Source organism: Mesorhizobium tamadayense, assembly GCF_003863365.1.
Classification (GTDB): domain Bacteria; phylum Pseudomonadota; class Alphaproteobacteria; order Rhizobiales; family Rhizobiaceae; genus Mesorhizobium; species Mesorhizobium tamadayense.
On sequence record NZ_RQXT01000021.1, the window covers coordinates 57,672 to 108,972 of the forward strand.

Annotated in this window: 49 protein-coding genes and 13 pseudogenes (1 of these 62 running past the window's edge); 21 read left to right on the forward strand and 41 right to left on the reverse strand. The window is 61.6% G+C overall.

From position 1 onward, the window contains the following. Window positions 1-188 carry the final stretch of a helix-turn-helix domain-containing protein gene (locus tag EH240_RS17960; protein ID WP_125000656.1) on the forward strand. Its footprint begins 370 nt before the window's first position, so the window shows 188 of its 558 coding nt (coding positions 371-558); the start codon falls outside the window, past its left edge; the stop codon is at window positions 186-188. A gap of 59 nt (window positions 189-247) precedes the next feature. Here EH240_RS17960 and EH240_RS17965 read toward each other — a convergent pair whose 3' ends face one another. After that, on the reverse strand, window positions 248-997 hold the full coding sequence (locus EH240_RS17965; protein ID WP_125000658.1) for a hypothetical protein: 750 nt from the start codon (window positions 995-997) through the stop codon (window positions 248-250). Between the two features lie 526 nt (window positions 998-1,523). Between EH240_RS17965 and EH240_RS17970 the strand changes: the two genes are divergently transcribed. Continuing rightward, the gene (locus tag EH240_RS17970; RefSeq protein WP_125000661.1) at window positions 1,524-1,802 is read left to right on the forward strand and encodes a WGR domain-containing protein; all 279 of its coding nucleotides are present in this window, start codon (window positions 1,524-1,526) and stop codon (window positions 1,800-1,802) included. A 22-nt stretch (window positions 1,803-1,824) separates the two neighbouring features. Here the strand turns inward: EH240_RS17970 and EH240_RS17975 are convergent, their stop codons facing one another. The 6 genes and pseudogenes from EH240_RS17975 to EH240_RS39880 all read right to left on the reverse strand — a co-directional run bounded on the left by EH240_RS17975 (window position 1,825) and on the right by EH240_RS39880 (window position 5,280). Continuing rightward, entirely contained in the window at window positions 1,825-2,136 is a 312-nt protein-coding gene (locus tag EH240_RS17975) for a DUF736 domain-containing protein (protein WP_125000664.1), read from the reverse strand. 860 nt (window positions 2,137-2,996) lie between these two features. Then, window positions 2,997-3,129, reverse strand: a pseudogene (locus tag EH240_RS39070) (antirestriction protein ArdC); the annotation flags it as partial. Window positions 3,130-3,295: 166 nt separating this feature from the next. Continuing rightward, window positions 3,296-3,481: a hypothetical protein gene (locus EH240_RS17990; protein ID WP_125000667.1), complete on the reverse strand. Its 186-nt coding sequence runs from the start codon at window positions 3,479-3,481 to the stop codon at window positions 3,296-3,298. Window positions 3,482-3,743: 262 nt separating this feature from the next. Next, window positions 3,744-4,427 (reverse strand): thermonuclease family protein, encoded by a 684-nt coding sequence (locus EH240_RS17995; RefSeq protein WP_245436166.1) that lies wholly within the window; start codon window positions 4,425-4,427, stop codon window positions 3,744-3,746. Between the two features lie 198 nt (window positions 4,428-4,625). Continuing rightward, window positions 4,626-4,907 (reverse strand): hypothetical protein, encoded by a 282-nt coding sequence (locus EH240_RS18000; RefSeq protein WP_125000673.1) that lies wholly within the window; start codon window positions 4,905-4,907, stop codon window positions 4,626-4,628. 256 nt (window positions 4,908-5,163) lie between these two features. Continuing rightward, entirely contained in the window at window positions 5,164-5,280 is a 117-nt protein-coding gene (locus EH240_RS39880) for a hypothetical protein (RefSeq protein ID WP_342634092.1), read from the reverse strand. A 194-nt stretch (window positions 5,281-5,474) separates the two neighbouring features. Here EH240_RS39880 and EH240_RS18015 point away from each other — a divergent pair, with 194 nt between their 5' ends. Then, window positions 5,475-6,353, forward strand: coding sequence for an ATP-dependent DNA ligase (locus EH240_RS18015; RefSeq protein ID WP_125000676.1), 879 nt, complete (start codon window positions 5,475-5,477; stop codon window positions 6,351-6,353). Window positions 6,354-6,390: 37 nt separating this feature from the next. Here EH240_RS18015 and EH240_RS18020 read toward each other — a convergent pair whose 3' ends face one another. From EH240_RS18020 to EH240_RS18050, 6 genes are all read right to left on the reverse strand, one after another. After that, window positions 6,391-6,918 carry a hypothetical protein gene (locus EH240_RS18020; protein WP_125000679.1) on the reverse strand — a complete coding sequence of 176 codons (528 nt, stop codon included), beginning with the start codon at window positions 6,916-6,918 and terminating at the stop codon, window positions 6,391-6,393. 42 nt (window positions 6,919-6,960) lie between these two features. Beyond that, complete coding sequence (locus tag EH240_RS18025; RefSeq protein WP_125000682.1) at window positions 6,961-7,173, reverse strand: hypothetical protein; 213 nt, start codon at window positions 7,171-7,173, stop codon at window positions 6,961-6,963. A 300-nt stretch (window positions 7,174-7,473) separates the two neighbouring features. After that, window positions 7,474-7,713, reverse strand: a complete 240-nt coding sequence (locus EH240_RS18030) for a hypothetical protein (RefSeq protein ID WP_125000685.1) — start codon at window positions 7,711-7,713, stop codon at window positions 7,474-7,476. 172 nt (window positions 7,714-7,885) lie between these two features. Then, complete coding sequence (locus EH240_RS18040; RefSeq protein WP_125000691.1) at window positions 7,886-8,578, reverse strand: SOS response-associated peptidase; 693 nt, start codon at window positions 8,576-8,578, stop codon at window positions 7,886-7,888. A gap of 9 nt (window positions 8,579-8,587) precedes the next feature. After that, the gene (locus tag EH240_RS18045) at window positions 8,588-8,968 is read right to left on the reverse strand and encodes a hypothetical protein (protein WP_125000694.1); all 381 of its coding nucleotides are present in this window, start codon (window positions 8,966-8,968) and stop codon (window positions 8,588-8,590) included. Beyond that, entirely contained in the window at window positions 8,968-9,255 is a 288-nt protein-coding gene (locus EH240_RS18050) for a hypothetical protein (protein WP_125000697.1), read from the reverse strand. Before EH240_RS18050 ends, EH240_RS18045 begins: the two co-directional genes overlap by 1 nt. Window positions 9,256-9,402: 147 nt before the next feature. On the opposite strand from EH240_RS18050, the gene EH240_RS18055 reads away from it, so the two are divergent. After that, window positions 9,403-9,651 carry a hypothetical protein gene (locus EH240_RS18055; protein WP_125000700.1) on the forward strand — a complete coding sequence of 83 codons (249 nt, stop codon included), beginning with the start codon at window positions 9,403-9,405 and terminating at the stop codon, window positions 9,649-9,651. Window positions 9,652-9,927: 276 nt separating this feature from the next. Here the strand turns inward: EH240_RS18055 and EH240_RS18060 are convergent, their stop codons facing one another. From EH240_RS18060 to EH240_RS18075, 4 genes and pseudogenes are all read right to left on the reverse strand, one after another. Beyond that, the gene (locus EH240_RS18060; RefSeq protein ID WP_125000703.1) at window positions 9,928-10,218 is read right to left on the reverse strand and encodes a hypothetical protein; all 291 of its coding nucleotides are present in this window, start codon (window positions 10,216-10,218) and stop codon (window positions 9,928-9,930) included. A gap of 248 nt (window positions 10,219-10,466) precedes the next feature. Further along, the gene (locus EH240_RS18065; RefSeq protein ID WP_125000706.1) at window positions 10,467-10,919 is read right to left on the reverse strand and encodes a Ros/MucR family transcriptional regulator; all 453 of its coding nucleotides are present in this window, start codon (window positions 10,917-10,919) and stop codon (window positions 10,467-10,469) included. Window positions 10,920-11,420: 501 nt separating this feature from the next. After that, a pseudogene (locus EH240_RS18070) lies at window positions 11,421-11,630 on the reverse strand (AAA family ATPase); the annotation flags it as partial. 12 nt (window positions 11,631-11,642) lie between these two features. Beyond that, a pseudogene (locus EH240_RS18075) lies at window positions 11,643-12,795 on the reverse strand (GTP-binding protein); the annotation flags it as partial. An 8-nt stretch (window positions 12,796-12,803) separates the two neighbouring features. Here EH240_RS18075 and EH240_RS18080 point away from each other — a divergent pair. After that, window positions 12,804-12,948, forward strand: a pseudogene (locus EH240_RS18080) (GTP-binding protein); the annotation flags it as partial. A gap of 55 nt (window positions 12,949-13,003) precedes the next feature. Here the strand turns inward: EH240_RS18080 and aztD are convergent. The 3 genes and pseudogenes from aztD to EH240_RS38500 form a co-directional block, all read right to left on the reverse strand. Further along, window positions 13,004-14,854: a zinc metallochaperone AztD gene (gene aztD, locus EH240_RS18085; RefSeq protein ID WP_425374811.1), complete on the reverse strand. Its 1,851-nt coding sequence runs from the start codon at window positions 14,852-14,854 to the stop codon at window positions 13,004-13,006. A gap of 9 nt (window positions 14,855-14,863) precedes the next feature. Continuing rightward, a pseudogene (gene aztC / locus EH240_RS18090) lies at window positions 14,864-15,873 on the reverse strand (zinc ABC transporter substrate-binding protein AztC). Between the two features lie 18 nt (window positions 15,874-15,891). After that, on the reverse strand, window positions 15,892-16,068 hold the full coding sequence (locus EH240_RS38500; RefSeq protein ID WP_206075283.1) for a hypothetical protein: 177 nt from the start codon (window positions 16,066-16,068) through the stop codon (window positions 15,892-15,894). 99 nt (window positions 16,069-16,167) lie between these two features. Between EH240_RS38500 and EH240_RS18100 the strand changes: the two genes are divergently transcribed. The 5 genes from EH240_RS18100 (at window position 16,168) to EH240_RS39080 (ending at window position 19,665) form a co-directional block, all read left to right on the forward strand. Continuing rightward, complete coding sequence (locus EH240_RS18100; protein ID WP_281035135.1) at window positions 16,168-16,593, forward strand: Fur family transcriptional regulator; 426 nt, start codon at window positions 16,168-16,170, stop codon at window positions 16,591-16,593. Beyond that, entirely contained in the window at window positions 16,586-17,752 is a 1,167-nt protein-coding gene (locus tag EH240_RS18105) for a CobW family GTP-binding protein (protein ID WP_125000712.1), read from the forward strand. Before EH240_RS18100 ends, EH240_RS18105 begins: the two co-directional genes overlap by 8 nt. Before the next feature lie 34 nt (window positions 17,753-17,786). Continuing rightward, window positions 17,787-18,791, forward strand: coding sequence for a CobW family GTP-binding protein (locus tag EH240_RS18110; RefSeq protein WP_125000716.1), 1,005 nt, complete (start codon window positions 17,787-17,789; stop codon window positions 18,789-18,791). Between the two features lie 78 nt (window positions 18,792-18,869). After that, the gene (locus EH240_RS18115) at window positions 18,870-19,142 is read left to right on the forward strand and encodes a nitrate reductase (RefSeq protein ID WP_125000719.1); all 273 of its coding nucleotides are present in this window, start codon (window positions 18,870-18,872) and stop codon (window positions 19,140-19,142) included. 190 nt (window positions 19,143-19,332) lie between these two features. Beyond that, the gene (locus EH240_RS39080) at window positions 19,333-19,665 is read left to right on the forward strand and encodes a DUF3299 domain-containing protein (protein ID WP_342634093.1); all 333 of its coding nucleotides are present in this window, start codon (window positions 19,333-19,335) and stop codon (window positions 19,663-19,665) included. 117 nt (window positions 19,666-19,782) lie between these two features. Here EH240_RS39080 and EH240_RS18125 read toward each other — a convergent pair whose 3' ends face one another. Continuing rightward, complete coding sequence (locus tag EH240_RS18125) at window positions 19,783-20,610, reverse strand: alpha/beta fold hydrolase (protein WP_125000725.1); 828 nt, start codon at window positions 20,608-20,610, stop codon at window positions 19,783-19,785. A 116-nt stretch (window positions 20,611-20,726) separates the two neighbouring features. Between EH240_RS18125 and EH240_RS18130 the strand changes: the two genes are divergently transcribed. After that, entirely contained in the window at window positions 20,727-20,999 is a 273-nt protein-coding gene (locus EH240_RS18130) for a metal/formaldehyde-sensitive transcriptional repressor (RefSeq protein WP_125000728.1), read from the forward strand. A 28-nt stretch (window positions 21,000-21,027) separates the two neighbouring features. After that, a pseudogene (gene dmeF, locus EH240_RS18135) lies at window positions 21,028-21,995 on the forward strand (CDF family Co(II)/Ni(II) efflux transporter DmeF). An 836-nt stretch (window positions 21,996-22,831) separates the two neighbouring features. On the opposite strand, the gene EH240_RS18140 reads toward dmeF, so the two are convergent. The 3 genes from EH240_RS18140 to EH240_RS38040 all read right to left on the reverse strand — a co-directional run bounded on the left by EH240_RS18140 (window position 22,832) and on the right by EH240_RS38040 (window position 25,708). Further along, window positions 22,832-23,143 (reverse strand): DUF736 domain-containing protein, encoded by a 312-nt coding sequence (locus EH240_RS18140; protein WP_125000731.1) that lies wholly within the window; start codon window positions 23,141-23,143, stop codon window positions 22,832-22,834. 707 nt (window positions 23,144-23,850) lie between these two features. Next, window positions 23,851-24,777: an ArdC family protein gene (locus EH240_RS18145; RefSeq protein WP_125000734.1), complete on the reverse strand. Its 927-nt coding sequence runs from the start codon at window positions 24,775-24,777 to the stop codon at window positions 23,851-23,853. Between the two features lie 658 nt (window positions 24,778-25,435). Further along, window positions 25,436-25,708, reverse strand: a complete 273-nt coding sequence (locus tag EH240_RS38040) for a hypothetical protein (RefSeq protein WP_167484069.1) — start codon at window positions 25,706-25,708, stop codon at window positions 25,436-25,438. Between the two features lie 351 nt (window positions 25,709-26,059). Between EH240_RS38040 and EH240_RS18155 the strand changes: the two genes are divergently transcribed. Both EH240_RS18155 and EH240_RS38505 read left to right on the forward strand, forming a co-directional pair. Continuing rightward, the gene (locus tag EH240_RS18155; protein WP_125000796.1) at window positions 26,060-27,709 is read left to right on the forward strand and encodes an MFS transporter; all 1,650 of its coding nucleotides are present in this window, start codon (window positions 26,060-26,062) and stop codon (window positions 27,707-27,709) included. Between the two features lie 325 nt (window positions 27,710-28,034). Beyond that, the gene (locus tag EH240_RS38505; RefSeq protein WP_206075284.1) at window positions 28,035-28,460 is read left to right on the forward strand and encodes a hypothetical protein; all 426 of its coding nucleotides are present in this window, start codon (window positions 28,035-28,037) and stop codon (window positions 28,458-28,460) included. Between the two features lie 72 nt (window positions 28,461-28,532). Here the strand turns inward: EH240_RS38505 and EH240_RS18165 are convergent, their stop codons facing one another. The 11 genes from EH240_RS18165 to msuE all read right to left on the reverse strand — a co-directional run bounded on the left by EH240_RS18165 (window position 28,533) and on the right by msuE (window position 39,759). Further along, a complete protein-coding gene (locus EH240_RS18165; RefSeq protein ID WP_125000740.1) occupies window positions 28,533-29,039 on the reverse strand; it encodes a flavin reductase family protein in 507 nt (168 codons plus the stop codon). A 27-nt stretch (window positions 29,040-29,066) separates the two neighbouring features. Continuing rightward, the gene (locus EH240_RS18170) at window positions 29,067-30,491 is read right to left on the reverse strand and encodes an FAD/NAD(P)-binding protein (RefSeq protein WP_125000743.1); all 1,425 of its coding nucleotides are present in this window, start codon (window positions 30,489-30,491) and stop codon (window positions 29,067-29,069) included. Continuing rightward, a complete protein-coding gene (gene ssuD, locus EH240_RS18175; protein ID WP_125000746.1) occupies window positions 30,488-31,663 on the reverse strand; it encodes an FMNH2-dependent alkanesulfonate monooxygenase in 1,176 nt (391 codons plus the stop codon). The genes EH240_RS18170 and ssuD overlap by 4 nt, the downstream gene beginning before the upstream one ends. A 31-nt stretch (window positions 31,664-31,694) precedes the next feature. Further along, complete coding sequence (locus EH240_RS18180) at window positions 31,695-32,942, reverse strand: SfnB family sulfur acquisition oxidoreductase (RefSeq protein ID WP_125000749.1); 1,248 nt, start codon at window positions 32,940-32,942, stop codon at window positions 31,695-31,697. After that, on the reverse strand, window positions 32,939-33,730 hold the full coding sequence (locus EH240_RS18185; protein ID WP_125000752.1) for an ABC transporter ATP-binding protein: 792 nt from the start codon (window positions 33,728-33,730) through the stop codon (window positions 32,939-32,941). Before EH240_RS18185 ends, EH240_RS18180 begins: the two co-directional genes overlap by 4 nt. A 66-nt stretch (window positions 33,731-33,796) precedes the next feature. Next, window positions 33,797-35,128, reverse strand: coding sequence for an ABC transporter substrate-binding protein (locus tag EH240_RS18190; RefSeq protein ID WP_125000755.1), 1,332 nt, complete (start codon window positions 35,126-35,128; stop codon window positions 33,797-33,799). 49 nt (window positions 35,129-35,177) lie between these two features. Then, entirely contained in the window at window positions 35,178-36,215 is a 1,038-nt protein-coding gene (locus EH240_RS18195; protein ID WP_125000757.1) for a branched-chain amino acid ABC transporter permease, read from the reverse strand. A 3-nt stretch (window positions 36,216-36,218) separates the two neighbouring features. Further along, a complete protein-coding gene (locus tag EH240_RS18200) occupies window positions 36,219-37,115 on the reverse strand; it encodes a branched-chain amino acid ABC transporter permease (RefSeq protein WP_125000759.1) in 897 nt (298 codons plus the stop codon). Beyond that, window positions 37,115-38,008 carry an ABC transporter ATP-binding protein gene (locus EH240_RS18205; RefSeq protein WP_125000762.1) on the reverse strand — a complete coding sequence of 298 codons (894 nt, stop codon included), beginning with the start codon at window positions 38,006-38,008 and terminating at the stop codon, window positions 37,115-37,117. The genes EH240_RS18200 and EH240_RS18205 overlap by 1 nt, the downstream gene beginning before the upstream one ends. A gap of 55 nt (window positions 38,009-38,063) precedes the next feature. Next, window positions 38,064-39,164: a dimethylsulfone monooxygenase SfnG gene (sfnG, locus tag EH240_RS18210; protein WP_125000765.1), complete on the reverse strand. Its 1,101-nt coding sequence runs from the start codon at window positions 39,162-39,164 to the stop codon at window positions 38,064-38,066. Window positions 39,165-39,189: 25 nt separating this feature from the next. Beyond that, window positions 39,190-39,759, reverse strand: coding sequence for an FMN reductase (msuE, locus tag EH240_RS18215; protein WP_125000767.1), 570 nt, complete (start codon window positions 39,757-39,759; stop codon window positions 39,190-39,192). A gap of 1,200 nt (window positions 39,760-40,959) precedes the next feature. On the opposite strand from msuE, the pseudogene EH240_RS18220 reads away from it, so the two are divergent. The 5 genes and pseudogenes from EH240_RS18220 (at window position 40,960) to EH240_RS18240 (ending at window position 45,634) form a co-directional block, all read left to right on the forward strand. Further along, window positions 40,960-41,960 (forward strand): annotated as a pseudogene (locus EH240_RS18220) (ABC transporter substrate-binding protein). Between the two features lie 31 nt (window positions 41,961-41,991). After that, window positions 41,992-42,867, forward strand: a complete 876-nt coding sequence (locus tag EH240_RS18225; RefSeq protein WP_125000770.1) for an ABC transporter permease — start codon at window positions 41,992-41,994, stop codon at window positions 42,865-42,867. Continuing rightward, window positions 42,843-43,589 carry an ABC transporter ATP-binding protein gene (locus EH240_RS18230; RefSeq protein ID WP_125000773.1) on the forward strand — a complete coding sequence of 249 codons (747 nt, stop codon included), beginning with the start codon at window positions 42,843-42,845 and terminating at the stop codon, window positions 43,587-43,589. Before EH240_RS18225 ends, EH240_RS18230 begins: the two co-directional genes overlap by 25 nt. 49 nt (window positions 43,590-43,638) lie before the next feature. Further along, window positions 43,639-44,984: pseudogene (locus EH240_RS18235) on the forward strand (LLM class flavin-dependent oxidoreductase). Window positions 44,985-45,421: 437 nt separating this feature from the next. Beyond that, window positions 45,422-45,634 (forward strand): hypothetical protein, encoded by a 213-nt coding sequence (locus EH240_RS18240; RefSeq protein WP_125000776.1) that lies wholly within the window; start codon window positions 45,422-45,424, stop codon window positions 45,632-45,634. Window positions 45,635-45,860: 226 nt separating this feature from the next. Here the strand turns inward: EH240_RS18240 and EH240_RS39085 are convergent. From EH240_RS39085 to EH240_RS18265, 6 genes and pseudogenes are all read right to left on the reverse strand, one after another. Further along, window positions 45,861-46,058: pseudogene (locus EH240_RS39085) on the reverse strand (IS110 family transposase); the annotation flags it as partial. A 12-nt stretch (window positions 46,059-46,070) separates the two neighbouring features. Further along, the gene (locus EH240_RS18250) at window positions 46,071-46,841 is read right to left on the reverse strand and encodes a GntR family transcriptional regulator (protein WP_125000779.1); all 771 of its coding nucleotides are present in this window, start codon (window positions 46,839-46,841) and stop codon (window positions 46,071-46,073) included. A gap of 18 nt (window positions 46,842-46,859) precedes the next feature. Further along, a pseudogene (locus EH240_RS18255) lies at window positions 46,860-47,414 on the reverse strand (TCP-1/cpn60 chaperonin family protein); the annotation flags it as partial. 57 nt (window positions 47,415-47,471) lie between these two features. Further along, window positions 47,472-47,702 (reverse strand): annotated as a pseudogene (locus tag EH240_RS39890) (co-chaperone GroES); the annotation flags it as partial. A 79-nt stretch (window positions 47,703-47,781) separates the two neighbouring features. Further along, a pseudogene (locus EH240_RS18260) lies at window positions 47,782-47,924 on the reverse strand (IS21 family transposase); the annotation flags it as partial. A gap of 194 nt (window positions 47,925-48,118) precedes the next feature. After that, window positions 48,119-48,844 (reverse strand): FkbM family methyltransferase, encoded by a 726-nt coding sequence (locus EH240_RS18265; protein WP_125000782.1) that lies wholly within the window; start codon window positions 48,842-48,844, stop codon window positions 48,119-48,121. Between the two features lie 267 nt (window positions 48,845-49,111). Between EH240_RS18265 and EH240_RS18270 the strand changes: the two are divergent. Beyond that, window positions 49,112-49,279: pseudogene (locus EH240_RS18270) on the forward strand (IS6 family transposase); the annotation flags it as partial. A gap of 534 nt (window positions 49,280-49,813) precedes the next feature. Next, window positions 49,814-50,956, forward strand: coding sequence for a non-hydrolyzing UDP-N-acetylglucosamine 2-epimerase (gene wecB, locus EH240_RS18275; protein WP_125000785.1), 1,143 nt, complete (start codon window positions 49,814-49,816; stop codon window positions 50,954-50,956). The last annotated feature ends 345 nt before the right edge of the window (window positions 50,957-51,301 follow it).

The window sequence follows — 51,301 nt, forward strand, 5'->3', positions numbered from 1 at the left end:
AGCTACTGGGCGTCTCGGAGATCACTTTCACAAAGCTTGAGCGCGCGGCTGGCAATATCAGTGTCGATACGATCGCCGCCGTCGGAGATGCGCTCGGTCGCGATCCGGCAACCTTCCTGTTTCGGAAACGCCGACAGCCAGCGCCAACCGGCTTGAACAGGCGCGGCCGATCGCCAAGGCTGCGTTAAAAACAGCCTCGTGCAGCCTTTTGGGGGTTCCGCGGCAAGCGGTTTTGGCGGCTAACGCGTCAGCCGGTCGGCGATGCGTGGCTGGGGAATGGCTTCAACCCGTCCGGGGGCCAGTCGGATCGGCTGTTAAACGGTCTTTTGCTCTGTTTATTGCGGGAGCTTCCTGTGGACGCCGCTTTTTTGAAGGCAGTCGGATAAAATTTAAGGCCGAGATTGGGCCGAAATTTCGCAATCCAGGCGATCTGACGCCGATGCACGACGACAATGTGATTGGTGAGGTTCCTGGCTCGCCATTGCCTACGCTCGGTGACGCGCAGCAGACCGAGCCTGCTTGCTTTGCGCAGCGCATTGCGAACCGTGGTCGCCCCGACGCCGGCGCGATCACCGATTTCTTTTACGGATCGGTCGCATCTGCCATGCTGCCGGCAGTCAGACATAACAATGTAAAGCGCCGCGCTCTCCCCTTCGGTGAACGCGCCGGCGAACTCGGGCCGGACAGCCTGCATGCGGGCGAGACGCCGCTTGCGCCCCCACCGCAAAGGATCTCGCTGGCCGTGGGCAGCCTCGCGGCGGCTACGCTCGCTGCGCGAGCGTTGCGGATAACAGGAACGAGGCAGCACATAGCTGCCCTTGCGGTCCTTCCTGACGTCGGCGCGCTGTCGGTCAGCCTTCACGCAAAGCCGCTCCGCATCGTCCTCCCCCAGCGATTCCTCGCCGTAGAGCTTCCATATCTGCCGGCAAAAATCGTCCAGCTCGGCCAATGACCGAATGTTCGTGAGCCATAGGCTCAACGTTGAATAGAGATCCATTTCTTTCCTCTCGCCAGGCCGTGCAAAGCCGTGGCGCGGAAGCGCAATTTCTCTTGCAATGCCGGGAAGGACGGGCTACGGTCTCACATAAATCTTCGGGCGAGATCAGGAGCGCCAACTCCTGTAGCCTATTCCCTGGAAAAGCCGGCCTCCGCGCCGGTTTTTTTGTGCTCGATTGTTCCCTCCGTTCAGACTCACCTGGCATGATTGCAAGGCAAGTTATGCAAAGTAAAGTGTCAAATTTGCCCTTAAAGCTTGCTGGCTGACTTGCTCCTCCTGAGACCCGGCGATGGCATTTGCCCTGTTCGTGCAATTGTTCAGGCCTGCGGCCTGAAATCGGAAATGTCTTTGGCTTCCTCGTGGCCGTTTGCCAGGCCTACAGAAGGAGCCGCGTTTAAGCGGTCCCTTCGCAAGAGCACTGCAAACAGATCGGCCACCCGATCCATCACAGGGATGAATCGATCAGCGCCCAGTGATTCAAACCTATCATTGGACGCCGGATTCGGGCTGCGCGATTCTGTCCGTCATGAACGCGCAGCACTATCGGCTCCACATCGAACGGCGTGACCCGGACCTCAACATGGCCCGGTTCTACGCGCTGTCGATCGAGGCGACGCTGTTCGGACAAACCTGCGTTGTCCGCCGATGGGGACGGATCGGAACTCGCGGCCGCACCGTCCAGCATTCCTTCGACAACGAGGGTGAGGCAGTAGGGTTCTTCCTTGCATTGTTGCGCGCCAAGAAGCTGCGGGGTTATCGGCCAAGATCCGCCGCTCGACATGCCGAAGCGACCCCGTCTGCTTGACGGGGCCGCTTGCCAAGGCCGGTCAGTCGCGGTTCGGGCGGGACCAGATGAGCTGGAAGCCTTCCTGCCCGTCCACCTCGATCAGGGTGGCGTAGATCGGGGCCGGGAAGCTCGGATCGTCCAGCTTGACCGAGAGGTAGTCGCGCTCGGTTTCCTTGGCGGTCTTCTGCCAGGCGGCGCCCAGTTCCACAGCTGCAGAGTAGATGCGGAAGTGCGGGCCCTTGTCGGAGGGGGTCTCGACCCGCTCGATGCGCGCCTTGACGTTGAGGTTGAGGGTCTTGATCGTGCCGGTGAAGCCGTTGGCGGTGCTGGTGAAGGTTCCGATGGTGGCCATGATGAAGTTCCTTTCCTTCTGGTTTCGGGCCGCGCCCTTCGCGGCCTCGATGGCAGTCGACAGACCGGAGACGATCGGACCGCACCCCCCGAGTCCCCGTTGCGCTCGCGCAATGGGGTGGTCTTTGGGGCCGGAATGCAATGGAGGGCGGCCTGGAGCAGCTTTCTTGGGTCGCGAGGAATGGCGGCGCCTCGGGCCCCCACTCGGCAGCCGAGTGGGGTGGGGTCCGGCAGGGGAAGAAAGTTGCGGATGGCCGTTGCGGGAGAACGATCGAGGCGCAGCCGGTTTCCGGTCAGACATGCCTCATCGAGCCGCAGAGGGGCTGGCCTGTGCCGGAAGGAACGAGCTGGCCCACGTATCGGTATTCGGCACCGATGGTATCGCTGGTGCAAAAGCCTGACGCAGTTACCGCTGTCAGGATACGCCGTTGCCGGTGAACGCCGCCTCGACGAAGCCCGGCAACTCCATTTTCCGACGACCGTGGAAATGATCGATCAGGTCCGGAAGTATCGTGAGATCCCCTGGCCGAACGTTGTCGTCAACCTAGGGCGCTCCGTTGTTCAGAGGCTCGCATGCCGTTCGTTCGAGATGGCGGCAAGGACCCTTTGCACCTCCTAGTCGCACGCATTTGCAACATCAGACCCAATCACGAACCCAGACAAGCGGACGGGACGCTTTCGAAAGGAAATGCTGGCTCGGTTTGAGGCTGTCCGACCCCGCACATGCCCTCGCATTCGTTCGTCCGGAGGTCGAGCCGGCCATGATCTGCAGCGTCGACAGATTCGGAGCATCGAGCGGCACTGCCGAGCGATACAGACAGGGGAAGGCACGTGGCCTTCCCCTTCGAAGATGCCTGGACACTAAGCGGCCTCGCGTTCTTCGGCGGCCGTCGGCTGAAGACCGTGAAGGAAGGCGACGGCGCGCTGCGTGGTCCGGGCGTGGCTCGAGCTCCGGCACGATACCAAGATCGGCGCAGAGGAAGCAGCTTCCGAGCAACGATGGGGTGGTCATGGGCCGCAGCGGCAGCGAAGGACGGCGCAGCTGTTGCGCTGACTGCCTGGCTCCGCCAGGACCACGGGGCAGGACGGGGCCGCGAACGGTCGCCAGAAAGAGAATGGCGGCGCTGGGCGCCGCCTGGATGCGTGGGGAGAATGTCGGTTCAATGAACCGACCGGCCGCCGCTATAGGGATCGTATTCGAAGAGGATGTCGACGTCGGCGCCATCGAGCTCGTCGGCCGGCAAGATGCCGAATTCGTCGTCGACCTGGAAGAGGATGACGGGGGCCATGAGGGTGCGGGCGAGTGACCAGGCGGCCTTCTGGGCGAGAATGAGATCGTGGGACATCTGAGGCTCCATCTTGGAGCGGGCCAATTCCCGCTCGATGGCTCCGTCAGTGTGCGGAGGCGGGCGCGATCACCCGAAGGCGTCAGCCGAGCGGCCGCAGCTTGCTAGCGGACCCCTTGCGGGTTGAGCGTGGAAGATCCGCAGCCGCACCAGGAAAGCCATCACGAGAGAGAGCGGGATTGGTCGCGGCAGCACGGAGACAACCGCGTCCGATCGGCTTCCTTGAGGCCAAACGAAGAGCGGCCGCGACGCTCGTTCTGTTTCAGCAAAGCGTCTCGCACGCCACGCCGTCGCCGTCTCGATCAAGCTTCCGGCCCCACGAGCAGTTGTGCAGATACCACTGTGCTTCGTCGCACGAGCTGATCTGAGAACAGTAGCGGCGCGGCTCGCACGAATAGCTGCCGCTTTGCGCGACCACCTTGCGGCTGACGACGCCGAGCGGCTGGCTCGACGGCGCTGCATCGTCGGCATGCGAGGCGCGCCAGTCCCAGGGTGCCTGGAAGTTGCCGACCCACAGTCCGACCTTCGCCGCTTCTGCTTCCGCCTGTTGTGCCGCGTAGGCGCCATGGCTGTAGCGGGGCCAATCAAGCGCCTGGCCGTGCTCGACCATCCAGGCGGCCACATTGGCGCCGTCGGCGCGTTGGCAATTGCCGACGAAGCGGTGATAGCGATCCCATGTCACGAAGGTGCACTGCACCGGCTTCGACGCGGCCAGGAAGGCATCCAGCGCTTCGGCCGATCGCCGGCCGCAGGGATACTCGAACCCCTTGGCGTCGTCGCAGTATTGGCGGCTCTCCGGCGCGTCGATGCCGTTGAAGCGGATGCGCTGTCCGTGAACCTCTATCGTGTCGCCGTCGATGACGGATGCGACGCCCGTGATCGGTTGCGGCTTGGGACCTATCAAGTTCTGTAGATTGATTGCGGGCAAGCTGTCGCTGTGCTGCATGGCGGCCTGTGCAGCCAAGGCAGCGGCCGCCGCGACAGTCACGAAAATCAGACGCCGTGGCACGCTCGCCCACCGCAGGGCGCGCGAGCGCCTCGCGCCGGCGCGCTTGCGCCATTGATCAGACCGATTGTCGTGACGAGACCTGTCCAAGCCCTTTCCCCCGCCAGGGAAGATGCTCTCAAATAGGATCGAAGTCCACTATGGCTGGAGCAGAGCGCCACCGTATTGCGCCCAAAGATGTTCGCAGTCCCACACCCGTAAGCTTGGCGTTCCTGGTTCCCCATAGAGAACCATCGCACCGCGAACGTCGTATCCAAGCACCGACGCATTGGCCACGAACTGGATGGCGCGCCCTAAGGTTATGGCGCCGATCCCGGCTTCATTTTTGCTGGTGAGGTCGATCACTCCAAAGATTTCCGCGTCTGCCCCTCTGCCGGCCAAAACGGCCGTCGAGATCGCATCGTCCAACGCAAGCAGCATCGCGTGAGTCCCCCGTAACAGCGCTTGCTAACTTCGGCGCGCGAAATTGGTTCCGCGTCCTCTGAAAACAATCCGCGATCAACTGTTCAGTTCAAGCGGCTGATGGTCCGGCTGTTCATGCAAATGACTTGCCGCAGATCACGCCGGTCGACCGGCTGGCCGCATTTCCTGCAACTGTAGAAGTGATCCTGTTCGCTGGGAGGGTCGCGACCATTTCGTCGCCCGGCGACGTGAGGCCCAAGGTCAAAAAGCTTCGTCACCCGCGCAACTTCCTGGCCTCGCGCTCCAACGTCTTACGGTCGTTGCCGTGCTCGCCGATCAACTCCTGAACCTGGTCGGGCGTGATGCGGTGCTGCTTGGCGAAGTAGCGCACTTCGTACTCCTCATCTGCCGAAACGCGGTCACGCGGAAATCCCGTTTGCTCTTGTCGTCTCTCACGGCTGTTCCTCCCTGGGAGGGAAAACCACCACAGGGCACGAACGTTCCAACTTGCTTTTTCAGCAATCGCTAACGGAATACTGCCGGCTGTGCGATATTGACTCAAATTCGAGTGACGTGAGAGTTCCGATGCGCAAGCCTGCCGGCGGCGTCCGGCTGTCCTTCATTCGTCCGATGGAGCCGGAGCTCGTCGAGCAGCCGCCCAAGGGCGACGGATGGAGCCACGAAGTCAAGTTCGACGGCTATCGCACCCAGCTCATCAAGGATGCTGACGGCATCCGCCTCTACACGAAGACCGGAGTAGATTGGACGGACAAATATCGGCCGCTCGCCGAGGAGGCGAAGTCGATCGAGGCGGAAAGCTTCATCGTCGAAGGAGAGACGATCGTGACCAACGAAGCCGGTTTGTCCGACTTCCATGCGCTGCGCTCGGCGATCACCAGGCGCCCTCAGGATCTCTACCTGGTGGCATTTGATCTCCTGCATCTCAACGGCCACGATCTGCGCGACATGATGCTGAAGGACCGGCTCGAAATCCTGCAGGTACTCATCCCCGCCGGCAGTCATATCCAGTTCAGCGAGGCGCTGCCGGGAACCGGCGACGCGGTCTATCATCTGGCGTGCGAAGCGGGCCTGGAAGGCATCGTTTCGAAACGGCAGGACAGCGTCTACCGCAGCGGCTCGACGATGAACTGGCGCAAGATCAAATGCTACGTCGAAAAGGAAATGGACATCATCGGCGTGAAGCGCGGGACCGGAAAGCCGGCGATGGTGCTGATGGCCGAGAACGGCCACTATATGGGCGGCGCGTTCGTCACGTTCAGAGCCGACAAGCGGCAGGCCCTATGGGACCGGGTGCATGGCAAGGCCGGCGCTCTGCCGCCGAAAGGGCTGGCGAAGGAGAAGGCCGAGTGGCTGAAGCCAGGCCTGGTCGGCCGGGTAAAGTTCCTGAAGGGCGAAGAGAAGCTTCGCCACGCCTCGCTGAAGGACTTTTGGGAGCGAAGCTGAGTATCCGTTGAAGACCTCACAGGCTCGGTTTTTTGGCCTAAGGCCCAGAAGCAGAAATCTTGGTTAGTTTGATATCGGCAAGCATAATGAATTCTGGGTTCGACGCCTGAACGGTCACGTCGACGGCCTTTTCGACCTCAGCCACTACCGCTCGAAGTCGCTCCATAGTTCGCTCCGCCTGCCAGGGTACACCTTGTTTATCGAGCCTATAGTCGTATCGGATTCTCACATATTCCTTCGACCGTTTTGGCGATTGAATGAAATCTTGGACCTCTTTCGGCAATTGCAGCCCTAAGGCCTTGCAGGCTGTTAGCCTGGCAGCAAAGTTGTGGTTGTAGTCCCGCACATCCTCCGGCGTCGTGCCGCCGAGTAGCTGGAAACTTCGCAGGTAGTTTTCCAATGCCTGGAAGTAGAGGAGCCTCCGCGGATGGTCCGACATCTGCGGCCCGATCTGCCCCAGAGCGTCGGCGCTCATCCTGTAGGTCTGAGCAAGGCAGAAGACGCCGTAGGCCGTCATGTCCTTGCCGTGGATAACTTTCGGCTTTTTCGCAGCGGCATCCCCCATGGCTAGGAGGATGCCGCCATTAGCTCGGCAGGGCAAGCCGGATCACCGCCTACCGATTGAAATCTTTGGCATCTCGTCTCCTTCGCCCTGCATGAGGAATTCAGCGAGCGCGCTCATCAGCCACTCGGCATTTTCACGGTCGAGGAACATATCGACGGTGTCGTCATCGTCAGTGACCAACTCCAGCGTGCCTCTCAGCGGCTTGCGGGAAGTCACTTCCACATCACCGTCCTGATACTCAACAAATTTAGGCATAGTCTTCTCCTAAATAGTCATGGGGCCACAGACGTGCATGAGCGAGTCCGCGAGCCAGTTGATGTTCAAGGAGTTGTGTTGGGCAGCCGTGCTGCTCGTTGTCTACGACGTAAGGGCTCCCCCGTCGTCGGTTATCACGCGGCGTTACACCCAGAGTGCCCGGCGCCGGTTCTCTCAAGGCACGGTGCAAGAGTGATCTAGCGCGTGTAGTCAGTCAAGGTCGTTCAGTCGGCCTGTATGCTGACAACAAGTTGCTGCAGCGCAAGCCAATCTCGAACCGCTACACAAAGGCAGGATTCTTCATTTCCTTGCTCGGATCATCGCCCGCGCGATTGCCAGTTCGGCCTCGACCCTGGCGTTTTCCTTTTGCGTCATGTTGTCGGCGGCGATCAGACGCCGCAGGGCACGCATGACCTCGCCGCGCGCCCACCCGACTTCAAGCATGCAGTCGACGATCGCCTGGAAGCCGGGCTCCATTGCTTCCTGGCAGTCGAGCTCGCGGTCCGGGTAGGTAATGTCGCGTCTAGGCCGGCTGATCATAGGAACTTCTCTCCCTCGCCACGGTGCTCGAAGCAGAACCAGTGCGACGGCTGCCTTGGTCGGGCGAAACCCCAACCGGCATCCTTGCAGCACCCGGCGTGTTCGCAAACGTGCCCGAGAGGTCCGTGATCACGCGGCTGCACAAGCTCTCCTGGGCGGGTCGGTTCGTCGCTCATAGCAGCTTGATCGGCTCGATCAGCCCGGCGTGATCGTTGGGCTGCTTGTTGATGGCGGCTGCATTCACCTCCCGGCCGACGCGGTAGAACTGCAATTGTCCCTCGATGTCATGGCTGAGAATGTCTTTCAGGTCGCCAGCCGGCGTCTTCGGGTCAAGCCAGGCATCGTAATAGGCCGGATCAAGCATGAGCGGCTGGCGGTCGTGGATCTGATTGACCGGCGCCGCCGACGGCTGGGTGATGATGGTGCAACTGGTGACGTCGAGCTTCGAATTATAGGCCCATAGGCCGGCAAACGAGAAAGGCGCGTGGCCGGGCTGGAAAATGTGCCAAGGGTCTTTGCCGCCGTCGGCCGGGCTCTTGGTCCACTCGTAGTAGCCGTCAGCCGGAACAAGGCAGCGTTTGGATTTGAAAGCATCTCGGAATGCCGGCGTCGTGTCGGCCGTCTCGATCTTGGCGTTGAACATTGTCGCCTTCGGCATCTCCTTCGCCCAAAAGGGAACCAGCCACCATCGTCCGGTGCGAACGTTTTGGTTGCCGTCGTCGGCCACCGTGATGAACGGCACTTCGTCAGTCGGTGCGATGTTGTAGCGGGGCGCGTCGTTCCGCCCGACATCGGCGGGCGCTGTCAGCCGGTAGAGGCGGTGGATTTCCGACCACGGCAGGTACCTAGTGTAGCGTCCGCACATCCATCGACCTCAGTTCCGCAGGGCTTCCGGCACGCTGAGTGGCCCAAGCTCCAGAATTCGCTCATAGGCGCCCTGGCGACGCCAGACGCCGCGAGCGCGCCCATGCTCCCTGTCTCGCTTGGGATCGAACATGATGGCGCCGAAGTGGTCAAGGAAGGCCGCCGCGGCCGCTCGGTCGGCAAAGCAGTGCAGCCGCCATTGCTCTTGCGTTCCATCCTCCCAAACCGCGATCACCGCTCTTGTCCGGCACGACAGGCGGCGCTCCTCGAGAAAACGCCGGATGAGCGTGTAGTTGCGATCCGTGCAGATGTCATCGGGCAGCGCGACCTGGTGCGGCATCTCGCGGTCGATAATCGTAGGCGCCGGAATACCGCGGCTGCGTGTGACCATCAGTGCTGCTTTTGCCGGCCGCGCACCCTCCACGCTTCCTGAATATGAATGTCCGTCTGGTCGCGCATCGCATCGGAAAGTGAAATCGCCAGGTCCAGATCGTTCGGATAGATCGCCATAATCCAAGTCGCCGTCAGCTCCGTGATGGCCTGTTTCTGACTGACATTGGATAGGCCGCGCAGCGGCTTGACCATCTTCGCGACGGCGCGACAAATGTCGGGCATTTCGCGCTTCACTGTGGCGAATGTTTCCGGTTGCTCAGCTTCGGTGGCACGCATCGGTTTCATGGGCGCTGTCTCCATTTTTGCGATAGTGAACAAAATGAGAACAAAAGAGTCAAGCGCCTCTTGACCACACAGGAATATGTTCCTCATTTCAGCATATGCCGGAACAACCCGAGAAGTGGCCGCGGGGCGCCGCCTGGACCCTAACGCATGCCCACGACGCGGGGCAGGTGGCGGGCATCCACTGCGCGCTTCTACAAGCCGCTCGAGTTGCGGGAGGTGATCGGCAACGTCACGATCGACGAGGTGAGAAACAAGGTCCGCTGCCAGCAGTGCAAGAGCCGAGAGTGGATGAGCGCGCAGCTATTCCACCCCACCGGAGAGCAGGCGCACACGATCCGCTTCCGGCGTCTGGTGCAGATCCGTTGGGAGAAGCGCGTGATCTGGCGCGATGAATAATTGAAGTGGGAGCGGCCCGGCAGGCTGGCGGGGTAGGCCAGCAAACGCCGGGCCTAACCGGTGGGGGCTCGGGGGCGAGACACGGCACCGGCTGAGGACAAATATATCCTTGTGCCGAAATGATCCGCACGCATCCATAAGGCGGAGCCGGGAGTAGCCCAGCTCCGAGCAGACGCACACGATCCGATGCAGGCCCTCATGGAAATCCGCTGGGAGATGCGAGTAGTCTGGCGCTATGAGCAGTGGGCCAACCATCCGCGACGCTGGCCGGGTTTCCTATTCGTCGCTGTCCTCGCTATTGTTTTCGTCGTCGGATTGGCTGTTTCGACCGGCGTCATCCGATTGCTCTTCAACGTACGCTTGGCAGCCTTCGTTGAAGGATCGGCTATCTCCGTCGCAATCCCGCTCGTCGGTGATGTCGTTCCTTGCGGCCCAGTCATAGCCCGCCTCGTGGCCCGAGCAGTCATCCGTGCAATCGTAGCCGTGGAACGTCTCTTGCGCGTTTGCCGGGCCAGCAAGAGGGCCGGCCAGCGTAAGGGCGCCGGCCGCGACAAGAATCCGGATCATCACAAAATACTCCTATTGAAGCCCGGCGGTCGGGTATTCTGTGACCTTGGCGAAGATGAGGCTCGATAACCGACCCTCAGTCCCAATCCTGATCAGGTGTCGCGGGACGGCGATTCCAGCTTCTAACTGCTTTCAATTCGTCGATGCAGACCGGGCCGGATGCGCCGCAGCCGTCGCATCTCATCACAACGCGCGCCTCGCCCGTCACGCACGGCCGGAGCTTGTGCAGAACGGGCAAGGCTCCGCGTTCATCGCGGAGAACGCTTCTTACCCGTGCTTTTCGCCGGCGTTGCCGCAGACTTCCGGCCGAGCCCACTCGACTTCGCCAGCGCCGAACGTTGGGCCGCGTAGTTCGGCGCCACCATCGGATAGTCCGGCTTTAAGTTCCACTTCTCCCGGTACTCGTCGGGCGTCAGCCCGTAGTGCACGTCGAGATGGCGCTTCAGCGATTTGAATTTCTTCCCGTCCTCGAGGCAGATGATGTAGTCCGGGAACACCGACCGCTTCGGATTGACTGCGGGCGGCTGGGCTGGGTTCTCAGGCGCGGCCGGCTGTCCGATTTTCGACAGCGACGAATTCACGCTTTCGATCAACTCTGGAAGAGACGCAACCGGCACTGGGTTTTTGCTGACGTAGGCAGACACAATGTCCGCGGTGAGGTCGATCAACTGGCTTCGGCTGTTCTCAATCTCTTCCGGCATGCAGTAACTCCGTTCGCAGCGATAGTAGATGAAACCTCTTAGCCGGTTTTCGGCGCAACGCAACAGTGTGAATACGCTACCTGTACGAAGCCATGCCAACCGCCGCCATAGTTCGCTTCCAAAGGCAATCTTGGCGCGAGGTACGAGTGACGCGAACAACTACGTCGCCGATATCAACGCGGTACTTTCCCTTGTCAGTTGTCCGAACGCGCTCCCGTTAATTTCGACCAGATAGTCGACCGGTGTAACAGGATCGACGACCACGGTAATGCTGCGCAGTTGCTCGAGTTGAAGCGAGATCAACTCGGGCTTAAGCGTGCCGGCAACCGTTGCAAACTGATTGGAATCATTCCAAGCAAATCGCACTTCACCAGTCGACCACTTCGCAATCACCCCTTGTGATTTGATAGAGAAATAACCGGCATCCTTGATCGCTAAGGCGACCTTCGACGCGTCGTTGTGGTTGATACCTGCATGGGTCGCTCGGGAACTGAAGACCTTCGCCCGGTCAAGCCCGCGGATGAAGCCGGCTGGATCGGACTGGGGGCCTCGAGCACCGTTCTGATCGTCAAGCGTGATATAGGTTCGTTCCGCGTTCCCCATTTTCCGAACAAGCGTAGTCTTACCTGCCCGGCGCGGCCCGACAATCAGGACCACCGGGGTGTCGACAAGGGCGTCTTCCACCCGGCGTTCCACGAATCGCTCGTACATACCGTTCCCATTCTAGGCAATTGGAAGTATCAGGCATGATAATTGGGAGCCAATGACATGAATATTGGGACCATTAGCGCCGCAATCTGGATCGAACCCCGTTTCAATGAGCTCTGCGGCCGAAGCACTCAGTGATGCGGTCCACCGGCATCGCACCACTTTGTTTTGCCATTCCCGCCAGCGGCCGGGCATAAAGTCCGTCTCGGGCGCTAGGCAGGCACCTAGCCCGGCGCCGACCTTTGCCTCGTTGATCGGATCTCACCCGATGAAGACGATCTCCTGGCGCCGATCGCCCCAGACCGGATCGAGATCATCGCGGCCTTCCATTCCGGGTGGTCAGGCCACTGATGCTTGGGAACCGAGGCACCACAGGCCGCGCTTGCCGGTGCGGATCAGCGCGCCGGCCTGGCTGATCTCGCCGACATAGTGCGGACGCGTCGCCAGCCAGAAGAAGCCTTTGGCGCGCACAACACCTGGCCAGGATTTGTTGATGAAGGCCTTCAGCTTCATCGGATCGAAAGGCCGGCGGCGCGACAGGCGAAGGTGCGGATGCCATACTCCTCGGTCTCAGGGACATGGTCCTTGAAACCGTCGAGTTCCGGGAACCAGAGCGGATGCTGCTCGGCCTTTCCGAAGTCGAAGCGTCCTGTGTTCAAAACCTTGGACAGGGGAACTTTGCCGAAATCGGTTTCGACCGGGTCCGCGTCCGGATTGAGGGCGCGAACGATCTTTCTCGACAGGTCCAGATTGTGTGAAGAAATTTCGGAGACCTTGTTGAGCACGATTCACATCGGCGAATTCGATCTGCTCCACGAGCAGGTCGACCAGCGCTCGATCATCGCTCTCCAAACTTCACCGCGGTCACGCAGGAAATCCTGCGAAGAGTAATTCTTCAGGAGATTGGCCGCGTCCACGACCGTGACCATCGTATCCAGGCGGGCGACGTCCGAAAGACATGTCGCGCCATTCTCACGAAAGTCGAGGCAAGTAGTCGAAGCGGCAGTCCTGCGAGAGACGACGCACCTCTTGGAGGAGATCGTCGCGCAGCGTGCAGCAGATGCAGCCATTGGTCATTTCGATGAGTTTTTCGTCGGTGCGGGAGAGGGTTCGGGCCACCGTCGCGGACGAGTGCTGCGTCGATGTTCACCTCGCTCATATCCCCCAGAGGTTCCCATGCTTGACACAGCCAAATCCTCCAATCGTCTGCCCGTCGCTGTCCTCTCCGGCTTCCTCGGCGCCGGTAAGACGACCCTTTTGAACCACGTCCTCAACAACCGTGAAGGACGCGGCGTCGCCGTCATCGTCAATGACATGACGCAGGAGAGGTGCGCCCGGCCATCGAGGCCGGGCGCATGCGAAGAGCAGCGCCGCGGTCAGTGCGCCATCATCTCTTCGACGATCTGCTTCGCGCTCAGCGAGGACGGGTAGTAGGTCGGCCAGTTCGTCAGCTCTTCCAGCAGGGCAGCGCGGTCATCGCCCCAGTAGAGGTGATAGTGATCTGCTCTCTCCGGCGCGATTTTGTGATCGCTGAACTGGATGAACTCGGGAGCGTCGGCGTCACCATCGGTCTTCTTGAAAATGAAGCGTACGCCTCGATTGCCCTTCTCGTAGCTCAGGATCTCGTAGCCGTCGCTGGCATAGCGGGCCTTAAGCGGCGTGCCATTCTGGAAGAAGGTCACGACATCGCCATCGATCGTGATGCGCTCGACGTCGGTCTTGTAGCCGATTTCGTAGTGGGCCTTGTACTCGTCAGCGGTCTGCTCGCCGCTTTCCGCCTTGTGCGCCATGACCGGATCAAGCGTTCCGTCCTGGAGGTAGGAATAGACTGACTGCCAGTCGCCGGCCCAATCGGACAGGGTGCGGTCCTTGACCTGATCGTCCTCAAAATAACCCTTGTAGACCCGGTCATCCCCATGATCGTGGCTGTGAGCCTCCTTGTTCTCGGAATCATGGACCTGGCCGGAGCCGCCGACCGCGACGATGTTGTAGGGTTTTCCTTCGACGGCGATCTCGCCTGCTTTCGCGAAGGAAGCCGCGTTGACGAGATGCAGCTTGGCTTGCAGCGGATCCGTCACGACGATCTTGTCGCCGGCGACTGCGATGCGCGGACGCGGATCGTTCCAGTGCCCTTCCATCGAATAGGGGTCGGTGAGCTTGAGCGAGTTGGCGATTTTGCCGGCCACCACATCGAGCTGATGAAGCTGGCCATCTTCGGTGAAGACATAGGCGAACTTCGGCCGGATCGAATCGACGGCGAAATGGACGCGCCGGGTCGGGAGTTCGATTAGCCGGAATGCATTGCTTTCCGCTGTCGGGTCAATCAGCACCACCTTGTCGGAGCCGTAGTTGCCGAGGAAGTATTGCAGGCCCCTGCCGCCGATCAGCGTCGTCGACTTGCCATCCGGGAGCGAGGCGTCATAGGCCAGATGGCGGATTTCGGGTGCGTCGTCGCCGTCGGTGAGAACCAACAGTCCCGATGCACAGGCAAAGGCAAGAATGTTGCCCGATGATGCTTCGCCATGGAGGTCGGGGCATTCGGCGATGTCGCCGACCTGGGTGCCGGCCTCATCGACGGTCCTGATGCCGATCGGGAGTTCGTCCGGTTTTTCCTTGTTCGGTTCCGACAGAACCACATGGGAGCCATAGGCGACTGCGACGCCGTGCTGCGGCGCGGCTGTCTTCACCTCCCGAAAGTCGGACTTGCCTTCCAGCGCCGCTTTCTCAGAGATGATGCGGGCGACACCTTCCCCGTCGAAAAAAGCAGCGAACTCGCCATCATGCTCGACGAAATGCGACGGCTTCTGTCCCACGATCTCGGCGCCGGTCAGCTTCGGCGCCTCGACATCGATGTCGCCATGATCGCCATGGTCATCGAACGAGATCCCGCTGGCGATTGCCGTAACCGTGCCGGCATCGCCTTGTACGGCGAAGACGCTGCGGCCGTTCACGCTGCGATAGAGCGATGCCGGGCTCTTGATCTCGAACGTCTCGAGCGCCTCGCCCTTGACCGCATCGACGACTGTCACCTTCGGCTGCTCGCGGTCCGAGACAAAAAGGCGCCAAGCGGTAACCTCGTCGGCAAGGGCTGCACCTGCCGAGAGCGACAGGACAAGCGCGAGTCCTGTCTTGGACACAAGGTTCGTACTCATGGTCGTCTCCTTAATGTTATTACAAAACCGCAACAGGCTGAAGAAAAGGCGGATTGCTCCGCCTTTTTCGCCCATTGGAGGCAATCAGCTTCGCAGCACAGCGCCTTTGATCGCGTTGACGTTGTGCGTCATCATGTCGATGTAGGTCGATGCGGGGCCGCTTTCGTCCGAAAGTGCGTCGGAATAGAGCGTGCCGCCGACCTTGATGCCGGTCTCGCTGGCGATCTGCTCGATCAGACGCGGATTGGTGATGTTCTCGACGAAGATCGCCGAGGCCTTGTCCTCCTTGACTTGTTTGATGAGCGCGGCGACATCCAAGGCCGAAGCCTCGGCTTCCGTCGAGACGCCCTCAGGGCAAGGAACTTCAGCCCGTATTCATGCTGAAAGTAGCCGAAGGCGTCGTGCGAGGTGATGATGGTGCGCTTGTCCGAGGGGACCTCCGCGACGGCCGCCTTGATCTCGCCGTCCAGCGCTTCGAGCTTTTCCCCATATGCCTCGGCATTGGCCTTATACGTATCGCAACCGGCAGCATCGGCGGCACAGAACGCATCGGCGATGTTCTTCACATAGACCTCGGCATTGTGGACCGACTGCCAGGCGTGCGGGTCAAACTCACCGTGGTGATGATGACCGTCATGCGTGTGCTGGTGGCCTTCCTCTGCTTCGTCGTCATGGTCTGCCTCCGCAGCCGCGTGCTTAGGCTCGCCCTCGGCGGCTTCATCGTGGTGATGCTCTTCCTCGGAGTTCTTCAGCACCTCGCCACCTTTGGTCAGTTCCACAACCGGCGCCTTGGTGCCGCTCGCCTCGACGAGGCGCTGCAGGAAGCCTTCGAACTGTAGGCCGTTCACCAGCACAACATCGGCCGAGCCGACGGCAGCCGCATCCGCGGGTTTCGGCTCGTAGACATGGGCGTCGCCGTTGGGGCCGACCAGCGTGGTGATATCGACCCGATCGCCGCCGACATTCTTGGCGAAGTCGGCAATAATCGAGAAGCTCGCGACAACCTTGAGGTTCTCGGCCGAAGCGGTGGCAAGTGCTGCCGGGAACAACGTTGCCGCGCTCGCGGCAGCGGCGAACTTCAACATTCTGGACATTCGATCGTCTCCTTCTATTCAGGCGATACGGCGGGAAGCGTGGCGGACGCGCGTGGCGAGGAGGCCTCGCGTGTCGGCAAGGATGGAAATGATGTCCGTCAGCGATCCCCTGCGAACCACGCCACTGAGATGATGCACCGCCGCGTGGCTGTTATAGACCAACGTCAGGTCTTCAAAGGTCACGCAAGCAGACATCATTCCGTCTCCGCGGAAAGCCAATCAGGTCCCCGCTCTTGACGACCGACTATGTTATGTTATCACGTTCGTCAATGAAAAATGTTATACTATAACACGATGACAGCTCGCGCTTCCGCCCAGACTGGGCTTAGCAACCGAAGACATGGGCGCAATCGCCAGCTCGTGCTCGATGCCTTGGCGCAGGCGCAAAGGCCGATGGGGGCCTACGAGCTGCTCGCGGTTCTGCGTGAGGAGGGACTGCGCTCCCCACTCCAAGTCTACCGGGCTCTCGAGCAACTCATCGACGATGGTTCAGTCCACAAGATCGAGAGCCTGAGCGCCTTCGCACTTTGCACCCGTTTGGAGTGCGGCGGTCATGGCCACGCGACGTTTGCGATCTGCACGAACTGTGGGCGAACCAGCGAATTCCACGACGCCAAACTCGATCGCGTGTTGCGCCAGCTCGGCAGAAGGGAGGGGTTCAGCACCAGAGCAACCACGGTCGAACTGTCGGGCCTGTGCGAGAGCTGCGCGCATGGATAAGACGCCGGTCTTTGTCCTGACCGGCTTCCTCGGTGCCGGCAAGTCGACGCTTCTGAACCGGGTGCTCGCCGATCCGGCCTTTGGCGACACAGCCGTCATCATCAACGAATTCGGCGATGTGGCGCTCGACCACGACCTCGTGCGGGTCGGCGAGACGAAGATCGCCCGCACGACGACAGGATGCCTCTGCTGCACGGTCGGCAGCGATATCCGTTCGACGCTTCATGAACTCCATGTTCTGGCGAGCGCCGGCGAGATTGCATTCGGCCGAGTCATCGTCGAGACGACCGGGCTTGCCGATCCTGCGCCCCTCGTGAACCAGCTCATTCCGGGCGGCGCGCAGGCTTTAGGGCTGCGCGATAATCTCGTTGCCCGGAACTTTGAGCTGACCGGTGTCGTCACGCTGGTCGACATCGTGACTGGTGAACTGTCGATTGAGAACCATTTCGAGGCGACCAAGCAGATAGCCTTCGCCGACCGGATCGTGCTGGCGAAGACGGATCTGGCGCGCGATCCGGCTTCGGTGCGGGACATAGACAGTCTCAAGGTGCGGCTTGCAGGACTGAACCCGGCGGCACTCATCGACGACGGTCATCAGGAGGGATTCGACCCGGCCATGCTCTTCCAAAGGCGCGTCTATGCGCCCAGCTCACTCGGCGACGATGTCGTCGGGTGGCTCGCGCTCGAGGAAGCTGTTCGAGGTGACAGCGGCCACGGCTCGGAACCGAACCGGGAACCAACCGCTTCATCCTTCGCGCGCCATGGCGCGCGGATCCGCACATTCGCTCTCACACGCACCGACCCGATCGCTCGTGAAGCTTTCGGCAAGTTCCTCAGCCTCCTCGCCACGTCGGCGGGTCCTCGCCTGCTCAGGGTCAAGGGCCTCGTCCAAGACCAAGACGAGCCGGACCGGCCGCGCATCATCCACGTCGTCCAGCACGCCGTCTTTCCGCCCACCATCCTGAACGCCTGGCCGAGTGAGGACCGCCGGACCCGCCTCGTCTTCATCACCGACGGCATCGATCCGGAGCCCGTGCGACAGCTGTTCGAGGCAGCGCTGAACGGGAAACCTGGCAAGGCGGGACGGGCCTTGGGGAAGCTCGGCGCGAAGTCGCAGAAACCTTCAGGTCGGGCGCGAGCCAATTGGCACGCGCCCTGACCGGCTGACCACAACAAAACAGGAGACAACAACCATGCCCGCTCAAAATGCTGCACCAACACCTGTCACCGTGCTCACCGGCTATCTCGGCGCCGGCAAGACGACGTTGCTCAACCGCATCCTTTCCGAACAACACGGCAAGAAGTACGCCGTTATCGTCAACGAGTTCGGTGAGGTCGGCATCGATAACGACCTAGTCGTCGACGCCGACGAAGAAGTGTTCGAGATGAACAATGGCTGCATCTGCTGCACCGTGCGCGGAGACCTCATCCGCATCATCGAAGGTTTGATGCGGCGCAAGGATCGGTTCGATGCCATCCTTGTCGAGACGACCGGTCTGGCAGATCCCGCGCCCGTCGCCCAGACCTTCTTCGTCGACGACGATGTTCGCCAGAAAACCAAGCTCGATGCTATCGTCACCGTGGTCGATGCCAAGCACCTGCTGGGCGAGATCGACCAGGCGCACGAGGCGCAGGAGCAACTCGCTTTCGCCGACATCGTCGTTCTCAACAAGACCGACCTGGTAACGGCGGAAGAACTGACCGCGGTCGAGGCCCGCATCCGCAAGATCAATCCGACCGCCGCGATCACGCATTCCACGCGCTGCGACGTGCCGCTCGACCAGGTGCTCAATCGCGGTGCTTTCGATCTCGACCGTATTCTCGAGATCGAGCCTGATTTCCTGGATGAGGAACACGACCACGAGCATGACGAGCACGTCACCAGCTTCTCGCTCGTGACCGAGCAGCCGCTGGATGCTCGGAAATTCTTGCCCTGGGTGCAGATGATCACACAGCGCCTTGGCATGGACATTCTGCGCATGAAGGGCATTCTCTCCTTCAACGATGATGACGACCGCTTCGTTGTCCAGGCCGTTCACATGCTGCTCGAAGGCGATCATCAGCGTCCGTGGAAGGCCGGCGAAAAGCGCGTGAGCCGCCTCGTCTTCATCGGTCGCAATCTGCCGAAGGACATCATCAAGGACGGCTTCCTGAAATGCAGGGCCAACCTCGATCCGGTGACACCGCTGAACGCATAACGTCTCAAAGTATCATGTCGGATTCCGCCGCCTCCAAGCCGGCGGCGGAATCTTGCGGACACGGAATCGCAAGAAAGAATGAATCGTCTCGCAAACCCGTTTGCGCCGCGCCGTGCGCTGCCGGAGAAGACACGGCAGATCAAGGCATGGGTGTGCGAACTTTGTAACCTGGACGATGCTGTCGTCGTATCGGTCACCGAACTCGCCTGTCGGGATGAGGATTGTCCCGACATCGAGACCGTGATCGGCATCATGCGGCCCGGCGAAAAGATCGAAATAATCCGCGTCCACAAAGAGGTCGCCGAGGTGACGAGAGAAGATGTCATCGGCGCCGGCGGCAATTCGAATTGAGCCGTCCCGACCGGACGTTGCTCCTTGCCCCACGCCGGATTCTTATGATCGATGCCTGGTAGCGCGATCCGAAGCTATGAGGCCCTGATTCGATCAAAGAGTCTTGCAAACGACTGCTGTTATTTGGGTCACATCGATTGGTCGCACCTGCGGCCGCAGGGTCAAGGACAAGACAACGCTGTATTCCCCGGTGCGGCCTCCGTCTCGAAGGGGAACCCTGTCCAGTGATCTTGCGGGAGTAGTGGTGCGCCTGGAGGGCTATGTTCTGCCGATCGACCGCGAGCAGGATCTCGTCTATGAGTTTCTTCTGGTGCCTTGGCTCGGCGCGTGCAGTCACGCCCCACAGCCACCGCCGAACCAGATGGTGCACGTGATCCCGTCGGCCCCGTTCCGGATTGCACACGCGTATGAATTCGTGTCGGTCATCGGGACGGTTCACTCGCTTCCCGGGCTTCACTTGGTATCAGGACGGCCACGGCCACCATCGCGGGCCAGCAGCCAGGGCAAGGCGAGCATGCTGTGAAATCTTGAACGATGCATGAAGCAAGCTTGCGCTGTCGCGGCATCGGGTCAAGCCTGCGATGAACGTGCGTCGTGGAAGGTCATGATCACCCGGTTTGTTTGGTGGAGCGGTGCACCTTCAAGTACGAGCATCGAGAAATTCCATGATCGCTGCGGCGCTCTCGTCCGGAAACTCCTCGAAAAAAGAGAGCCTGCCGCGCGGCAGTTCCTGCGCCGTCACGTTGGGCAATGCGGCAAGGGCGATCATCTCAGCCTTTGACTTTCGTGGTGTCCGGCTGCCGTAGAGCAGATGGATCTCGACTCCGGCACGCCTTGCCGCGTCGAGAAAGGTTTGTCGGTCAGCGAACAGATCGAGTTCACCGGCAACGAAGCGGAAGGAAGCATGGCGGGCACCCGGCGCCTCGGTTACCAGGCGCTTCTGCGCCATGCGTTCGGACGTCAGCCAGGCTGGCTCGTCATAGACGTGCCCGCGCGCCATCATTCCGATCACCGGGCCGTTGACGTTGAGATGGTAGAAGGCCGGACCGACGAGCGGTAGGTCGACAATCCTGGCCATCGCCCGGAACAGCTGCATGCGCCTACCCGTCATGGTCGGCAGTGGTCCACGCCATGTCGGCGCGAGAAGGATCAGCCGGCCTGTGGCAGCCGGTTCGTCGGCAGCCAGCGCCAGCGCATAGCCCGCGGCATGGCCGGCTGCGATCGTGGCGACCGGCTTGACGACATCCGTCAGGACAAAACGCAGGAATGACCGGTAAAGCTCGGCCCGCCAGTCGATCTTCGGCCGCGGCAGATCGCCGAAGCCGGGCCAGTCGATCGCAATGGTCGAAAAGCGCGCGGCGAGTCGCTCCTGTAGAGGCCGCATCTCGACCCGGGTCGAGATCGAGCTGAGTGCAGGCAGAAGAAGAAGCTTCGGTCCCGCGCCGATGCGTGTCATGCCGACGGTCACGGACCTATCGTCGGCTCGCCATTCGATGCGTTCGTCACTCGCGTCCACGCTTCACCGTTCGACCGCTATATACTATAGTCCCCCATACCATATGAAAGGGAAGGTAGCCACCAACCATGTCCCATACAGTTCGGCAGAAGGAGAAGCTGATAGCGCGCGTGCGCCGTATCAGGGGCCAGATGGAAGGCATCGAAAGAGCTCTGGATACGGAAGCAGCCTGCGCCGAGGTCCTGCGCCAGCTCGCCTCCGTTCGCGGCGCCATGAACGGCCTGACGGCGGAGGTGATGGAGGACCATCTGCGCCAGCACGTGCTCGCTGCCGAGACCGATGCCGCTCGCCGTGACGGTGGAGAGGAACTGGTCGAGGTTATCCGGACCTACATGAAATAGGCCTGACATCCACGGCAAGGAACGGCCCATGGCCATCAGCGACATCTCCGACCTTACGCACGATCACGTCTTTCTCGGCGGGCACCACAGCCGCAACGAGCGCAAGGTGTGGCTGGTCATCGCGCTGACAGCCAGCATGATGGTGATCGAGATCACAGCCAGTACGATCTATGGCTCGATGGCGCTGGTCGCCGACGGCTGGCACATGTCGACCCATGCGGCAGCCATGCTGATCGCGGCTCTTGCCTATCTCTATGCACGTCGCCACGCGCGTGACCTACGCTTCACCTTCGGTACCGGAAAGCTCGGCGACCTCGCCGGCTTCGCCAGCGCCGTGGTGCTCGCCTTGATCGCGCTGCTTATCGGCTGGGAAAGCTTCCGACGCTTGTCCAATCCCATTCCGATCAGCTTCGGGCAGGCGATCGCCGTCGCCGCGGTCGGGTTGATCGTCAATGTGATCTGTGCCTGGTTGCTAAAGGACGATCACGCACACCATCACCGTGGGCACGATCACCACCACGCGTATGCACATGGCGATGCTCGGGGCGGGCACGGACAAGCGCGCGACAACAACCTGCGCGCCGCCTATCTTCACGTGCTGGCTGATGCGCTGACATCGATCCTGGCGATCGTCGCATTACTGCTCGGCCGCGCCTATGGCTGGCTATGGGCCGACCCGATCATTGGTCGGAGCGCTGGTCATCGCCCGCTGGTCATTGGGGCCTGATCCGTGATTCCGGGGGCGTACTACTGGACCGCATACCCGATTATGAGGATCTCCATGGGGAAATCCGCGAGGTCGTCGAGCGTAGCGGTGACCGCATCACCGATCTGCATGTCTGGCAGGTCGGGCCTGGCCATCACGCAGCGATCATTGCGCTGGCGTCCGTGGAGCCGAGACAACCGTCGCACTACAAGGCGCGTCTGGCCAAAATTGATGGGCTCTCGCATGTTACCATCGAGGTGGAACCGGCAAGGGCAGAACAGCGTCATTAAGCGGACATTGGTGAAAGTGAGGGCGCCGCTTGGGAGGAGATGACTCGCCGCCAAAAATATCCCCAGGAAACCGCTGACGAGACCGCCGGCGGTCGAAAGATCGGTGTCGCCGACATCCCAATCTATTCATCGCATGGAGGTGGTCGAGCGCTAGACATTCGGCGCCAGCATACAGCAAGCCAGAAGTCGCCGGCACGAAATTCGATCATGGGTCAGGATGTCGGCGAACACAGCACAGGCGGCCCGACCGATCCGGCAAAGACGGCCGCTCTCCGGCGACCACGATTCCGACTCGGTTCGACGAAGGCGACGATCATTACGCGCGCCGGCCCCTCTGAGCTTCTCCGGCTCGGCGCACTACGACCATGGAAAGAACCGGGGTGCGCAGGGGGCTCAAGCCCCTAGCCGTCGCTTCGACGAGATCCTGCAAGTTGGCCTTCCACCGCGTTGTGCTCTTCAGTCTCCAACACGCATTCGCGCAGCTCGGCCAGCAGCTCTTCTAAGGTGATGAGCATAGCTCCTTGTCGTTGACGACAAGTGCGATGCGGCGCACGAGGACCGGGGCAAGGCTCGCGCAGCGACCGGCGCAAGGAGGAGCCGAAATGCGTCACCATTTTGGTGAGGCCGTGCGGCCCTTGCGGCGGGAAACCGTAGGCTCGGGCAGGCAACAGAGAGGAACATCGAGAATCCGATAGCCCGCGTCCGGTTGCCGTCTCGGCGAGACGGCGAGGAGCAGCACCCCCGAAAGGCGGCGCTGGGTGCTCCTTCCGCCTGCCGGCGTTCGCTTGGGGACGGCCGAAGGCCCCGCCGTTGCGGCGGAGCCCTCGTCGAGGCGATCAGTCCCGGTTGGGGCGAGACCAGATCAGTTGCAGGCCTTCCTCGCCTTCCACCTCGATCAAGGTGGCGTAGATCGGCGCGGGGAAGCTCGGATCGTCCAGCTTGACCGAGAGGTAGTCGCGGCCCTCGTTGGAGACCTTCTGCCAGGCGGCTCCCAGTTCGACGCTACCCGAGTAGACGCGGAAGTGAGGGCCCTTGTCGGAGGGGTTCTCGACGCGGATCAGCTTGGCCTTGACGTTGAGGTTGAGGGTCTTGATGGCGCCGGAAAAGCCGGCGTTGCCGTTTGAGGTGAAAGTGCCGATGGTAGCCATGATGTCGTCTCCGTGAGTTTCTCGGGCCGCGACCACCGCGACCTCGATAGCGGTCGACAGACCGGAGGCGATCGGCCCGCACCCACCGGGGTCCCTGTTGCGCGTGCGCAATGGGGTGGTCCTTAGAGGGCCGGAACGACAGTGAAGGGCAGCCAGGGCGCGGCTTTCTTGTTCCGCGCGGAATGATGGCGAAGCCAGCAGGGGAAGAAAGTCGCGACCGGCTGTTGCGGGCTTGAGAACGAGGCGCAGCGTAGCGAAGACGGCCTTCGGTCAGACCAGCCACATCGAGGACGCAGGTGGTGCGCCCTTCCCTGAAACCGCCGGCCAGACGACCAAGCGAACGCTAGCGGCATGATCACCGCAACCGCAGCCACGGTGAGGCACCATCAAACCTCCCCGTCACGCATCATGGCAAAACGACGGACAATCACAGCCGGAAAGGGACGCACCCGCCCCCATCACTTCGGTCGGTTGACGACCGGCCGACTGGCGAAACTCCGAGGGTCCGGCATCTGCCGCTTAAGGATGGATGGCCGCGAACACGGTCACGGAATATACCCGAGCGGGACGTCGGCAGGGGCCGGCTGATCTGGCTCGGCCCGCTGGGGTACTGCCCGAACTGACCGGGTGCCAATGGCGGATCCTCAGCCGGCTGCAAGATAGGATGGCTCTGCGCCACCCCCGACATGGATCGGAGAAATGCAGCATCATGCAGCCTCCGCGCTGTGCGTCGCATTCGGCTGGAGATCATGCAGATAGTTGACCGCACGCTGGGCATGGGCCGCCGCGGCAAAGATGAACCGCTTCTCGTTCCTGAGAATTTCGAGCCAGCTTGCCAGGTAGCTGGCATGATCCGGCCGTGGCTCGAACTCTGGCACGATGCCGAGGTCAGCTGCTAGAAAACAACCCCCAAGGTCGGCAACCAGCTCCTCGTGGGCTCGGAACTCGCGATCCTTGTGGTAACGCGAGAGGTTGCGATCAAGCCGCTTTTCCGAGCCGACCCAATGGGTCATTTCATGACCGAGGGTCGCATAGTAGCTGGGCCCGTCGCGGAAACTCTCGAACGGCGGCATTTGCACAATATCGAGAGCCGGATTGAAATACGCCTTGTCGCCACCGTGGCGGATGACGGCTCCGGTATTTGCGAAAAAGGCATCCGCATGTTCGATCCGTTCCACCGGATCTGACACCGGCGCGGGATTGCCGTAATACTGCGCGGGCAGGCCTTCGATCTGGTCGGCGCAAAACACCGTATAGGCCTTGAGGAACGGAATCCCGCGCTCGACCTCTTCGCCATGGGCATCGGTTTCGGTGCGTGTGATGCGGCTGGCGTAGACAACCATGGAGCCGGTCTCGGCTTTGCGGACATGACCGCCCAGCTCGACGCTCTGCTTGAACGTCATCCAGGTCGGGGAAACAAAACCCCTCGAAACCGCCTCCGACCAGAGAAGCAGGGTATTGATCCCCTGATATGGCAATCCATTGTGGCGCAGCGGGCGCGTAATACGCCCTGTAGTGTTCGCCGCGCTCCATGGCTTCACCCACGGACGCACGCCCTTTTCCAGATCCGCGACGATGCGGTCGGTGATCTTCGCGTAGATATCGACGCGGGTTTTGTTGCTCTTCCTGGCCATTTTCCGGACCTCCATTCGAGGCCGCGCCAATCGCGGCCGTCACGAAGTCCGACAGCGCAGGACCGCAGGTCCGCGAACCCGCAGAAGATCAACCGGGAGGATGGGAGACGTCGCTAAAGGGCCGCAACGTTAGTGGAGGACGGCGAAGCCGTTTAGCGGAACGAGGACCGGAGCAGGACCAACATTCGTGACGACCGCGGTTGGCGCGGCCGTACGAAGTGGTCTTCCCGCTTTTCTCATCTATTGCTTAGGAGAACCACCGTTGAACACCGGCTTGGATCAGTCGTTGACCAGCCAGTCAGGCAACGGTCACCAGACCCGTCTGCCGGATATCCTCCATCAGCACCCCGCGATCAGCACGAATTTCGAGCGCAAATTTTGGAGGTGAGAGGGATGCTCGGCGTTCCTGCATAGCTGCATCGCACAAAACGTGTTTGCGCATTGCACAGCCTTTAGCCATTAAGGCTAAAGCTGATGGACGCGATGGTTTCCTCCCAGTTGCATCGCAATCGGCTGCTCCCCTCTGGAGGTTTTGACCTTCACACCTAAAGGGCCCTCGGTTTTCCGATGGCCCTATTTTTTTGGTGGTGCAACGTCACCCTTCGTCCCTGTGCGGAAGGTGGCGTGATCGCCGCTTCCAGCCCTCAGGCTTTGGGTGTCATTTCTGCCTGGCGGCATCGACCCCTCCCGACAAAAGTCTGACCTTTGCCAGCCGTCTGCGGGCAAGCGTTCGAGCCAGAAGTTCAAAGCCACGTCCGTAACACTCAACAACGAAAGACAGCGTCATCAGATCGAGCAGAAAGTCGTCGATCGCATGTGTGAGCGCATCAGACCTTGGTTCCAATTGAAGCAGCAAGGCGCGCGCCTCTTCGATCGCGGCCCGGCAATCGTCTGCGTCTATCAGCGCGTCAAGCCTGTCAAGGATCTGCAAGCGCCCTCACTTCCCCAAGGCCACACTCGGCGCGTCGAACGCCGCTGGTGAGTGAGTTTTCAACGAAAGAACATGGTCGCGTCTCGCCAAAAGGCATCGCTCGGCAAAGTGCCCGTTGATGAAGCATGCCGCGTCAAACAGCAAGCAAGAATCCGGGCTCCACCCAGATGAAGTCTTCCAAGGCGAGTCGAGCCGGCTCGGGTCTGGGTTCCGTCCGCAAAACACTGGTCGGAAGGACCTGTGGCCGCATTCGTCGGAGGCAAAAGAGTTTCTCTCAATTCTGCCAGCCGCCACGGTTCAGTCGAGATTACATGCGAGACGGCCGATACCGGAAAGCAAAGGCTCGCAAAAATGAGTAGAGTGGCTGGATCAGTTGAAGATTTGGCTGCACCAACGACGTTTGCGCCCCTCCTTCAGCCGACCTTTCGTTCGATCTGGCTTGCCACCCAGGTCTCTTCTCTCGGCTGGCTGATGCAGACTGTCGCCATCAGCTGGCTGATGGCAACGATCTCGACTTCCGATCTGATGGTCGCGCTGGTCCAGGCGTCATCGAACCTGCCCGCTTTCATCTTGTCCGTGTTCGCAGGGGCTCTCGCCGACAACTTCAGCCGTCGCAGGGTCATGTTCGCCGGCCGCTGCCTGATGGTGATAGGATCTGCGATGTTGACCGCTGTTGTGGCGCTGGGCTTTGTCAGTCCGTGGATGATCCTCGGCTTCAGCTTCCTGATCGCATGCGGGGGTGCTCTTCACGATCCCGCCTGGCAGGCCTCGGTTGGCGATATCGTCGACCGCCGCGATGTCCCGGCTGCCGTGACGCTTCTCTCCGTCGGCTTCAACACGGTCCGGACGGTGGGCCCGGCACTCGGCGGCATCGTGGTTGCCTCGTTTGGGCTTTTGGCAGCTTTTACCGTGACCACCCTCACCTATCTGGTCCCTTTGGGCACGATATGGCGCTGCAAGTGGAAGGTTCGCTCTTCGCCTCTGCCGCGCGAGTCGATGAGGACGGCGATCTATGACGGGCTGCGCTTCACGGCGATGTCATCGGAAATCAAGGCGGCGATCGCCCGCGGAACCCTGTTTGGCCTGGCAAGCATCGCCATTCTCGCGCTGCTGCCGCTGGTTGTCCGCGATCACTTGGGCGGAGGACCGCTCGCCTATGGCACGCTCATGGCCGGCTTCGGCACAGGCGCCGTCTTCGCCGGCATCTCCAACGGCACATTCAGACGTAGCTTGTCGCAAGAACGGCTGATGAAGCTCTCGTGCATCGCCTGCGCGGCGTGCTCCCTCTCCCTGGCACTGACCTCTTCGATTGCGGTGGCGGCGATCGCGCTCGCCTTAGGCGGCGCGGGCTGGGTCACCGCCTGGTCCGGGGTTGGCGTCAGCGTACAGCTGGCGAGCCCACGCTGGGTCGTGGGACGCACCATCTCGATCTACTATGCATTGATAGACGGCGGCATCGCGGCCGGCAGCTGGGTATGGGGCACGGTCTCCCAAAGCCATTCCCTGACCTGGGCGCTGGAGGGTTCTGCTGGTGCGCTGCTGCTGGTCGCTGCAGCCGGCGTTCTGTTTCCTCTTCGCGAGCGCCACGAGTCCGAGCCGGATCCTTTGGAGGCATTCGATGCCCCGGCAGTCGCTCTCAATTTGAAGCCGAGAAGCGGCCCGATCGTGGTCAAGGTCGAATATCTGATAGCCGAGAAAAATGTCGAGGCCTTCCTCGACCTCATGCGGCAGCGCAGGCATATCCACAGCCGCGTCGGTGCTCGGAACTGGACGCTTCAGCGCAACCTGCAGAAGCCCATGCAATGGACAGAGACATTCCGCACGCCGACCTGGACCGACTACCTTCGCCTGAACCACCGCCTGACGGAAGTGGACAAGGAACTGGACGAGCGTGTCCTCAAGTTGCACGCGGGAGAGGAAGCGCCTCAAATGACGCTTTCGATTGAGCGGCCGACCAGCTCGCCCCGCAAACGCGCAATTCTCCCACTTCCCCGTCATTGAAGCCTGACCGGCACATCAGGGCACCAGCGATTGCTAATTTTGGCGCTCAAATGGTATGGGGCGGACGCGGGCGTTACACCGGGATTCGATGGTCAGCGGCGCAGATGTACAACAGGCGGTCTCGCACGCGTCGTCCCAATATCCCGTGTCCGCCATACAGAAGGCGAGGACCAATTCCATCCGCCAGGACCTGGCTTCTACAGCGTGCCGAAAGCGGACACCATGAGGGTGCTGGCTTGATGTGGAAAATGCGTGGGGGCGGGGTGGACGAAGGCGCGCGATGGGCTTAGACGAATCGCAACCCCCCAAGTCCGCCGAGAGCACCATGAAGCAGCAGCGACCCTTTGTCGTCGAGATCAAACAGAAGCGTGGCCTCGTAAAGCGGCCAGAGTCGATCTGGGCCGGCATCGACCTGGCCGCCATCGCGAACGATGTCGCGAAAGCAAAGACGAAAGGTGCGGTCGCTGAGGCGACGCGGCAGCCGATTGGTCCTGGCGAAGATGTTTCCCAGCCCGTGTTCGCCCCCGCTGAAGCGGTATCCGACGCCAAGGACATGATCATGCCCGACGCATCGCTTCCTGAGCCCGCAACGGTTGAGGAAGCGCCGGTTCCGGATGCATCGCGTTCACCGCCTGGAGACCGACGGATTCGCCGCAAGAAACGGTGGCAGAAAGATGTTCCTCTGCCGCGAGGTGAACGATGGAAGCGGCGCCTGCCTTGGGCGCTGCGCCAGAGCCGGGCTGAGCGGTAGGTCGACTGTTCAACGGGCCAGAAGGAGAATAAAAGCGCGTGGCTGCGGCCCACTCACTGGCGTACCGCTCGCTCAAGACGATCCGTAAGCGCCATGATGATAGATCAGAGCCGGACCCGGCTCTCCGCTGACCACATGCCGGACGCTGCCGAGGACGAGCGCGTGGCTGTGGCGCACAATCGTGTCCTCGACCGCGCAATCGACCGCGGCGAGCGCGTCTTCAAGTGCCAGTGCGCCGGTCGCCAGAGCAGACCAACTGGCTCCTTCGTAACGAGCCGAACCCTTCAGGCCACCGCGTCCGGCGAACCGCTCGGCGATCGCCATCTGGTCGGCTCGAAGCACGTTGACGCAGAAATGCCGATGCTGGTTGATGGCTGCCCACGTTGACGAGTTCAGGTTGATGCTGACCACCATCACCTCGGGTTCGACAGACAAGGAATGGGCGGTGGTAACCGTTGCGCCAGTCCGTCCGTCGCCAACACCTGCGGTAACCACGGACACGGCTCCGGCCAGGTGCCGCATGGCAGCTTTCAGAGAGACACCGGTTTCAATGAGGGGAACGCGTTCGATCAGTGTCATCTGGATAGCTCCTGCTAGTTTACACCTTTACGATGCCTTGCGACGCAACGCTGTCTGGCATCCAAGCCATTGGTGAATTTCGGCGGCGATGCGCTCGGCATGCGCGGTGACTTCGGGAATTCCCATCAATTCGCCAATGCTGCCGCGCGCCAGCGGCCCGCTGACGAAAATGCTGTCGGTCATGCGCCCGGACGTGCTGACCGCACGGCCATGCGCATCGGTCTCCAAGCCAAGACCAATCGGGTCGAGCCGAACCAGTCCCATCTGGCCGAGAGCGGCGATCGCGGTGTTGGTCCGCAAAATATCGGCATGGGCAGGCCCGGTCGTGACGATCACTCTGTCGAACGTCTCGATAGTCTGCGTGTATTGGCGCCTTGGCCGCAGCGCGACGCGAATGCGCCCGTCGACCTGCTCGGCGCTCGCAATCGATGCGGCGCGATAGGCAAGCGTGCCCTCGGCAACGCGGCGATCAAGAACGGCCGCGACCTGTGGCGCGATGCGGAAGCGATGCACGTCCCACAGCGCGCGCAAATGGCGCACGACGCGGCGTTGCTCAGCGAGCGGCAGGGCCTGCCAGATGACTTGCCCCTGTCGCCGGACGGCGTCGAGCACCGGGTGCCAGCCTTCGCCTTGGCTTGCAGCCGCCTCAGTGGCGGAACGGACGCGCCTCAGCAGCGCTGTTGCGCTGCGTGACGGCAGGCTGGAGAAGTCGCCGATCGGATCGGCATGCGTGGCCGCATGGCCTCGCGACCGATAGCCATGGCGCGAAAGTGCGATGATGCGACCGCGATGGCCATTGCGGTCGAGCGTTGCGATGACATCCGCCGACGTCAGTCCAGTGCCGACGACGAGCACATCACCGTCACGTCCCATCGCTTCCAGCCTTTCGGAATCATAGGGATTGGCTACCAGCCCGGCTGCACCGGCCACGGACTGCAGCGGCAATGGCAAGGCCGGTGGCGGATGCGTCGTCGCAATCACCAAGGCGTCCGCTGCGAGAATCCCTCCATCAGCGAGGATCAGGTGGTAGCCCTCGCCACTGAGCTCGGCTGACGCGACCGCGGACCTGAAATGACGGATCGTTTTACCGAACAGAAAGGGTTGGAGATGGGATTCAACGTAGCGCCCGAAAACGCGACGCTGCGGGTAGAGCGCTCCATTAGCGGCAATAGCCTGAGCATCGTCCGCAATTGCGCCGGTCTGCTCCAGCCAGTCGGCGAAATGGCCGTCCTGGCTGGAAACAAGCGTCATTCTCGACGCCGGCACATTGATGCGGTGTGAGGGATCGGGCGTCGAGTAGGCCAGACCGTAGCCGAGCCCCTCCCGCGGCTCGACGACCACGATATCGGCAGCACCGGCGGGCAGCAGCCGCGCAAGATGGAACGCGGTCGCCGCACCGGAAAAGCCGCCGCCGATGATGGCTACGACCGGTCCTCTGCCCGGTTCTATCAAGACTGACTCGCGCGCAGTGCCGAAGGCCGATGGTCGCCGGCCACCGTTTCGCCGAACGGTCCCATGTTCACGGCCGTCGGTCGCGTCGAGATTTCATGATCGAGCGGCAACAACGGCAACACCAGTTCGCCGAAGCGATAGGCCTCCTCCAGATGCGGATAGCCGGACAGGATGAAGGTATCGATGCCAATGCGCCTGTATTCGTCGATCCGTTCCGCAACTGTCGCCGCATCGCCGACCAAAGCGGTGCCGGCGCCGCCGCGCACAAGGCCGACGCCGGCCCACAGGTTCGGACTGATTTCGAGCTTATCGCGGCGCCCGCCATGCAGCCGGCTCATGCGCGACTGGCCAACCGAATCCATGCGCGCGAACACCTTCTGCGCCTCGGCGATCGTCTTGTCGTCGAGGCGGCTGATCAGCCGGTCTGCGTCGGCCCAGGCTTCGTCGTTGGTTTCGCGCACGATCACGTGCAGCCGGATGCCGAAGCTCACTTCGCGGCCGGCCTTCTCGGCAAGGGCACGCACATGGGCGACCTTTGCCGCGACGTCCGCCGGCGGTTCGCCCCAGGTCAAATATTTGTCGATCTGTTCGGCGGCTACCGCGTTGGCCGCCTCCGACGAGCCGCCGAAATAGAGCGGCGGATGTGGCGTCTGCACCGGCGGAAACAGCAGCCGGCCATCCTCGATACGGAAGTGCATGCCTTTGAACGTTACCGTCTCGCCGCGCAGCACCGCTTTGTAGACGTCGAGGAATTCCCGCGTCACCTCATAGCGCTCGTCATGGCTGAGGAAGATGCCGTCGCCCTTGTTCTCGACCGGATCGCCGCCGGTGACGACATTGATCAGCAGGCGCCCGCCCGAAATGCGGTCGAGGGTCGAGGTCATGCGCGCCGCGAGCGTGGGCGACTGCAGGCCAGGCCGCACGGCGACGAGGAAGCGCAACCGCTGCGTCAGCGGCGCCAGCGCCGACGCCACCACCCAGCTGTCCTCGCAACTGCGTCCGGTCGGCAGCAGCGCGCCATAGTAGCCGATAGCATCGGCGGCCTTGGCGACCTGGGTGAGATAGGGCAGATCGACCGCCCTGCCGCCCTCTGAGGTGCCGAGATAGCGGCTGTCGCCATGGGTCGGCAGAAACCACAGGACCTTGATCCTGTCGGGAGTGGCAATGCTCATGAATGGTCCTCTGTGACTTGGACGTCTCGCTTTAGCTCCAGGCATGGAACGGCGGATTGACGTCGTTGAGGTAGTAGTTGCCGAGGATCGCGTATTTCCAGCGCACCGGATCGTGCAGCGTGTGGGTGCGGGCGTTGCGCCAGTGCCGGTCGAGATTGTGCTCGGCAAGCGTCGAGCGTGTGCCGGCGAGCTCGAACAGTTTGTTGGTGGCATTGATGGCGATCTCGGTGGTGAGGATCTTGGATTCGGCAACCGCGATCTGCGCTTCCGCGACGGTCTTCTCGTTCGGCTCGGCCACGGCGCGATCGACCGCCAGCCCGGCCTTGTCGAGCACCGCCTCGGCCGCATTGGCCCGCAAGCGAAGATCGCCGACCGCCTGGATCGTATAGGGGTCCTGCCAGGCATGATCGACGCCGCTGTCGATCCACGCGCGGGATTTTGTCCGCACGAAGTCGATCGTCTCGTTGATCGCCGCCTTGGCGATGCCGAGATCGACCGCGGCCTGGATGATCTGGAAGATGGCCCCGTCGGCCGTCGGCCTGTCGTAGCCCTTGTAGCCGGGAACGAGATGCGTTTTGGGCACCTTGACATTGTCGAGCAGGACCGTGCCGGACAACGTCGTCTTCTGGCCGAAGCTCGACCAGTCGTCGATCACCGTAAGTCCGGGCGCGCCGCGATCGGCGATGGCATACCAGGCGCGCCCCTCGTCATCGAGCGCCACGATCGGCACAAGATGGGCGAGCAGCGCGCCGCTTGAATAGAATTTCTGGCCGTTGACGACGACATGGTCGCCGGCGTCGACGAACTTGGTCTCGAAGTCGGCTGCCCGCTTGGAGCCAAACTCGGAAAACGCATTGCCGAAGCGCGTGCCGGACAAAACCTCGGCGAAAAGCAGCTTCTTCTGCGCCTCGTCGGAGACGGTGCGTATGGCGGCGACGACGCCAAGATGGTTCTGCGGAATCTGGCCGAGCGACGGGTCGGCCGCCGAGATGATGGTGATCACCTTCGACAGGGTCACATAGGAGAGGTCCGGCCCGCCATAGGCTTTCGGCACGTTGACCGACCACAGGCCGCTCTGCGAAAACGCATCGAGCTCTTCCTTCGGCCAGATGCGTTCCCGATCCCGCTTGGAGGCATCCCTGGCGAATTCAGCGGCGAGTTTTTCGGCGACTGCGATTGCCTCGGCATCGGTCCTGATAACATGCGCCTCGGCTGACGGACGCTCGACCGGCGGGACGGCACTGCGGCTATCTGACGGCTGCTTCGATTGGATGGTCATGCTGCTGTCTCCTTGGGGAAATGGTCGGATGGAAGCGGCGAGCCGCCGAGATAGTAGGTCTTGATGTCAGCGCGCTGGCGCAGGTCGGCAGCCGATCCTTCCTGCACGCTGACGCCGTTCTCGAGCACGGTGGCGCGGTCGGCGTATTTCAGCGCAACCGCCGAATTCTGTTCGGCAACGAGGATAGAAAGGCCTTCGTCGCGGTTGAGCCGTTTCAAAGCGCTGAAGATTTCGTCGACGATCAGCGGCGCCAGCCCCATCGACGGCTCGTCCAGAACAAAGAGCTTCGGCCGCGACATCAGGCCCCGGCCGATCGCCGTCATCTGCTGCTCGCCCCCGGAAGTGAGGCCGGACCGCGTGCGCCGCTTTTCGGCAAGCCGCGGAAACAGCGCATAGATACGCTCGAGGTCGGCCTTGACGCCGGTGCGAGAGGATGAGCGCCCGAGCGCGCCAGTCAGAAGATTCTCCTCGACCGTCAGCGAGCGGAAGCAATGCCGGCCCTCGAGGACCTGGACCAGACCTTTGCGAACAAGGTGCGAGGGGCTCGCCCTGGAGACGTCCCCGCCATCGAAAGTGATCCGGCCGGCGGTGATGGTGCCGCGCTCGGCCGGGAGCAGATTGGATATGGCGCGCAGCAGTGTCGTCTTTCCGGCGCCGTTGGAGCCGAGCAACGCGACGATCTCGCCCTTGCCGACCGACAGGTCGACGCCGTGCAGGGCGGCAATGGCGCCGTTGTAGACGGCCTCTACGCGGTTGACCGACAGGATCGGATTTTCCGGGCTGGACATCGATGACTCCGCTTGGCGTCTGGATAGCGCGGCCGGCCCGTTAGCCGGCCGCGAGATAGTCAAAACTCAGTTGCTGACCACCGCCTCGGCATCTTCGGCCGTGCGGATCTTGATGCCCTTTTCCTTGGCATAGGCCTCGGACGATTTCTCGATGATCGGGCGCAGCAGCTTCCAGTCGGGTGCGATCCAGTCGGAAACGACGTTCCACTTCTTGCCGTCCCACTGCTGGAAGGTCACGTAGCCGTCGCCCTCGTGATTGTACCAAGAGACGTTGATCGAGTGGAAAAGGTCCTTGGCGCCGAGCGCCTCGACACGCGCCGGGTCGAGCTTGAGATGCTCGAAGCCCCAGCGCACTTCGTCGCCAGTCAGCGTGCGGTTGCCGAATTTGGCCTGCGCGATGCGAACCGCCTCGACATTGAGGATGCCGTTGACGATGCCGAGATTGTGGTAGACCGAGCCGATGCGGCTCTTGTCCTCGAGATTGCCCTTGCCGGCGCCGTAGACGGTTTTGACGATCTCCTGGACCACCGGATACTGCTCGCCCGACGCCTGGGTGGTGATGGCCGTGTAGCCTTTGGCGGCATCGCCGGCGGGAATGACGTCTTCCTCGGAGTTGGACCAGACGTTCCCGACGATATGGTCGGCCGGGAAGCCGGTCTTCTGGGCTGTCTTCAAGGCGACGGGGTTCATCACGCCCCAGCCGCGCAGCACGACGTAATCCGGATGTTCGCGCCGGATCGTCAGCCATTGCGCCTGCTGCTCGTTGCCGGGATGCGGCACCTCGATCTGCGAGAGCTCGAAGCCGTATTTCTGCGCCAAAAGCTCATAGATCGGGATCGTCTCCTTGCCGTAGGGCGAGCCGTGATAGAGCACCACGATTTTCTTGCCCTTGAGCTTGTCGAGACCGCCTTCCTTGGAAGCGATGTAGTTCACGATTCCGGAAGTCTCGCTGTAGGGATTGAGCAGCAGCGGGAAGACGTAAGGGAACACGCGCCCGTCGGTGGTGTCGGTGCGGCCGTGGTTGATGGTGATCAGCGGCACCTTGTCGTCGGTGATGCGGTCGATCATGGCATAGGCGATGCCGACCGAGAGCGGATTCCAGGCAGCGATACCCGGGTTGCTCTTCAATCGTTCATAGACCTCGACGCCCTTCTCGACTTCATACTGCGTCTCGCCCTCGCTCCAGGTCAGCTTGACGCCGTTGACGCCGCCGTCGCGGATGTTGATCAGGTTGAGATAGTCAATGAAGCCACCGAAGAAGCCGGTGCCGCCGGCGGCGTAGGGGCCGACGCGATAGCTCTGCAGCGGAAAATACTGTTCGTCGGCGTGCACCGCTGTCGCGCCGAGGACGAAGGCCGTGGCGATCGCCGCTTTTCGTAGGTGACTGAAGAAAGTCATGAGATGCGTCTCCTGAGGTTGTGGTCCGTGAGAGGATGTCGAGCGGCGCTCAGCTGGACCTTGAGCCGATCCGTCGTTTGAGGCGGTCCAGGAGGGCCGACAGCCCGTTCGGCTCCGCGATGAGGAAGATGATGATGAGCGCGCCGAGCACGATGCGCTGGCTCATGTCGAGCACGCCGGAATCGAACAGCCAGCCGAACAGCGCGGCGCCCAGCCGGGACAGCGCCAGCGGGAAGACGACGATGAAGGCAGCGCCGAGAAACGCGCCGCGTATCGAGGCCAGGCCGCCGATGATGATGATGAACAGGATCTGGAACGAGCGGTCGAGGTTGAAGCCGGCCGGCTCGACGGTGCGCAGATAGGTGAAGGCCCACAGCACGCCGGCGACACCGATGATGAAGGAGGAGATGGCGAACGCCAGCAGCTTGGTCCGCAGAACCGGGACGCCAATCACCCGCGCCGCGGTTTCGTTGTCGCGCACGGCGATGAAATTGCGGCCGGTGGCGCTGTTGACCAGTCGCCAGACGAGGGCCGTGAGTAGGATGACCGTGGTGACCGAAAGCAGATAGCGGCCGGTCGCGCCGTCGAACGAGAAGCCCGCAATGACAAGGTGCGGCGCCGAGATCACCCCGGACGGGTTGTCGTTGGAGAACCAGCCGAACTTGGTCAGCGCCCACTGCACGAAGAACTGGGCGGCGAGCGTCGACACGGCGAGATAGAAGCCGCGCAGGCGTAGGCTCGGCAATCCGAACACGACGCCGATGCCGGCAGCCGAAATCCCGGCCAGGATCATCGTCGCCGCCAGTGGCAGCCCTTCGACCCGCAGGTTGAAATTGTAGGCGGCGAAAGCGCCGACCGCCATGAAGGCGGAAGAGCCAAGCGACAGCTGGCCGCAATAGCCGGTGAGCAGGTTGAGGCCGACGGCCGCCAGGCTGAGCGCCAGGAACGGCAGCAGGATCGCCTCGACCAGATAGCTCGACGCGTAGGCGGGGATCAGGCAGTAGGCCACGGCAATCAAGGCAGCCGGCAGAGCCCACTTCTGCCAGTCGATTGAAGGCCTTCCGGCATCGAGCGCTTGCACGGCCATCGGTCAGACCCTTTCGACGGTTTTCTGGCCGAACAGGCCGGACGGGCGCACCAGCAGCACGACCAGGGCCAGCGCGTAGGCGAACCAGCCTTCGATGCCGCCGCCGACGAAGGGGCCGAGATAGACCTCTGCGAGCTTTTCACTGGCGCCGATAATGAGGCCGCCGACGATGGCGCCAAGGATGGAATCGAAACCGCCAAGCACCAGCACCGGCAGCGCCTTCAGCACGATCAGCGACAGCGAGAACTGGACGCCGAGGCGCGCGCCCCACAGCAGCCCCGCGACAAGCGCCACGAACCCCGCGGCCGTCCACACCGTTCCCCATATCCGGGGCAGCCGCAGCCCGACGGCAAGTGCTGCAAACTGGTCGTCGGCGACGGCGCGAAACGCCAGCCCGATCCGGGTCCAGGAGAAGAATGCGCTCAAGCCCGCCACCATCGCCGCGGCAATGCCCGCGGCAAGAAGGTCGAACGACGAGATCAGGATGCCGCCGACCTCAAACGGCGTGTCGTCTATGCCGAGATCGAGCCCGTGCACCTGGGTGCCCCACAACAGCTGGGCAGCGCCCTCGATGATGTAGGACAGGCCGAGTGTGGCCATGAACAGGGTCATCGGCGAGCGATTGACCAGCGGCCTCAGCACAGTCCGCTCGATGGTGAAGCCCAGCGCGACCATGACCGCGAAGGTGATGAGCAGCGAAAGCGCGAAGGGGATGCCGCGTTCGACGAGGCTGACAAAGGTGAGCGCTGCGAACAGCACCATCGACCCTTGCGCGAAGTTCAGCACGCCCGACGTCTTGTAGATCAGCACGAAACCGATGGCGACAAGCGAATACATGACCCCAGAGAGCAGGCCGCCGACCAGCACTTCGATGACGAAGAGGAAATCATAGTAGCTCATCAGATGCCCTCGCCATCGGCGGTGCCGATATAGGCCCGGATCACTGCCGGATCTGTCCTGACCTCGGCCGGCGTCCCGTCTGCGATCTTGCGGCCGTAGTCGAGCACAGCGACCCGGTCGGAAAGTCCCATGACCACGCCGATATCGTGCTCGATCAGAATGATGGTGACGCCGTGTCGGTCGCGCGCTGCGCGCACAAACCCGGCCATCTCGGCTTTCTCGGTCGCCGTCATGCCGGCCATCGGCTCGTCGAGCAGCAGGATCTTCGGCTCGGCAACAAGGGCGCGGGCCAGTTCGACCCGCTTCTGCAGACCGTAGGGCAAGGTGGCGACAAGGCGGTCGGCGACGGTATCGAGATGCAGGAATGCGATGGTCCGATCGACCTTTTCGGCGATTCGCGCATCTTCGCGCCGGGCGCGTGGCAGGCCGGCAATGTGTTCGACAAAACTGGCGCGCCTGGTGTGGACGCGGCCCGACGCGATGTTGTCGCGCACCGAAAGCCCGCCGAAAAGTGCCAGGTTCTGGAAGGTGCGGGCGACCCCCAGCCGTGCCAGACGGCTCGCCGGCACCCGGGAGAAGGACTGCCCGTCGATCGCGATCCTGCCGCGGTCGGCGTGGTAGAGGCCGCTGATGATGTTGATCAGCGATGACTTGCCGGCGCCGTTGGGGCCGATCACCGCGCGGATCTCGCCGCCTTTGACCTCGAGATCAACATCGCTCAGCGCCTTGACGCCGCCAAAGGCAATGCCGATCCCGCTGAGGGTCAGGATGGCATCAGTCTTTGCCGACAGGCGCGCCGGGCGCGTGTCCTCAACGGGACCGGCACCAGCAAGAATGCCGGAAATTTCGGGCGCGCGCTCGTAGGCGGCGGCTCCCAAGGAAGCACCAATCATGAAACGTCCCTGATTTTGAAGGAGAGCTGGCAGCGGCCCGAAGGCCGCGCCTGACCTATTCCGCAGCGACAAGCTCCCTGTCGCGAGCCTCTTCCAGTTCGCGCACCAGTGGGATGACGCGCTTGCCGAAGAACTCGACCTCTTCCTGGAAATGCAGGAAGCCGAGCAGGATCAGGTCGGCGCCGGCATCCTTTAGCTTCAGGATGCGTTCGGCGATCTGTTCCGGCGTGCCGATGAGATTGCTGCGGAAGCCGTCATTATATTGCACAAGATCCTCGAAGGAGGACTTCGCCCAATTGCCTTCGCCTTCCGGCGAGGCCTTGCCGGCGTTCTTGACCTGGTCGGCAAAACCCTGGACCGCCTCGGGATTGGCCTTGGCGATGATCTCGTCGAGCACGGCGCGCGCTTCCTGCTCGCTGTCTCGCGCAATGGCGAAGGCATTGACGCCGATCTTGACCTTGTGGCCGTTGGCCTTCGCCTTGGCGCGGATGTCGTCGACCTGCTTCCGGATCTCCTCCGGGGTATTGCCGTTAGTGAAATACCAATCGGAGACACGAGACGCCATGTCGCGAGCGGCTCGCGACGAGCCGCCCTGAAAGATTTCGGGCTGCGGATCGATTGGCTTCGGCTTCATCGAATAGTTGGTGAAGCGGTAGAAATCGCCCTTCAGCGTGAAACTGTCTTCGGTCCAGATGCCACGCAACGCTCGGATAAATTCCTCCGACCGGCGATAGCGCTCGTCATGGTCGAGCCAGAGCTCGCCAATGGCGGCGAACTCGCCACGGAACCAGCCGCTGACGACATTGACGGCGACGCGGCCGTTGGTCAGGTGGTTGATGGTGGCGATCTGCTTGGCCGCCAGCGCAGGGTTCCACGGCCCGGGCAGGATCGCCGCGATGACTTTCAGTGTCGTGGTCGCGGCGAGCAAGGCGTGGCTGAACGAGACGGATTCGTGCTGGTTGTCGGCCCCGTAGCCGGCGGTGAAGCGGATCTGGCTCAACGCATAGTCGAAGCCATTGGCCTCGGCGATCTGGGCGAGCTTGCGATTGTAGTCGATGTCCCAGCCCGTCCGCTGCTCGATGTTGGAGATGACCAGGCCGCCGGAGACATTAGGCACCCAGTAGGCGAATTTGATGGCGTCGGAATTCGAGCTCATGTTTGTTGTCCCCTTCCTGATTGTTTCAGCCGACGCGCGCGGCGACGGGAGCGTCTGCATGATTGGAGTTGAGCAGTGAGACCGCTTCGGAAGCGGCCCGCGAAATGCGGTCCAGTAACGATGGTCCGACAAGTTCTGCGCCGACGAAGTCGTCGGACGAGCCATAGACGCCGGTTGGGACGGTGACGGCGCCGAAAAAGCCGAACAATGGCCGCAGCTGATGTTCGAGAACCAAGCCATGGTATGGGCTGCCGCCGGTTGCCGCGAGAACCACGGTCTTGCCAGTCAACGCGCGATAGTCGACGAGGTCGAACAGGTGCTTGAGGGCGCCGGTGTAGGAAGCCCGATAAACGGGCGTTCCGACCACCAGCAAATCTGCCTTCTCGACACGCTGGATGATTGCTTCTCCGGATGCGCCCAGTGCGCCGCGGGATAGCCCGACGAAAAGCGAGGGTGCTGCCTCCGTGATCTCGATCAGACCGGTATCTGCAGGTACCCGCAACGCGACCGCCTTGACCAGCGCGTTGACCACCGCCGTGGTGCGGGACGGCGTGCTGACGCCGCCGGATATTCCGAGAACCGATAGCCGGGCCATCTTGTCAATCTCCCCACGAACCGAACAGGATCAAACGATATTCCACAAATTCTATAGAGATAAGGAATTATCGTCTGATTTGGCAAAGCTTGTGAGAAAATTGCGTGCTGCACGAAATGGTCGCGATGACTCCGATGAAACAAGACGACCAAGCGGCCGATCGCTGAGATCGCAGCTTTTGTACCCGGCAGCTCGGTAGGAGATTCGGCGCGTTTGGGCCCGCGCGGCGCGCCTGAGCTGTTGCAGCGCTCCCAAGCAATCACGGCCGATGGCCGACACGACGATCGACTTTGATATCGCCGCAATCCGTTGAGGCACAAATCTTCTGCTGCATGTCAGGGCGAGACACGCCGCAGGATCATCTGCTGCGCGGTTCGCCCGGCGCACGACAGACAGGGAGGCCCCTACGACGACGACTAACTCGAGATGGCGGCTCGAGTCCGCGCCCTGTCCGCCACTTTTGGCAGGTGATTCCCGCAAGTGCACAGCTATCTTCTGGCTGCCCCATTTCCATCGCCCTCTTTCAGCCGGAAGGTCCTCCCGCCCACCGGATCAATGATGACGATCCCCTTTGAGTGACGTTTTTGATGAGCCTGACGGTCTGCGCCGTCTTGTTCGGGTCCGGCTTTGCCATTGCCTTGCCTTCCCCACATACGCAGGTAGCGAAACGCCATGACTCTACCTTGTAACGGCGTTGGAAAATACGACAGCTGGACCACAATAATCGGGTTCAGGCTGAAGACTTTTTAGGGACCCGGTCAAAAAGGAAACAGGAACTCTTCCGGTGCTTCCGGGCCGGACTCGCGTGTTAGAGAAACCAGGTGGCGAGCCCGACCGTTCCGAACGGCCGATATACGCCGTGAGTCACAGAACCCTGCCCCACCGCGAGCGGAGCCGAAGCAATTTTTCTGCCAGGCAGTTTTAAGCTTCGGGTTTGCCAGGCGCATCACATCAGGAGCCGCTTTTAGCGACGGTCGCCCGCTCTGCGGCCCCGCCTGCCCGTGGTTGGCGCCACGTGCTCCGACTGAGCGTTGGAGGCGAACAGCGTTTCCTTTGGACCGCAAAGAACAGCATCCGATACTTTCATTATCTACACAATCGATGGACATACTATTCTGGCGAATTCAAAAGGTTTCAAAATGGAGCAAGACGATGACGTTGGCTGTGGAGAGATTCTCAAGAAGGAGGTTGCGCGCCGTCATGACCGCTCTTGCGGTAGGTCTGGTCGCTTCTTTGTCTCCCCTCAGCGCCGAGCCCGGTAGTTCGGACGCGGGTAAGCTGCCGACCAAAATTCCGGAGGGCACGGTGCTTCGCATCGGCGATCCCGAGACGCAAAGGGCGCTGGAACTCTCGGGCCTGATCGATCAACTGCCCTTCAACGTCGAATGGGCTAATATCAGCGGCGGTCCCCAGACAATCGAAGCTTTTCGCGCCGATGCGCTGGACGTCGGATCGGTCGCCGACATTCCGCCCATCCACGCGACCTGGACGGGGCTCAAGGTCAAGATCATCGCCGCGAAGTTCCGCAAGAATCCGGTTGCGCACCCGATTTATCAACTCGGCATTGCACCGGGCGTCGAGGTCAAGACGCTGGCGGATTTGCGCGGCAAACGGATCGCCTTCAGCCCCGGTCAGGCACAAGGCGCGCTGGTGCTCAGGGTCCTGCAAGCCGCCGGCCTCAAAAAAGAGGATGTCAATCTCATTGAACTGCCCAGCAAAGGCGATGCCTATCCGGTGGCACTTGCCAGCAAGCAAGTCGACGTCGCACCGATCTGGGGCGTCCTCGTCAAGCATTATCTGCACCAGTATGGTGCCGACGGCGCGACCACCATCCCGCATGGCTTGCGCGATGATCCGGCCCATCTATATGCCCCACAGGCCGTGCTTGACGATCCGGCCAAGGCCGCCGCTCTGGGCGAATATGTGCGCTACTGGGCGCTTGCGGCCCGATGGGTGGAGGAGCATCCGAAAGAGTGGATCATTACGTCGCCACCCAGGGCCTCAACACAGAAGATGGCCAGTATCTCGTCGACGCCGACGGCCAGTTCGACATCCCGTCCGACTGGAACGACGTGATCGCGCGTCAACAGGCTACGATCGATCTTCTGGCCAGGGAACTGAACAAGCCTCCAATCAAGGCCGAGGATCTTTTCGACAGGCGCTTCGAGACGATCGCCGCAAGTGCGCTGAACGCGTCCTGACCCCTGTTACCCAACACTGGAGACGACGCAGATGAACGCATTCTCCACGACCGCCTCATCCACGATTCCCTACGCATCGGATGAGAGGGGGCTGATTCCGCCCGCGGTACAGACCCGCAAGACCGGGGCGAGGCGGCGCCTGGCGCTCGGGCGAGCGATCCCGTTTGGCGCGCTGATCGGGCCCATACTTCTTCTCGTGATCTGGTCCATCGGCAGTATCGCCGGCGTGATCGATCCAAGGACGCTGCCGGCGCCCTGGTCGGTTGTCGGCACTGCCGTCGATCTCATCGCCGAAGGCAAGCTTCAGGAGCACTTGATGACGTCTGCCTGGCGGGCAGCACAGGGGCTGGTATTCGGCATCCTGATCGGAACGATCCTTGCTCTCATTTCAGGTTTGTCGCGGCTTGGCGAGGCCATCATCGACGGCCCCGTCCAGATCAAGCGGGCGATACCGACGCTCGCGCTGATCCCGCTGCTGATGCTGTGGTTCGGCATTGGCGAGGGCATGAAAGTAACCACCATCGCACTGGCTGTCCTGATCCCGATCTATATCCAGACCCACAGCAGCTTGCGCAGCATAGACAGCCGTTATGTCGAACTGGCCCAGACCTTGCGAATGGGCTACGGCGAATTCATCCGCCAGGTCATCCTGCCGGGCGCCCTTCCAGGCTTCTTCCTTGGCCTGCGTTTCGCGGTAACCTATGCCTGGCTGTCTCTGGTGGTGGTCGAACAGGTCAATGCCACCAGCGGCATCGGATACATGATCGATCTCGCGCGCAACTACGGCCAGACGGATGTCGTCATCGTCGGCCTCGTCGTCTACGCGTTGCTCGGTCTCGCCTCCGACGGCATCGTCCGCTTGTTCCAGGAAAGGTCGCTGTCATGGCGTCGCACCTTGGCGGATTGAGCGGCGCGCCCGTGGTGCGGGTCGAGAGCCTTGTGAGACGTTTCGGGCCGCGAACCGTCCTCGACGGGCTCAGTCTCGACATCGAGAAGGGAGAATTCGTCGCCCTTCTCGGCCGTAGCGGGTCGGGCAAGAGCACACTCTTGCGCGCGCTCGCCGATCTCGATGACAAGGTCTCCGGCTCCGGCCGCCTCGAAACACCCGATAAGAAATCGGTGGTGTTCCAGGATGCTCGATTGTTGCCGTGGAAGCGCGTGCTGGAGAATGTGGTTCTGGGTCTCGACCTGCCGGACGCCGCCGAACGCGGACGGGTAGCGCTCGAAGAGGTTGGCCTGAGCGGGCGCGAGACCGCATGGCCGGTTGAACTGTCTGGTGGCGAGCAGCAGCGCGTGGCATTGGCGCGCTCGCTGGTTCGTGATCCTGACCTGCTGCTGGCGGACGAGCCGTTCGGCGCACTCGACGCGCTGACCCGCCTGCGCATGCACGATCTGCTGCGCCAGCTCTGCGCCCGTCACCAGCCGGCCGTGCTGCTGGTCACCCATGACGTTGACGAAGCCGTGACGCTGGCGGACCGGGTCTTGGTGCTCGACAATGGCGCGATCGCCGCCGACATCGTCATCGATGTCCCGCGGCCACGCGATCATGGCGACCGCCGGTTCGGCGAGATCCGCTCCGAACTTCTGCGTCATCTCGGCCTCGACACAAAGCCCTTGCTGCCGATTTGAGTGGCTCAAGAGTTGTCGCTCATTGTCAGTACCCAAGGAGGATCAACTTATGCCCGCCGTAAGACGACAGTTGAATCTCAACCTTTTCATCTATCCTGGCGGCCACCATGAAGCCGGGTGGCGTTACAAGGATTCCGCCCCTGAGAGGGTGCTGGATATTGCCTACTATCAGGAACTGGCGAAAAAGGCCGAGGCGAGCAAGTTCGACGCGCTGTTCTTTGCCGATGGGCCCGCGCTCGCAGACAACATCCGCTACGCGAGCCGCTTCAGGCTGGAGCCGCTGACATGGATTTCGGCGCTCGCCGCGGTCACGAAAAGCATCGGCTTCATCGCCACGGCTTCGACCACCTACAACGAACCCTACACCTGGCCCGACTGTTTGCTTCCGTCGATCATCTGAGCGGTGGGCGCGCCGGTTGGAACATCGTCACCACAGGCGACGAATCCGCTGCGTTGAATTTCGGCTTGGACCGACATCCAACCCACGCCGACCGTTATGAGCGCGCCGGCGAATTCGTCGACGTGGTGACGAAGCTCTGGGACAGCTGGGAGGACGACGCGCTCGTCTCGGACCGGGAGTCCGGCATTTTTGCCGACACCGACAAGATCCACCCAATCAACCACATCGGCAAATATCACCGGGTGAAGGGCCCGCTCACGCTCCCGCGCTCGCCGCAGGGGCGTCCGGTCTATGTCCAGGCAGGCTCGTCGGAAGACGGACGGTCGTTCGCAAGCCGGTATGCAGAGGCGATGTTCACGGCCCATCAGACACTCGGCAACGCGCAGGAATTTTATGCTGACATCAAGGCGCGCGTGAAGTCGGTTGGCCGCAACCCTGACCACGTCAAGGTCTTGCCCGGCATCAGTCCCTTCATCGGTTCAACCGAGGCTGAAGCCGGGGCCCTGCAAGACGAGTTCAATGAGCTGACGCAGCCGGAATATTCTCTGCACCAGCTACGCCGCATCGTCGACGCCGACCTTTCAAGCTATGACCTGGACGGGCCATTTCCGCGCGAGCTCATCCGTGTCGAGGGGGAGCGCGGTGCAAGCAGCCGCTTTCACGTCGTGCTCGACATCATCGAGCGCGAGAATCCAACCATCCGCCAGTTGCTCCACCGCCTCGCCGGAGCGCGCGGGCATTGGGTCCAGGCAGGGACGCCCGAACAGATCGCCGACAAGATCCAGGAATGGTTCGACAATGGTGCCGCAGACGGTTTCAACGTCATGCCGCCTTATCTACAGGGCGGGTTCGATGTATTCGCCGAAGAGGTGGTGCCGATCTTGCGCCGGCGCGGACTTTTCCGGCACGACTATGACGGAACAACACTGAGGGACCATTTCGGTCTGCCACGCCCTGGCAATATTTTCAGCCAACCGCAAAAGGCCACAGCCTGAGCTCCTTTCGCGGCGGGCATTCAATTTTGGGCGGATCGGTCCGACACGGGATTTCTCGCCCGTATCTCTCGGTCGGTGTTTCGTGTCGTGACGCCCCTCCCGGCACATGTATCCGGTCGGTTTCCGGTGCGGGCTCGCTCCGACAGCCTTGACCGGCTTCTCGTCTTCTCGATTGTTTAATACCTGCATGTTGTTCTGGACACCATCTACAACTGCCGGTGACCTGCGCCTATTGCCGGGCTTGGTCAATCCAAGTGGGCCAGTTTTGGCCCGACATCGATTACCGCCTCTCATCGTGTCCGCTTTGTTGACTGTCTCGCCGCGCTGTTTCGTATCCTCGCATTAGCGGAAGTTTAAATTTCGAGTGTTTCAGCTTGCCGCAAATTAGGGTCTCGATGGGCATGTGTGCATGACTTTCGGACGGGACAGGAAGACTGATGCGCGGACGGGGATGGATCAAGGCCTTGCGTCAGGATGAGGCGCGGCAGCTGCGTGTGCGCATCGCGGAACTGGAGCGCAACCTCATGGCGACCACGCCACAGGGACGCCATCGACGTTTTGAAGCCGGGAATGAACTTCGCATTGCGAAATTCCGCCTCGAGCGCCTCGAGGAATGCATCGCCGGAATAGCGGAAAAATGTGGGGCTTAGCGGATCTCGCCGCTCTCGAAGTTGCAGCGCTCCGGCCGAACTGTGCGCCCGGCGCTATGATCACAAAGCTGGTGGGTTTGACGCCGGTCGAGAGCATCTCTTCAAGCAGCGCTGGGCGGCAGACGCGCAGGCCGCAGGGTGAGTCTGCCTGGAGACAAACGAAGGGATTGGTTGGTGCGGACGAGGGGCAAACGCCTTGCGGGACCCCTGGTCGCCGACGCGTCGTGAAGAACCGAACCTCTCCTTCCCGGCCTGCCTCCGCAATCGCAATAGCGTTCTTCAGCTTCGCAACATCGATTCCGACAAATGCTTCTCTATGATCCACCATGGCTCGTCCTCCTGTGGTGAGGATCGGCTCGGCCCGCCCGAGCAACCCTCGCACGCGCAGTGTAGGGCGAGCCACCTCATCGGCAGAGGCGGACATTGGTCTTACGCATCATCTGCTGCGGCCGATCAATTGGCGTGGTTGAGTAACCAAGGCGCTCTTTCGTTCGATCCAGCCGGTGTAAATGTAGCGATCCGCCCGGTAGGACGAGGACGAAAAGTAAATAACCCGATCGTTCGTGTCGAAGGCGGTACGGTCGATTTGCAGCACCGCAGTGCCGCTCGACACGTCGAGTGCTTTTGCCAGTCTGGCACACGCGGTCCCGGCCCTTATCTCCTGTCTGGCTCGCGCAAGAGCCACACCAAGCTGCCGCTCGAGAATCTCGGTGAAAGAAGTGTCGGCAAGGTCGCGCTTTTCCATCTGGCGTCCTATTGCCGCGACAAACGAAACCGTCTCAACCGCGACGACTTCATCGTCGATCGTTTGCACGCGCTCGATGGTCAGCACGCTCTCATCGGTCGGCACGTTGAGTGCGGCTGCAACCGCCGCATCAGCGGAACGCCAGTCGACCGTCACATGCCTGGTACCCGGCCGGAAGCCACGAGCTACCGCTTCTTCCGAAAACCCTGAAAAAGTGAGCAGGTCCCGGCCGATGTGACGCTTGGCAACGAACGTCCCCTTGCCAGCGCGTCGATAAAGCAAGCCTTCAGCGACAAGGGCAAGCACCGCCTGTCGCACCGTATTGCTGCTGAGTTCATGCTGCTTCATCAACTCCATCTGAGTGGGGAGCTGATCCCCAGCATTGAAGACCCCGCTCTCTATCTGATGCCGAATGATATCCGCGAGCTGAATATGAAATGGAGTTCTGCCGGGCTGAACCATGCGGTCTCCTTAAGCCGAGATCACGCCCTGGCCGAAGAGATCGCCGAATTCGCCGGTCTGGGCGTCCGAGCCATGGGTACAGCTTCGCGCAGCTTGCCGATGACGGGGAGCCGTTTGCCCCGCTGTTCTCCGCGATCTGGGGCGCGGGAGCTTCGATGGCGCGCCGCACGATATCGGGGCCGTATCTCTGGTCGGCGTTGTGGGCGGCGACCACGTCGAGTGCCTTGGCGGCTCCGAGCAGCGCCACGCCGCCGCCGGGCAGGATGCCGCTCCTCGACCTCGGCACGGGTGGCATGAATGGCGCGGTCGACCCGATCCTTGCGTTCCTTGACCTCGTCCTCCGTCGAGCCGCCGACGCGGATGGGCAACACCGCCGGCGAGCTCGGCCAGCCGCTCCTGCAGCTTCTCGCGATCATAGTGGGAGGTGGTCTCCTTGATCTGCGTCTTGATCTGGGTGACACGCCCCTGGATCTGCTCCTTCTTGCCGGCGCCGTCGACACCGAGATCCTCGCTGATAGCGGTGCTGCTAGTCAGGATCGCGACATCGTCCAGCATCCATTTACGGCGGCCGCCGACCTCGAGCTCCAGCGGCTTAGGCCGGCCAGTTTCATTGCGTGCGTCAGGACCTGCGGCGAACACCTCGCCCTCCTGCCGCTTTTCCTTACCGATGTCGGGAATGGTGATGCCGCTGGCCGTCTTCTCGTCGGTTTCGATGCGGCGGACGAGGATGTGGTCATCCAATGAACGGAACGTCATATCGTTGTCCTTCAAGACAAACAGATTGCAACAGGCTACGCCGAGTCGGACCGACAGGGCTTGGTGCGGGGCTCGCGCGACCCTTTTTCGGGATCGCGCGCACATGCGGATTAATTTTGCGCCGATCCTGAGCCTATGCTTCAGGGCCTGCGCTCGCGGGACATGGAGCTGAGGCCGTCTCCAGCAGCAAGGCGTTGAGTTCCTCCAGGTTCTTGAAGCGCAGCCTTGGCGTGAAAAAGCGCTCGCGCCCAGCCTGACCTGGTTCTCGGCCCGACCCTTCTCCCAACCCGACGCTGGAGTGCAGGCCACCGGCTCGACAAGACAGTGGCCCATCCGAAGGCATGGCCAATCCGCAGTATCGACGCCCTCGTGCCATGGAATTCCCAGCGCTGAATGGCCTCAGCTGCCGCTTACGCTACATGCGGCAATTGCACTTCCATCTGATTGCCACGCGGCACCCGAGGACGGACGCTGGCAGGCTTGGTGTACGTTCAATGACGCGTTTGATTTGGGCCGCTGCATCAAGTCAATCGCTCGAAGACGACGTTGATGTCAGTCATTGCAGCAAGCCGGTATGATCTGCATTCCATTACATTGATGATCCGATCCCTATTGCCCTTTAGATAATGCTCGTTTGGCTCGCATTGGATGACAGCAGGTCTGATGCGCTCGTAGTCAATGGCCTTGACGAGATCGTGATCCAGTCCTTCGCAATCGATCGATAAGAAATCGATCTTATTGGCATAAGGGGCCAGCAGTTCGTTGATACCGATCGCGCTCACCTCGATATGTTCTCGGATACCTCCTAGACCGTCGAAGTCCCCGAAACTTTCAACGTGTGCTTTATCCACCGACGAAAGCTCATGTGCGTTGCCGATGAAGAGCGTCGCAGACGCTTGCGGAGCGGGCAAGACAACGGATCGAACGAGAACGTCTTCCGGGCGAGCAGTCCTGATCAGCGCTTCCAATTCAGGATTGGGTTCAACCAGAACACCTCGCGCCCCCCGTTGGTACATAAGAAAGGTATTTGAGGTAGAGATGGGGTGATTAGCGCCGATATCGACATAAAACACACTGGTCCAAGGCCTTTGACTCTTGCAGAGTTTTGCAGACAAGATTCCTTCGACAATAACGTCTTCTCCGGCTTGTGCGTAACTAGCCGGCGCGAAGTGCTTTATCCGAGAGTTCGGCAGATTGAGCCTAGCGACCTCTTGGTTTATGGACTGGTTTTCAAACTGGGACAGCATAGCTCGACCTCCAAGGTACTGGATAGGGGACCGCTACGACCGGTTGTCGCGACGGCTCCCGCTCATAATCCCCGCAATCGGCGTGCCAGCGCCGAATGCGGCGCTCCTTACTTAACAAGGGGTGAAACACGCGCGCCCGCTGGAATGGCCGCGACACTTTTGTCGAGTTCGCGACATCGGCGCCACGGTCCGGCGACTTGCCGAGGATGTATGCAAAGTCTTTGGTCACCAGGCGCATTGAGCTCCGGTGTTCCTCGGAAAGTTGAGATGTTCAAAAGCCGGCATTTCGACCAATCCATTGATCCTGCTTGCATTCACTCTCATCTGCCCTACGGACTGAGCCTACGCGATCTTCGAGAAATGATGGCGGAGCGTGGCATTAGTGTCGATCACTCGACGATCCATCGCTGGGTCATTCATCTCGCGCCGCTGCTGATGGATGCTTTAACCGGCGCAAGCGCCTCGCGACCTTTCTGCGATGCCACAAGTCGATTGCAGGATTGCTCCCGGCGCCCGGTCGAAAGCCGACCCGCATTTGCCAAAGCCGGCCAGTTTCGTCGCTAAGACTGCGTTTGTGTCGGCTTTGTCGGGCCCGTGACACGAAGTCCGGTTGGGCGATCTCTTGTTCCTTTTTGCTAAGTGGCTGTCAGCAATCACAAATTGTTTTTCAGCTCGATCAGCCAATGTGGCACGAGTTTTGTGTCTCCTCGTTGAAGAGTGGCGGCAGCAATTGCCGCCATCATTGATGCCGGGGTCAGTCGCGATGGAGGAAGGCGATCCGCGTCAAATTGCTTACTATGGAAGGGGACATCCTCGTCGTCCGCTGACAAGACGTGGTTCGCTTCGGCCCTGATGGATGGCAGCCTATGGCGCCCTTATGCGATCACTTGGCGACTGCGGTCTCCGATGCCCCGAGGCCACGCAAGACACTAGCAGAGAGCGCGCTCAGCTTTATTTGGAGAGACGATCATGCCCAAGGTGGCATTCATTTTCGGCACTCGTCCTGAGGCGATCAAATGCGCCACAGTAATTAACGCGATGAAGCTAGACCGCAGGTTCGAGCCCCTCGTTGTTTCCACGGGGCAGCATCGCGAGATGCTGGATATCGCTTTAGCGGAATTCGGTATTCGACCCGACATCGAACTAAGCGTCATGCAACCTCGCCAGACCTTGTCGCAGGTCACATATCGAATCCTGGAAAGGCTCTCCGGGCAAATAGAACAATGGGGGATCGACGCGGTAGTCGTTCATGGCGATACCGCGAGCACCCTGGCAGGAGCCCTGGCCGCCTTCCATCACCGTATCCCTGTCATCCATATCGAGGCGGGCTTGCGTAGCGGCAACATTGCATCGCCATATCCAGAGGAGGCCAATCGGCGCCTGGTCGCTCAGATAGCGGATCTCCACCTGGCGCCTACGATCCGTAGCGGCGAGAACCTTCTCCGCGAAGGTGCCCCTGAGGACCGTGTCACGGTCACCGGGAACACGGTCGTCGATGCCCTTCACTGGGCGGCCGAAAATGCCCCCGCCTTCGCCGAGCCAGCGCTTGCCGACCTCAAGAACGAAACGCGGCGGATCGTGGTCGCCTCAGCACATCGACGCGAGTCGTGGGGTGCACCGATGCACGAGATAGCAAGAGCTCTTGTGCAGCTATCATGTCAGGAGAACGTGCGTGTCATCATCCCATTGCACCAGAACCCGGCAGTGCGCGAAGTCATTTTGCCCTATTTAAGCAACCAGGCGAATATTACGGTGGTGGATCCTCTGCCGTACCGCAACTTCTGCAGCCTTATGCTGCGCGCGGACATCATCATCTCGGACAGCAGCGGCGCAGAGGAAGAAGGCCCTGCACTCGGCAAACCGACGCTTGTTTTAAGAGACATCACCGAGCGGCCGGAGGCTGTCGAAGCTGGCACAGCGCGCCTTGTGGGCCGCAGCACCGCCCGCATCGTGAGTGAAGCGACCCGGCTGCTGTGCGATCCGGACGAATATTCACGGATGGCCCAGCCCGTGGACGCCTACGGCGATGGAAAGGCGACAACTCGGGTCATCGGTGCAATCGCGAGATATTTCGCTGCGCACACCGAGCGCGAGTCGCAGTTGGCCAACTGATGGGCCGCCCCAGCGGCGCGGGACCGTTCGCTGCGGTCCACGCCCTCCGAAGAACGCCACCATATCCCTGTCGAACTGACCGGACCGGGCGATGACGACAAAAGACAGAAGGTCATGGCCAGGAGTAACAATCGTAACCGTCCGGTGAGGGCCGCGGTCAGGCTGCTTTGCGGTGACAGTGGATCGGGACCAGTTCCACGGCAGGAGTTCACAATCCTGAACGTCCTCGGGCATCGCTTTTCATCGCAACATCTCGGCGAGCGGGCCGATGATCAGCTCCGTGACCGAGGAGCGGGCCGTCGCGTCGGTGGGCATGTACGAGCGTTGTCATTCCAATGCTGGTGT

Excerpts from the sequence above, each read along its gene's own strand:
- EH240_RS17965 (WP_125000658.1), bottom strand. The coding sequence starts at position 997 with ATGGATCTCTATTCAACGTTGAGCCTATGGCTCACGAACATTCGGTCA.
- EH240_RS17970 (WP_125000661.1), top strand. The coding sequence starts at position 1,524 with ATGAACGCGCAGCACTATCGGCTCCACATCGAACGGCGTGACCCGGAC.
- EH240_RS17975 (WP_125000664.1), bottom strand. The coding sequence starts at position 2,136 with ATGGCCACCATCGGAACCTTCACCAGCACCGCCAACGGCTTCACCGGC.
- EH240_RS17990 (WP_125000667.1), bottom strand. The coding sequence starts at position 3,481 with ATGTCCCACGATCTCATTCTCGCCCAGAAGGCCGCCTGGTCACTCGCC.
- EH240_RS17995 (WP_245436166.1), bottom strand. The coding sequence starts at position 4,427 with ATGCAGCACAGCGACAGCTTGCCCGCAATCAATCTACAGAACTTGATA.
- EH240_RS18000 (WP_125000673.1), bottom strand. The coding sequence starts at position 4,907 with ATGCTGCTTGCGTTGGACGATGCGATCTCGACGGCCGTTTTGGCCGGC.
- EH240_RS18015 (WP_125000676.1), top strand. The coding sequence starts at position 5,475 with ATGCGCAAGCCTGCCGGCGGCGTCCGGCTGTCCTTCATTCGTCCGATG.
- EH240_RS18020 (WP_125000679.1), bottom strand. The coding sequence starts at position 6,918 with ATGGGGGATGCCGCTGCGAAAAAGCCGAAAGTTATCCACGGCAAGGAC.
- EH240_RS18025 (WP_125000682.1), bottom strand. The coding sequence starts at position 7,173 with ATGCCTAAATTTGTTGAGTATCAGGACGGTGATGTGGAAGTGACTTCC.
- EH240_RS18030 (WP_125000685.1), bottom strand. The coding sequence starts at position 7,713 with ATGATCAGCCGGCCTAGACGCGACATTACCTACCCGGACCGCGAGCTC.
- EH240_RS18040 (WP_125000691.1), bottom strand. The coding sequence starts at position 8,578 with ATGTGCGGACGCTACACTAGGTACCTGCCGTGGTCGGAAATCCACCGC.
- EH240_RS18045 (WP_125000694.1), bottom strand. The coding sequence starts at position 8,968 with ATGGTCACACGCAGCCGCGGTATTCCGGCGCCTACGATTATCGACCGC.
- EH240_RS18050 (WP_125000697.1), bottom strand. The coding sequence starts at position 9,255 with ATGAAACCGATGCGTGCCACCGAAGCTGAGCAACCGGAAACATTCGCC.
- EH240_RS18055 (WP_125000700.1), top strand. The coding sequence starts at position 9,403 with ATGCCCACGACGCGGGGCAGGTGGCGGGCATCCACTGCGCGCTTCTAC.
- EH240_RS18060 (WP_125000703.1), bottom strand. The coding sequence starts at position 10,218 with ATGATCCGGATTCTTGTCGCGGCCGGCGCCCTTACGCTGGCCGGCCCT.
- EH240_RS18065 (WP_125000706.1), bottom strand. The coding sequence starts at position 10,919 with ATGCCGGAAGAGATTGAGAACAGCCGAAGCCAGTTGATCGACCTCACC.
- aztD (WP_425374811.1), bottom strand. The coding sequence starts at position 14,854 with ATGGGCGAAAAAGGCGGAGCAATCCGCCTTTTCTTCAGCCTGTTGCGG.
- EH240_RS38500 (WP_206075283.1), bottom strand. The coding sequence starts at position 16,068 with ATGTCTGCTTGCGTGACCTTTGAAGACCTGACGTTGGTCTATAACAGC.
- EH240_RS18100 (WP_281035135.1), top strand. The coding sequence starts at position 16,168 with ATGACAGCTCGCGCTTCCGCCCAGACTGGGCTTAGCAACCGAAGACAT.
- EH240_RS18105 (WP_125000712.1), top strand. The coding sequence starts at position 16,586 with ATGGATAAGACGCCGGTCTTTGTCCTGACCGGCTTCCTCGGTGCCGGC.
- EH240_RS18110 (WP_125000716.1), top strand. The coding sequence starts at position 17,787 with ATGCCCGCTCAAAATGCTGCACCAACACCTGTCACCGTGCTCACCGGC.
- EH240_RS18115 (WP_125000719.1), top strand. The coding sequence starts at position 18,870 with ATGAATCGTCTCGCAAACCCGTTTGCGCCGCGCCGTGCGCTGCCGGAG.
- EH240_RS18130 (WP_125000728.1), top strand. The coding sequence starts at position 20,727 with ATGTCCCATACAGTTCGGCAGAAGGAGAAGCTGATAGCGCGCGTGCGC.
- EH240_RS18140 (WP_125000731.1), bottom strand. The coding sequence starts at position 23,143 with ATGGCTACCATCGGCACTTTCACCTCAAACGGCAACGCCGGCTTTTCC.
- EH240_RS18145 (WP_125000734.1), bottom strand. The coding sequence starts at position 24,777 with ATGGCCAGGAAGAGCAACAAAACCCGCGTCGATATCTACGCGAAGATC.
- EH240_RS18155 (WP_125000796.1), top strand. The coding sequence starts at position 26,060 with ATGAGTAGAGTGGCTGGATCAGTTGAAGATTTGGCTGCACCAACGACG.
- EH240_RS38505 (WP_206075284.1), top strand. The coding sequence starts at position 28,035 with ATGAAGCAGCAGCGACCCTTTGTCGTCGAGATCAAACAGAAGCGTGGC.
- EH240_RS18165 (WP_125000740.1), bottom strand. The coding sequence starts at position 29,039 with ATGACACTGATCGAACGCGTTCCCCTCATTGAAACCGGTGTCTCTCTG.
- ssuD (WP_125000746.1), bottom strand. The coding sequence starts at position 31,663 with ATGAGCATTGCCACTCCCGACAGGATCAAGGTCCTGTGGTTTCTGCCG.
- EH240_RS18180 (WP_125000749.1), bottom strand. The coding sequence starts at position 32,942 with ATGACCATCCAATCGAAGCAGCCGTCAGATAGCCGCAGTGCCGTCCCG.
- EH240_RS18185 (WP_125000752.1), bottom strand. The coding sequence starts at position 33,730 with ATGTCCAGCCCGGAAAATCCGATCCTGTCGGTCAACCGCGTAGAGGCC.
- EH240_RS18190 (WP_125000755.1), bottom strand. The coding sequence starts at position 35,128 with ATGACTTTCTTCAGTCACCTACGAAAAGCGGCGATCGCCACGGCCTTC.
- EH240_RS18195 (WP_125000757.1), bottom strand. The coding sequence starts at position 36,215 with ATGGCCGTGCAAGCGCTCGATGCCGGAAGGCCTTCAATCGACTGGCAG.
- EH240_RS18200 (WP_125000759.1), bottom strand. The coding sequence starts at position 37,115 with ATGAGCTACTATGATTTCCTCTTCGTCATCGAAGTGCTGGTCGGCGGC.
- EH240_RS18205 (WP_125000762.1), bottom strand. The coding sequence starts at position 38,008 with ATGATTGGTGCTTCCTTGGGAGCCGCCGCCTACGAGCGCGCGCCCGAA.
- sfnG (WP_125000765.1), bottom strand. The coding sequence starts at position 39,164 with ATGAGCTCGAATTCCGACGCCATCAAATTCGCCTACTGGGTGCCTAAT.
- msuE (WP_125000767.1), bottom strand. The coding sequence starts at position 39,759 with ATGGCCCGGCTATCGGTTCTCGGAATATCCGGCGGCGTCAGCACGCCG.
- EH240_RS18225 (WP_125000770.1), top strand. The coding sequence starts at position 41,992 with ATGAACGCATTCTCCACGACCGCCTCATCCACGATTCCCTACGCATCG.
- EH240_RS18230 (WP_125000773.1), top strand. The coding sequence starts at position 42,843 with ATGGCGTCGCACCTTGGCGGATTGAGCGGCGCGCCCGTGGTGCGGGTC.
- EH240_RS18240 (WP_125000776.1), top strand. The coding sequence starts at position 45,422 with ATGCGCGGACGGGGATGGATCAAGGCCTTGCGTCAGGATGAGGCGCGG.
- EH240_RS18250 (WP_125000779.1), bottom strand. The coding sequence starts at position 46,841 with ATGGTTCAGCCCGGCAGAACTCCATTTCATATTCAGCTCGCGGATATC.
- EH240_RS18265 (WP_125000782.1), bottom strand. The coding sequence starts at position 48,844 with ATGCTGTCCCAGTTTGAAAACCAGTCCATAAACCAAGAGGTCGCTAGG.
- wecB (WP_125000785.1), top strand. The coding sequence starts at position 49,814 with ATGCCCAAGGTGGCATTCATTTTCGGCACTCGTCCTGAGGCGATCAAA.